This is a genomic window from Nocardia arthritidis NBRC 100137 (assembly GCF_001612765.1).
GTDB lineage: Bacteria > Actinomycetota > Actinomycetes > Mycobacteriales > Mycobacteriaceae > Nocardia > Nocardia arthritidis.
Genome location: NZ_BDBB01000049.1, coordinates 1 through 57,120, shown reverse-complemented (window position 1 = coordinate 57,120; position 57,120 = coordinate 1). Strand labels below are relative to the sequence as shown.

The window sequence follows — 57,120 nt, the reverse complement described above, 5'->3', positions numbered from 1 at the left end:
CAGCCGCTTCGCGCCCGCAGCATCGTTCGCCTCGTCCCGGGGACGATTCGCACGGGCTCGGATGCGGCGATGTCCCAGTGACAGTGACGCGCAGGCGGGTTACGCGTCGAGCACGCGTGGTCGGCGTTGCACTACCGGCGGCTCGGTGGACCACGGGAAATTGATCCACCGGTCGGTGCGCCGCCACACGTACTCGCTGTCGACCTTCGACCACGGCTTCTGGTAGATCACCGCGCAGCGCACCTCGGCGACTTTGCCGGAGCAGAAGTCGCGGACCAGTTTCAGGGTGGCGCCGGTGTCGGCGACGTCGTCGGCGACCAACACCGTGGCGCCGGCCAGATCCACGGCCTGCGGCACCGGCGGCAGCATCACCGGCAGTTCCAGGCGCTGGTCGACGCCGGTGTAGAACTCCACGTTCATCACGTGCAGGTTCTTCACGTCCAACGCGTAGCCGAGGGCGCCCGCCACGAACAGCCCGCCCCGGGCGATCGACAGGACCAGATCGGGCTGGAAGCCGTCCGCCGCGATGGCCGCGGCGAGCTCCCGGCTCGCGGAACCGAACAATTCCCAGGTCAGTACTTCGCGATCCGTCACAGGCTCTCCCTCTCGCTGGACGCGACGCAGTGAGCATACGAGGGCCGTCGGGGTTTCCCGGCGGGTTGCTCGTTGCGGTGGGAAGCGGAAGGGAAGATGGCCGGAAATCTCGATATACCGTCCGTATCTCTCGTCCGGCCGGTGTGTTCGCCGCCCTACGCTCGAGCGCATGGACAGCCACTACGATGTGCTCGTCATCGGTTCCGGCTTCGGCGGCAGCGTGGCCGCCCTCCGAGCGACCGAGAAGGGATACCGGGTCGGCGTGCTCGAGGCGGGCAGGCGGTTCGCCGACGACGAATACGCGAAGAACTCCTGGCATCTGCGCGAGTATCTGTGGGCGCCGAAACTCGGCTGCTACGGCATCCAGCGGATGACCTTGCTCAACGACACCTTCATCATGAGCGGAACGGGAGTCGGGGGCGGGTCGCTGGTGTACGCCAACACGTTGTACGAGCCGCCGGAGAAGTTCTACCGCGACAAACAGTGGGCGCACATCACTGATTGGCGCGAGGAGTTGACGCCGTATTACGACCAGGCCAAACGCATGCTCGGCGTCACCCAGAACCCGGCGACCACACCTACCGACCGGATTCTGCGCGAAGTCGCGGAGGAGATGGGCATCGGCGACACCTATCGCCGCACACCGGTCGGAGTGTTGTTCGCGGACAACGATTCCCGTCCGGGCCAGCAGGTCGCCGACCCGTTCTTCGGCGGCGTCGGGCCGACGCGCTCGACCTGCACGCACTGCGGCGAATGCATGACCGGCTGCCGGCACGGCGCGAAGAACACCCTGGTGAAGAACTACCTCTACCTGGCCGAAAAGACCGGGGCGACAGTGCATCCGCTCACCACCGTGACCGACGTGCGGCCACGGCAGGAGGGCGGTTACGAGGTGCGAACGGTGCGCACCGGGCGATGGGTGCGCAAGGAGAGGCAGACCTTCACCGCCGACCAGGTGATCTTCGCGGCCGCCGCGCTCGGCACCCAGAAGCTGCTGCACCGGTTGCGCGAGAACGGCAGTTTGCCGCATGTCTCGCCGCGGCTGGGCCATCTGGCCCGTACCAACTCCGAAGCGGTGCTCGCGGCGCGCTCCCTGCGCAAGGACTCCGACTTCACCAAGGGCGTCGCGATCACCTCGTCCATCCACCCCAACGAGTACACCCACATCGAGCCGGTCCGCTACGGCAAGGACAGCAATGCGATGAGTTTGCTGACCACCGTGCTCGTGGACGGCCAGGAAGGCAGGGCCCGCTGGTGGCTGGGGGTGCGGGAACTCATCGCGCAGCGCCGTCACCTGCATCGGCTGCACAATCCCCGGCGCTGGTCGGAGCGCATCATCGGCGTGCTCGTCATGCAGAACGTCGACAACTCGATCGTGACCTACACCAAGCGCGGCTTGTTCGGCAGGCGGATGACGACCAAGCCGGGCGACGGCGCCGCGCCGCCGACCTGGATTCCGGAGGGCCACGAAGTGGCCAGGCGGATCGCCGAGAAGATCGGCGGCCTTCCGCAGGGCGCGTGGACCGAGCTGATGAACATTCCGATCACCGGCCACTTCATCGGCGGCTGCGCCATCGGCGACTCCCGCGAGACCGGCGTCGTCGACGCGTATCACCGGGTCTACGGCTATCCCGGCCTGCACATCACCGACGGGTCGACCATTTCGGCGAACCTGGGCGTGAATCCCTCGCTGACCATCACCGCCCAAGCCGAACGCGCCATGGCGCTGTGGCCGAACAAGGGCGAGGACGACCCGCGCCCGCCCCTCGGGACGGCCTACCGCAGGCTCGCTGCGATCGAACCGAAGAACCCGGTGGTCCCGGTCGCCGCACCCGGCGCGCTGCGGCTGCCGATCACTCCGATCTGAGCGGGCGGAAATAGGTTCGCGCGTGGTCGATCCCGGTGACAGGATCGGCGCTGTGCCCATCCACGTAACCCTGGAACCGCTCGACGAGCGATGCCTCACCGATCTGCTTCACGCGGCCGTGGCGGACGCGGACCCGGGCGAGGTGATGCCGGTCGAGGAGCCCGGTGGCGGCTGGGATGCCGACCGGACAGCTGGCTTCCTGGCGTTCCACCGAGGCCGGGCGCTGGCGAGTCCGCCGATCGAGTCGACCTATGGCATCCGAGTGGACGGCGAGGTGGTCGGGGCGGCGCGCCTGTGTCCGCTGCCCGACGTGCCGGGAGCGGCCGAGGCGGGAGTATGGATCGGCCGCTCGCGCAGGGGAACGGGCATCGGAACCGCGGTGCTCGGCGGACTGATCGAGCGGGCGAGAGCGGAGGGCTACGCGAAGCTCCTCGTGAGCACGACGGCGGACAACACGGCCGTGTTGCGCATGCTGGCCGCCCGCGGAATCGACTACGTGGTGGACCACAACGCGGTAAGCGCTTGGGTGAGCTGCGATTGACCTGCCGTTGTGCCCGCGCGTGACCTGATCGGAGCGGGAGAATCGCTGTGGCGGAACGACAGCGGGCCTCCCCCGTGGCGAACCGCGTGCGAACAGACGATGCGCGCGCACGCTTCCTTCGTGTGCGGGCCGAGCCTGTGGCGAAACATACACATCCCGGCGAACACGCAGCACCGCGGGCGCTGCAAAATGAAGACCGTGCGCATCTTCCTGGCCGGGTCTACCGGCGTGATCGGCGTCCGCCTGCTTCCGCTGCTGCTCGCGGCGGGACATGAGGTGGCGGGGATGACCCGGTCGGCGGCGAAAGCCGACCGGCTGCGGGCAGCCGGCGCCGAGCCGGTGGTATGCGATGTCTACGACGTGGATGCCCTGACCGCCGCCGTGGTCGGGTTCGGCTCCGACATGGTGATGCATCAGCTCACCGACCTGCCGGACGACGTGGCGCTGCTGCCGGAGCGGGCCGAGGCCAACTCGCGCATCCGCACCGAGGGCACCCGCAACTTGATCGCCGCCGCGCGGGCGGCCGGTGCGAAACGTTTTCTCGCGCAGAGTATCGCGTGGGAGCCGCCCTCGGGCCGGGGCGCGGCGATCCAGGATCACGAAGCCGCCGTGCTGGACTTCGACGGTGTGGTGGTGAAGTACGGCCAGTTCTACGGTCCGGGTACCTATTACGAGACCGAACTGCCCACGCACCCGCGCGTGCACGTCGACGACGCCGCGGAGCGCACGATTCCGCTGCTGGACGCCTCGAGCGGAGTGGTGATCGTCGCCGACGCTTCCTGACACCGGTCAGGAGGCGCAGGGGCCGGTGTCGACCGGCCGGTCGGATCGCCATGCGTGGTCGAGCCGATCGAGGACCTCCGGCAGGCTCGTGGCGAACCCGACGTTGCTGTTGTTCTCGTCGACACCGAACACGATGCCCAGCACGCGGCCGGCGCGGTCGACCAGCGGTCCGCCCGAATTGCCGTGCTGGATCGTCCCGTCCACGGTGTAGATCTCGCGTTCGCCGAGACCGGTGCGGTATATGTCGCGTACCTGACGCGCGGCCCGGCTGCGTACCCGGGTGGCGGACGCGGTGTAGGACCCGCCCCGCGGATAGCCGAGCGCGATGGCGTCGGCGCCGGGACCGGCGGGTTCGGGCGCGACGGTGAGGGCGGGGGCGGCGAGACCGGGGACGGCCAGCACCGCGATGTCCATGGCCGGATCGAACTGCACGACGTCGGCGGTGAGCGATCCGGTCGGGGCGTCCACGGAGACCTTGCTGGAGCCTGCGACGACGTGCGCGTTGGTCAGCACCCGCTCCGGCGCGATGACGAATCCGGAGCCGGATTGCCGCACACCGCAGGTCGGTGCGAGGTCCTGGATCCGCAGCACGCTCGCCCGCAGTTCGGCGGGCATCGGTCCGTCGACGATGCCGGGATCGGGCGGCGCGAGCGGGAGGCCGAGCCCGGCCTCCATGATCGGCCCGGTGAGCACCTCGGACAGCCCGGACAGCCAGAACGGCGCGACGTCGTCCACGGTCCGCACGGTGGTCGAATCACGCACCAAGGCGGCGGATTCCACCGGCGCGGCGAACAACCACACCACCAGCGGGACCGCGAGCACATGAACGAGGCAGCCGCAGAGGGCGTCGACGCGCCGCGTGAGGGGATCGGAAACTGCCGCGCGCGCGGCTTGTCCGGCCCGGTGCCCGGCGACCGCGCCGAAGGCGACCAACCCGACGGTCACCATCAGCACCAGGAGCAGCCGCACGGCGCCCGGCGCGAGCCGGCCGAGCACCGCCGCCGACAGCGCCGCGCCGAGGATCGCCCCCGCCAGTCCACCCGCGAAGCCGGGCAGCCCCACGATCGCGCCGCGGCGCCAGCCGAGCACCGCCGCGACCGCGAGGATGCCGAGCACGGCCAGATCCAGCCAGTTCGGCACGGTCAACGCCACACTCCCGTCGCTGCTGATGGACAACGGCGCGGACTCGTCGTCGGCCGCCCCGTCACCACCCGGCTATACCCTGGTTAGCGCGTCGGCAACGGTCGAGCCGCTAATTTAATCAGCGATTCGAGCTGCGGCAACCATGTTGTCCTATGCCGTGGGCTGGGTGGCCAGCGCCCGCCGGGCATACGCGCGCACATCGGCATCGGTGTCGTCGATCGCGGCGCGCAGCGCGTCGTGCGCCGCGGGCAGGTGCGGCCACGCCGAGAGCGACAGCACCGCCGCCTTGCGGACGTCGAGATGCGGATCGTGCAGGGCGGCGGCCAGAATCGGCACCGCGAGGTCCGGGTCGGTGCCTGCGAGCCCGCGCGCCGCACCTTGACGGATCTGCCAGGCCGAATGGCGCAGCGCGGCGTCCAGTGCGGTGACGTCCGCGGGTTCGCCACCCAGCTGGGCGAACGCGGTGAGCGCCGCGGCGCGCACCAGCGGGTCGTGGTCGTCGCTGAGGCGACGGATCACCTCGAGCCCGCCGTCGCCGATGGCGGCGAGGCCGTGGGCGACGGCGATCCGCACTTCCCGATTCTCGTCGGCGGCCAGGGTGGCGACGCCGTCGCGATCGTTCAGCGACACCAGCGCGCGTACCGCTTCGATGCGGACGCGATGATCCCCGTCCGCCAAGGCGGCGCGATACTGCGCGGCCTCGCCCGCCCGCAGCGCGCGCAGCAGATCGATCACGGTGGATCGCACGACGGGATCGGCCGAACCGAGCCGGTCGGCAAGCCCTTCCGCGGAGGGCAGCACTTCGACGAGCTCGCGCAGACTGGCCGCGGCAGCACGCCGGACCGAGGCCGCTTCGTCGTCCAAGGCCTCGCCGAGGGCGATCGAGAAGCCCTCCGGGGTGTGCTCGCTCAGCACCGAGATCGCCGCGGCCCGGACGCCCGCGTCGGGATCGGTCAGATAGGCCGACAATTGCTCCACGCTGGGCTCGTCGAGCGCGAGCAACGCGACGATCCGGGGTGACGGGGGAGTGGCGGGTTGCGCCGTCGCGGTGGCGGCCCGATCGCCGTCAGCGGCGACGCCGATATGCGGCGCACGGCCTGCGATCAGGTGCGGCTGGTGCACCGGCACCGCTTCGGCATCGGCGGAGGGCAGGTCGTCGAGTCCGGGCACGGGAACCAGGTACGGCGCCACCGGTCGCTTCAGGAAGGCCATAGTTCCGTCGGGGTTCTTGCGCAGGTTGAGGTGGTATCGCCATTCGACATCGTCGCGTTCGGGTAGGTCGGCGCGCTCGTGATAGAGGCCCCAACGGGATTCGGTCCTGGTCAGGGAGCTGCGGGCGGCCATATCGGCGCAGTCGCGGATGAACGACACCTCCACCGCGCGCATCAGCTCGTGCGGGGTGCGCGCGCCGATGCTCTCGACCTCTCCGCGCATCCGGTCGAAGGTCTCCACCGCGATGCTCAGCTTGGCCGCGGTCTTGGGCGGCGCGACATAGTCGTTCACGAAACGCCGCAGCTTGTATTCGACCTGCGGTTGCGGCGGCCCGTCCGGCTGACGCAACGGCCGGTAGATCAGCTCGTGGGCCGCGGCCAGTTGGTCCTCGGGCAGGTCGGCGGGTGCGGCGACCTCGTCCAGGGTGGACGCGGCGTGCGCGCCCGCGAGATCGCCGAAGACGAACGCGCCGATCATGTAGTTGTGCGGCACGCACGCCAGATCACCCGCCGCGTACAAGCCGGGCACCGTGGTGCGCGCGTGCTCGTCGACCCACACGCCGGAGGCGGAATGCCCGCTGCACAGGCCGATCTCGGAGATGTGCATCTCGATGTCGTGGGTGCGGTAGTCGTGGCCGCGGTTGGCGTGGAAGGTGCCGCGGGTGGGGCGCTCGGTGGTGTGCAGGATGCCTTCGAGCGTGCTCAGTGTCTCGTCGGGCAGGTGCGACACCTTGAGATAGATGGGGCCGCGCGCGGATTCGATCTCCCGCTTGACCTCGGCCATCATCTGGCCAGACCAGTAATCGGAGTCGACGAAGCGTTCACCCTCGGCGTTGACCTGGTAGCCGCCGAACGGATTGGCGACGTAGGCGCAGGCCGGGCCGTTGTAGTCCTTGATCAGCGGGTTGATCTGGAAGCATTCGATGCCGCTGAGTTCGGCGCCCGCGTGGTAGGCCATCGAGTAGCCGTCGCCCGCGTTCGTCGGATTCTCGTAGGTGCCGTACAGGTATCCGCTGGAGGGCAGCCCGAGCCTGCCGCACGGCCCGGTGGCCAGGATCACCGCTTTCGCGGCGACGGCGACGAATTCGCCGGTGCGGGTGTGCAGGGCGGCGGCGCCGACGGCGCGCCCGCCCTCGGTGAGCACGCGCACCGGCATGAGCCGGTTCTCGATGCGGATCCGCTCGCGCATCTTGCGTTGGCGCAGGACGCGATACAGCGCTTTCTTGACGTCCTTGCCCTCGGGCATCGGCAGTACGTACGAGCCGGAGCGGTGCACCCGGCGCACCGCGTACTCGCCGTACTCGTCCTTCTCGAACTTCACGCCGTAGCGCTCCAGCCGCTGCACCATGGCGAAGCCGCGCGTCGCCGTCTGATAGATGGTGCGCTGGTCGACGATCCCGTCGTTGGCCCGGGTGATCTCGGCGACGTAGTCCTCCGGTTCGGCCTTACCCGGGATCACGGCGTTGTTCACGCCGTCCATGCCCATGGCCAGCGCACCGGAGTGCCGCACGTGCGCCTTCTCCAGCAGCAGCACGTTCGCGCCCTGCTCGGCGGCGGTGAGCGCGGCCATCGTGCCCGCCGTGCCGCCCCCGATGACGAGCACGTCGCAGTCGAGCCGGATCTGTTCGGATAGCGGCGGAATGTTCACAGTCTCTCCAGGATCTCGGCCTTCGTCGCGGACCGGTCGATCGCCTCGCGTGGGCTGGGCACCGGCACCAGCGCCCGCAGCGTGCCGCCGCCGAGCACGGCGATACGGTCGCCGAGCAGCAGGGCCTCGTCGAGATCGTGGGTGACGAAGACGATGGTGGTGGGGTGGGCGCGCCAGGTCTGGATCAGCAGGCGCTGCATGGTTTCCCTGGTCTGGGTGTCCAGCGCGCCGAACGGCTCGTCCATCAGCACGGCGCGCGGCGCGGCGGCCAGGCTGCGCGCCAGCTGGACGCGCTGGCGCATGCCGCCGGACAGGTCGCGCGGCAGATAGTCGGCGTACCCGGTGAGCCCGACTTCGTCCACCCAGTGCAGGGCCGTGGCCCGGCGCTCGGCCCGGGGCGTGCCGCGCAGGCGCAGGGCCAGCTCGATGTTCTGCCGCACGGTGCGCCAGGGCAGCAGCGCGTCGTCCTGGAACACCAGGGCGCGGTCGGCCGCGGGGCCGCTCACGCGGTCGCCGTCGGCCAGGATGGTTCCACCTTCCGGGGCGCGCAGTCCGGCGATCGCGCGCAGCAAGGTCGACTTGCCGCAGCCGGATTTGCCGACCACGACCAGGATCTCGCCCGGCGCGATCGCCAAGTCGAGCCCGTCGAGCACCGGTTCGCCGCCGTAGGCGATCCGGACGCCGGTGAGGCTCAGGCGCATCCCGGTCGATGCCGGTGCGTCGATCACTGTGGTCATGCTTCGACCTCTCTGGGCAGCCAGCGGGTGATGCGGCGGCCGGCCAGCTCGACCAGCCCCGATGTCGCGAAACCGAGGACGCCGATGGTGATCATGCCGACGAACACCGCCGGATAGTCCACGATGGTGTAGGCCTGCCAGGTGCGGTAGCCGACGCCGAGCCGTCCGGAGATCATCTCCGCGGAGATGAGGCAGATCCATGCCACGCCGACGCCGACCGACAGTCCGCTGAAGACGCCGGGCAGGATGCCGGGGAACACCACCCGCGCGAGCACGTCCAGCCGGGACGCGCCGAGGGTGCGCACCGCGTCCTCCCAGATCGTGGGCAGTGCGCGCACCGCGTGCCTGGTGCTGACCAGCACCGGGAACAGCGACGCGGTGAAGGTGATGAACACGATGCCGGATTTGTCGCTGGGGAACAGCAGGATCGCGACCGGGACCAGGGCGATGGCCGGGATCGGCCGGACCAGTTCGGCCAGCGGGCCGAAGGTGTCGGCGAGCAGCCGCGAGCGGCCGAGGCCGATGCCCGCGATCACGCCGACCACCGCGGCCAGCCCGAAGCCGGTGACAATCCGGATCAGCGACTGCGCGATGTCCAGGTAGTACTGGTCGGCGCGCAACTGGGTGCCGAATTCGGCGACGATCTCGGTGACGGTCGGCAACGTGTCGAAACGCAGACCCGCCCGCACGTTGTTGACCGTGAGCAGCTGCCACAGGCCGACCGCGGCGGCGACGGAGCCGACGCGCAGCAGCCGTGAGCGCCAAGCCGATCGCGACGCCGGGGCGGCCTCCGTGCCGACCGCGGTGGTTTCCGCCGTGGCCCGCACAGCGGGGGCGGCGAGTTCGCTGGTCATCCGCGCACTTCCGTGACGGCTCGGTCGTAGGTGACCGGGGCGGCGGACGGATGTGCCTGCCGGTAGCGCTGCGCGGCGGCGGCGGTGGTGAAGGGCAGATAGCCGTCCCCGTCGCGCAGCCAGATCGACTTGTCGGCGAACCAGCGGGTGCCGAGTTCGGTATCCGGGATGTAGGCGGCGCGGATCGTCTTGCCCTGCGCTTTCGCGGCCTGGACCGCGCGCAGCAGGCAGGTCGGATCCGCGGCCGGTTGCGGCTTCGGCGCGCCGTCCAGCCACAACTCGCCGGCCAGCGCGGGGTTCTCCGCCGCCTTACCGCAGACGGGATCGGCGCCGGTGACGCGGGTCGGGTTGGTGGTGTCGGTGAGTTCGCGGTCGTAGTCGCGGCCGGTCTCCGCGAACGCCTTGCGCAGCGGCGCGTCGTCGACGAACCGGTCGATGTCCAGGTCGGCGAAATCGCCGATCGACTTCAGGTACGCCACATCGCCTTTGAGCGCCGAGATCAGGCTGGGCTCGAGCGTCGTGTCGAAACTCGTTCCACCGGGGCCGTTGTAGAGGTACACCACCTCCTGGGGCAGCCCGGACCCCTCGGCGACGATCTTCGCGGCCTGGAACGGCTCGTCCCGCAGGAACTGGGTGGCGTCCAGTTGCGCGGCGAGGAACGCCTGCAGCACCTCCGGGTGATCGGCGGCGTACGCGCGCCGGGCCACCACGCCGTGGAAAGTCGGCACGCCGAGTTCGGCGCCGTCGTAGAGCAGCTTGGCCTTGTTCTGGAAGACGACCAGACCGGGCCACGCGACGAACTGCGACAGCGCGCCCACCTGACGGGACTCCAGGGCGGTCGCGCCGACCTGCGGCTGCTGGTTGAGCACCTCCACGCCCTTGACCGGGTCGATCCCGGCCCGCGACAGCGCCTGCACCAGGGTGCCGTGCCCGGCCGAACCCACGCTGGCCGAGATCTTCTGCCCGGCCAGGTCGCCGATGCCGGTGGCCGCCGAATCGTTCGGCACGACGACCATGTTCAGCGCGCCCTTGGGGTTGTACCCGGTGACCGACACCAGTTCGGTGCGCGAGCGCTCGCCCGCCTGGGTGCGGGAGCCGTTGATCAGCAACGGGTAATCACCCATCGACCCGATGTCGATCTTCTCGGCCACCATCTGCGCGGTGATCGGCGCGCCGGTGTCGTAGTCCTGCCATTCGACCTGGTACTTGGCCCCGCCGTTGTCGGTGATCTTCTGTAGCCACCGCTCGAGGTAGCCCTGCGCGCGCAGCAAGGTGCCCGCGGTGACGGTGTTGATGGTCTTCGATTGGTAGCCGACGACCACCTTCACGGTGCCCGCGGGGGTGTCGTCGGTCTGCTCGAGCGAGCACCCGGTCAGCGCGAGCGCGGCGGCGAGCAGGACGGGGGCGAGTTTTGCTTTCATCGGTCTTCCAGATCAGCGGAGCAGGTAGGGCATGTTGACGGTGACGGCGCCGGTGGGGCAGCGGGCCGCGCAGGGACCGCAGTACCAGCACTCGTCCACGTGCATGAAGGCCTTGCCGTTGTCGGGGTTGATGGCCAGGGAGTCGAGCGGGCAGATCTCGACGCACAGCGTGCAGCCCTGGATGCACAGCGACTCGTCGATGGTGACGGGGATGTCGGCGCGCTGGTTCACGAGTGCCATCTAGAGGACCTTCCATTCGGGGGTGCTGCGGGTCAGGCTGCCGCGCATGGTGATGCGGTCGCCGCGCATGCGGATGTACTCGAGGTCGACGGGGCGGCCGTCGTCGAGCCGGGTCAGGCGTTCCAGCATCAGCAGCGGCGCGCCGCCGGGGACGTCGAGGGTGGAGGCGGTGTGCGGGTCGGCGGGCACCGCTTCCAGGGCGAGGTCGGCCGAGCCGAGCGAGCGGCCGCTGATGCGTTCCAGCAGCACGAAGACGTCGGTGTGCTCGAGATCGTGGCCGAGCACCTCGGTGCCGATGTCGGGCACGAGGTAGGTGAGGTCCAGGCTCAACGGCAGATCCGCGAGGTAGCGCAGCCGCTCGAGATAGACCACCCGCTCGCCCGGCGCCAGACCGAGCCTGCGCGCGACAGCCGGCGGCGCGGCGACGTGCATCGCCGCGCGCACCTCGTTGCGCACGGTGCCGTGGCCTTTGAAGGTCTCCTGCAATCCGAGCAGGGCGTCGAGCCCGTGGTCGTACTTGCGGGTGGCCACACGGGTGCCCACCTTGGGCGCCCGGTCGATCAAGCCCTCGTCCTTCAACAGCGCCAAGGCGTCGCGGACGGTATTGCGCGAGGCGCCGTACTCGGCGGCCAGGTCCTGTTCGCTCGGCAGCGCGCCGTCGAACGCGCCCGCGTGCAGTTGGTGGCGCAGGATGTCGGCCACCCGCCGCGCCTGATCGGCGCGCAACTGCCGCACCGGCGTGGGTTCCGCTGCCACCGTTTCCGCCTTTCCGTCGCTGACCTGCACGAATAGCGACGATAATGCGGATGGGGCGGCGTTTTCGCCCGCGCCGCCGCCGGGAAAAATCAGGGGATGTTATTGCGCCGGGTGTCCCGCCGCCCGACCTGGCGATATGCCCGGCTGTCCGGGCAATACGCCACGTCGGGCGCCGACGGCCGAATTTCGATCACGGCGATTCGAACGCGGCGGCGACCAGGCTTCGGCGCACCGATCTATGGTCGTGGGCCGTAGGTATTGAGGAACAGCACCGGTTCCGCGCCGAAGGCGCCCGCGCCGTCCATCGCGAGCAGCGCCGCGAGCGCTTTGGCGGTGTAGACGGTCTCCAGGCGCAATCCGCTCGCTTCGGCGCGCTGTTCGGCGTCTCGGGCGGCGGGCGTGCTGTGGCCGTAGCCGGAGCCGAGCCAGTCGGTCGTCATCGTGATGTCCTCGGGCCGAAGTCCGGTCGGCGCGAAGCGCGCTCCGCGCGTGCGGAGCAGGCGTTCGGTCCGTTCGGCGAGGCGGACGATGTGCTTCGCGTCGAGGGGAAGCGTGTCGTTGACGACGACTCCGACGACGCGCGTGCGCAGCCCGGCGAGCCGCAGGCCGAGCGCGAGGCCGGCCGCGGTGCCGCCGGATCCGACCGCGGTGACGAGGTAACCGGGCTGGGGAAGCTCACCCGCGGCGACCTGGGCCGCGAGTTCGCACGCCGCTTCGACATAGCCCAGCGCGCCGACCGGTGACGACCCGCCCGCAGGGAGGAAGTAAGGACGCCTGCCGCCACGGATCCGGCGCAGATACAGCCACGGCGCCGCGAGGATCGTGCGCAGTTTGCTGTGCGTGTAATACAAAGTGGCGCCGGAATTCTCCAGTCGCCGCAGTTGTGCGCGCACATGGTCGTCGACCGGCTGGTCCAGCAGCGCGAGAGCAGTATCGATACCGTGGGCGCGCGCGTACAAGGCCGTGGCGAGGCCCCAGTTGGTTCCCATGCCGCCGACCGTGAGGATAGTGCGCGCACCGCGCCGTCGTGCCTCGGGCAGCAGCCATTCCAGCTTGCGGACCTTGTTGCCGCCCCATCCGCCGTCGCCGTATCCGCTCTCGTCCTTGCACCACAGCTCGGCGGCGGTGCCGAGGTCACAGCGGCGCACAGGCGTCGGAGCGGTGCCGAGCCGGAGGAACGGCAACGTGTCGGCCACCTCGGGAAAGCGCGCGTGTAGCAGCGCTCCGGTCACGGCGCGATCGCCTCGGGGATGCCCAGCAGCGCCGCCTGCACCTCGTGCAGCCGGTCCACGTCGCCGCGGATACCCGCGACGTTGTCGTTGTACAGGAACGCCTCGCCGAGCCGGACCAGTGCGTAAGCGAGCAGCGCCGGTTCCAGCGGCGGGTCGTAGCCGTCCTCCTCCGTGGCCCGGGTGATCAGCTCCTGGACGGTGCCCACGACCAGCGGCTGTACCGGCCCGTCGCTCGCGGTGAGGATGCGCAGCCCGGACAGCGGCTCGTTCTCGAAGTAGCGCCGGAACGGTTCGTTGTCGGTCATCCACCGGTTGACCCGGTACAGCACGTCCAGGATGCGCCGCGCTCCGGTGGAGCGGCGGCGAGCGTCCGCCCGGCTGAGCAGCGCCTCGAACTCCCCGGCCAGGACCGCACCGAGCACCCCGTCGCGAGAGCCGAACCAGCGGTAGACCGACGCGCGGCTGAGCCCGAGCTGTCCGGCGATCGCCTGGATGTCCACGCGCTCACCGGACAGGAACGCCCGGCGAGCGTGCTCGATGACCTGTTCCCTGGTCGCGGAGGCCGGTCGGCCGGGAGGGCGGGTGGTCCGCTGACTGGAATCGATCACCGCGGAATGATACATCTTCTGGAAAGTGTATCGAAACGGGCGGTGTTCAGAACCAGGCGTCGCGCATCCGCAGTGTAGTCGTGTCCAGGCTGGCGAGCAGATCCAGTGCCGGTGCGGTCTTGGGCAATTCGAAACGATAGAAGAACCGGGCCGCGTGCCGCTTGCCATCGTAGAAATCGCCGGAACGGTCCGCGGTGGCGAGGAACTGCTCGAGCCAGATCCAGGCCAGCACGGTGTGGCCGAAGGCTTCCAGGTACACCGAGCTGTTGGCCAGCGCGGCCTCGATATCGCCGGAGGCGAACAGCCCCGCGGTGACCTCGACCAGCCGCCGCCACGCCGAATCCAGTTGTGCGGCCAGCTCGGCCGCCTCGCCGCCCGCCGCGCGCGCGGCGCTGATGGTCGCATCGATCCGGGACCCGAGTGCGAGCAGGCTCGCGCCGCCCTGCTGGGTCACCTTGCGTCCGAGCAGGTCCAGGCCCTGGATGCCGTGCGTGCCCTCGTGGATCGGGTTGAGCCGGTTGTCCCGGTAGTGCTGCTCGACGTTGTATTCGCGGGTGTAGCCGTAGCCGCCGAGCACCTGGATGGCGAGGCTGTTGGCCTCCAGGCACCACTGCGAGGGCCAGCTCTTGGCGATAGGGGTCAGGATGTCCAGCAGTTGGGTGGTCGCGCGGCGGTCGTCGTCGGATTCGGCGGTGCGCTGCTCGTCGACCAGCCGCGCGCAATAGAGCACCAGCGCCAGCGCCCCTTCGACATACGCCTTCTGCGCCAGCAGCATTCGCTTCACGTCGGCGTGCTCGATGATCGGCCGCTGCGGCGCGGACGGGTCGGCGGGAAGCTTGGCCCGGCCCTGCGTGCGGGTGCGGGCGTAGTCCAGCGACTCGAGGTATCCGGTGTAGCCGAGCGCGGTGGCGACCAGGCCGACGCCGATGCGCGCCTCGTTCATCATGTGGAACATGTAGGTCAAGCCGCGATGCGGTTCCCCGACCAGGTAGCCGACCGCGCCCGGCGCGCCGCCCGGCGTCCAGCGGCCCTCGCCGAAATTCAGCACGGTGTTCACCGTGCCGCGGAAGCCCATCTTGTGATTGAGCCCGGCCAGGGCCACGTCGTTGCGTTCGCCGATCGCGCCGTCGTCGCCGACCAGGAAGCGAGGCACCACGAACAGCGAGATGCCCTTGGTGCCCGCGGGCCCGCCGGGGATCTTGGCCAGCACCAGGTGCACGATGTTCTCGCCGAGTTCGTGGTCGCCGCCCGAGATCCACATCTTCGTGCCGAACAGGCGATAGCTGCCGTCGTCCTGCGGTTCGGCGCGGGTGACGATGTCGGCCAGCGACGAGCCGGCCTGCGGCTCCGACAGGCACATGGTGCCGAAGAAGCGGCCCGCGAGCATGGGCTCGACGAACTTCTCGACGTGCTCCGGGCCGTGGGCGAGGAGCAGATTCGCGTTGGCCACAGTGAGGAACGGGTAGCCCGCGGTGCCCGGGTTGGCCGCCTGGAACCAGGCATAGCTCGCCTGCGCGACTGTCGCGGGCAGCTGTGCGCCACCGAGTTCGTAATCCATTGCCGCCGAGGGCAACCCGGCCTTGGCGAAGGCTTCCAGCGCCTGTCCGACCTCCGGGATGATGGTCACGCGCTCGCCGTCGAAGGTGGGTTCGTTGGCGTCGTTGAGCTTGTTGTGCGGCGCGAAGTATTTGGTCGCGAGCTGCTCGCTGAGGTCGAGCACGGCGTCGAAGGTTTCGCGCGAGTGCTCGGCGTACCGCTCGCGTTTGGTGAGCCGCTCGACCTCCAGCCACTCATAGAGCAGGAAGTCGAGATCGCGCCGGGACAGCAAGGTCGACCGCATCAGCCCGTCCTTTCGAGACATGTTCGACGTACTGTATCTTACGGGTCGGTGGTCCGGTATCCACGGCCATCGCACCGATCGGCCGCTGAGGAGTATGCCTGGTCGGCGATCGAACCTGTGTGGCCCGCGCACCGGCACGAAACGTGGTGGGTCGCGTTCGTTACGCGGCGGCGCGGACGATGCCGATCATGCCGCCAGCCCGTGGTCGGTCATCCGTCGGCGACGAGCAATCCGCGTTTCCGCGCCGTCGCGGCCGCTTCGGTGCGGCTGGACGCGCCGAGCTTGGCGAGGATCCGCGAGACGTGCACACCGGCGGTGTTGGCGCTGATGAAAAGCTCGGCCGCGATCTGACGGTTGCTGGCTCCCGTCGCCACCAGACGCAGCACGTCGAGTTCCCGTGGGGTCAGGCCCGCTGTGTCCGCCCGCGAGGTCGTGGCAGGCCGGTTGCCGGAATGGGCGAGATCGATCCCGGCGCGATCGGCCAGCCGCCTGGCTTGCTCGGCGAGTGGCTCGGCCGCCAACTCGTCGGCCAGCTCCAGAACGGAACGCAGTGCGCCGCGTGCTGCCGCGCGATCACCCGCTGCCAATTCCGCGTCGCCGGATTCGAGCAGGCTGCGCGCGAGCTCGTACGGTCGACCGAGGGCTCGCCAGGAGGACACCGCCTTGGCCCAATCAGCGGGACGGCCACTGCGCACGGCGTGGCAGGAATTCCGACATGCGATGTCGACGGCGGACGTCACCGGCAACTTCGCCGTGACGGAGTCCAGAACCAGTGGGGCGCGGCGAGTTCGGGCGATCGCCTCGGCCAGTGCCCACGCCTCGTGGTGGTGCGCGGCCAGGTCGTCCGCGCTCAATGTCGCAGCGCCGATCTCGGCGGCGCGCTGCGGGTTGCCCGCCGCGTGCGCGATCTCGGTCCGCACGGTGTGCAGTTGGATCTGGTATTGCCTGGCCCAGCGGCGGTCTCCGAGCAAGGGCTGTGCGGTCGCCGCGCTCGCCGCCGCGGCCTCCTCGTCCCCACGCGCCAGCATGATCCGCGCGTGACACAGCAGCAGCGCGGCGGTGCTCAACGGGGTCAGCTGCTCGGTGAGCGATTCGTCGATCAGCTCGAGCGCTTCGTTCCAGCGGCCCAGCGCAGTGAGCGCCTGTGCCCATTTGACCAGCAGGATCGGTGCCGCCTCGGCGAATCGGTAGGTCTCGTGCGCGGCGCGTAGCCCCTGCTGGATCGCCGTGATGGCAGCCTCGTCGGCGCCCGCCGACACCAGCAGTGCCGACTCCCACAGCACCACCGTGAGCAATGTGCCCGGATCTTGCGCGGCCTTCGCGATCGCATGCGCCTGTTCGAAGTGGGCGACGGCGGCCTTCGGACGGTCCGCGGTTGCCAGCCCGAGATAGGCGTAGGCGCGCGCGGCCAGCGCCCCGGCGCGCCGGTCGTCGCGAAAGACGCTCGAATGCGGCCATGCGGACGCGGCGTCCGCGCCGGCGGCCTCCTCGGGCGCACGCGACGTAGCCATTACCGGCGAGGTGTCGTCGGCGTTCGGCGCACTGCGTAACCGTTCGGCCACCTCGACGGCGGCGCGCGCGTCGTTCTCGGCCGCCGCCGCCGCGCCGCTGAACACCCGCGCCGCGGCGAGTTCGGCGAGCACTTCGCCGCGCAGCAGGGTCGGCCGGTCCGAAGGAAGGTAAGCCAGCGCCGCGAGCAGGTCGTCTTCCCCGCCGCCGCTGCTCTGATTGCGCAGTCCCGCGCGGTAGTAGTGCAGCCGGGCCGCGCGCTCCGGGGCGGTCTCCGCATCGATGACGGTCAGCGCTTCGTCGGCCGCCGCGATTCCGCGCTCGACGACACCGCCCCGGTAGCACGCGGCGACCACCGCTTCCACCACATCGATCCGGTCGGCGTCCACCCGGCTCGCCGCTTCCGGCACCCGATCCCACGATTCGAGCACCTGGTCCAGATAGCGCACGCGGACACGATGCGCTCCAACGGTTTCCGCTTCTGCCGCGGCTTCCCAGGCGGCCTCGAGTGCCAGCGGCAGCTCCCCGGCGGCATACGCGTGGTAGGCCAGCTCGCCGGAGGGGCACTCGTCCGGTTCCCGCTTGCGGAGCGCGGCCAGTACACGAGAAAGGCTGCTGTGCAGCCTTTTTCGCTCGGCTGGTAGGAGATCGTCGTAGACGGCGTCGCGGATGAGCACGTGGCGGAACTGATAGCCGGTGTCGGTGGGCACCAAGAGCTGCTGGTCGATCAGCTGATGCAAAGCCGCGGTGAGCGTGTCCTCGGCGAGATCGGAGGCGGCCGCCAGCAGGGTATGCCGGACCGGTGACCCGGCCGCCGCCGCGAGCCGCAGCACCGACGCGGTTTGGTCGGGCAGGTCGGACAGGTGGCCGAGCAACAGCTCCGACAGTGCGGCGGGCGTATCCTCGGGTGCGGGACCGAGCGCCTCGACGAACAACGGAATTCCTCTGCTGCGCTCGAAGATTCGCCCGATCGTTCCTGGTTCCGGCTCCCGGCCGCGCAGCGCCGCCAGCTGCCTGCCCACCTCGTGCCTGGTCAGTGGCGCCGGAGAAAGCAGGCGGACACCGGGGTCGCGGCGCAGGCCCGCGACCAGCTTGCGCAACGGTCCGGAATCGGCGGGCCGGTAGGTGCCGACCAAGAACAGATCACCTTCGGCGATGTTGGCCACCAGGAAGGCGAGCAATTCCAGGCCGGCCTCGTCGGCCCAGTGCAGATCCTCCAGCACCACCACCAGCGGTCTGTTCATCGAGCACTGTTCCAGCACGGTCAGGATCTCGCCGAACAACCGGATCCGATCGGTGTCGATCTCCGCCGCGCCGGACCGCGCCGCCAGTTCGGGAAGCCAGCGCGCCAGCGCGGGTTTCGCCGGGAGCAGCGCCGCGAGCGCCTCCACGCCCTGGTCGCGCAGCAGTGCGCGCATGACCGCGACGAACGGAGTGAACGGCACCCCCTTCGCGCCGAATTCCGGGCACCGCCCGGACAGCACCGCCGTGCGGGCCCTGAGCCGCGTCCCGAACTCCGCGACCAGCCGCGACTTGCCGATCCCCGCTTCGCCCCCGACCAGCACGGTATGCACCGCCGGCTCCCCATAGGCATCCTGCAATGCCGCGAGCTCAGCGGCCCGCCCCACGAAGGCGCCGCATACCGGAAGGCTGACCACGGCGCGATCATGCCCCGACGGCGAGGTCAGCGCCAATCGCGGGAGCCGAGGCGGAGCGCGGTGGAGAGCTGGATCGGTACTTCGAGCCAGAGCGCCCACGATGGAAATAACGAATTCTCGTGATTCGGCGGGCCCCTCGTTACCCGAAGTATCAATGGCATGACGAACACCGAGATCCGCCCCTTCCGCATCGACATCCCGCAGGCCGACCTGGACGACCTTCGCTTTCGCGTGGCCCGCACCCGCTGGATCGACGACCTGCCCGGCGTCGGCTGGGAGCGCGGTGTGCCGACGGCCTACCTGAAGGAACTGGCCGGGTACTGGGCCGAGAAGTTCGACTGGCGCGCCGCCGAGGCGCAGTTGAACGCCTACCCGCAGTTCACCACCATCGTCTCCGGACAGAACGTGCACTTCCTGCATGTGCGCTCGGCTCGAGAGGACGCCACCCCGCTGCTGTTGCTGCACGGGTGGCCGAGTTCGGTGGCCGACTTCCGCGACATGATCGGCCCGCTCACCGACCCCGCCGCGCACGGCGCCCCGGACACGCCCGCCTTCCACCTGGTCATCCCGTCGCTGCCCGGCCACGGTTTCTCCGGCCCGATCACCGAGCCGGGCTGGAACGACGGCCGGATCGCGGCGGCGCTCGCCGAACTCATGGCCCGCCTCGGCTATGACCGCTACGGCGTGCAGGGCGGCGACCACGGCGCCTTCATCGCCCCGGCACTGGGGCGGACCGATGCCGAGCATGTCCTCGGCGTGCACGTCAACGCGTTGGTGACCTTCCCGACCGGCGACCCCGCCGACGTGGCCGCGCTCACCGACGCGGAGAAGGCGCGACTGGGCGCGATGAAGAAGTTCCAGGACGACGGTTCCGCCTACATGAATTTGAAGGGCTCCCGCCCGAACACCATCGCCCAGTTGCTCGCCGATTCCCCGACCGGCCAGCTCGGCTGGATCGTGGAGAAGTACCGCGAGTGGACCGACCGATCCCACGACCTGCCGGAACAGGCCGTCGACCTCGATCGCCTGCTCACCACGGTGAGCATCTACTGGTTCACCGACACCGCCCGAAGCGTCGCCAACCTCTACTACGAGCGCTTCCACGACGCGACCATGTTCGCCCCGAAACCGAAAGGCACCGTGCCCACCGGCGTCGCGGTATTCAAGGACGGCGACTACGCCATCCGCCGCTTCGCCGAGCACACACACAACATCACCCATTGGTCGGAGTTCTACTCCGGCGGGCATTTCCCCGCACTCGAGGTACCGGAGCTGCTGATCGGCGACGTGCGCGAGTTCTTCCGGTCGCTGGACTGATTCAACGGAGTCGGAGCGGGCAGGCAGTGGCGACCGCCTGCCCCACGACGTGGCCGAGAAGACGCGTCCGCGACCTGATCGCGCGAGCACCGCGACGACGCCCTGCCGTACGAGCATCATTGTCCAGCGTCGATAGCTCGCGCATGCTCACGTTATCTCAGCTCACGAATCAAGACATCGAATGTCGGTGCGTCCGGCCAACTCGGTTTCGTTACACCGACTCGGGACCATCCCCAGCGCAGGTACGCGCCGTAAGCGCGTTCATTCTCGGGCTCGACCAGGAGCGTCGCACGCCGTTCGGGTCGGCTGCTCAACAGCGTATCGTGCAGCTTCCGTGCCAGGCCTCGACCGGCGTATTTCGCGAGTTTCTTGTACCAGGTACGTGTCGCGGCGAGGGTGAGGAAGGCGAGGAAGTGGTGGCCTGGCGGTCGTAGCGGATGTTGAGGCAGCGGTAGCCGGTCAGCCAGGAAATCGCGCGCTCGATCGTCGAGGTCGCCGCGCCGCGCCCGGGCTCCTTTCCGCTCCAGCGCGGCGGCCGAGTCGCCCGAGCTGGCGAGGCCGGTGACCTCGTGACCGGCGTCCAGCAACTCGTCGACGACAGCCGAACCGATCCACCCGGTCGCTCCGGTGACGAAGACGTCCATGTCGATACTCCTTCGTGTAGGTCCGCGACTACCTCGCGGATTCGATCCGGTGGCTCGAAGCTCGCCACCGGTGTTCTGTGGGGTGGGCGGACGCCCGTCACTCCCCGGAGAGTCGATGGGCTGCGGGGGTATCCGCTGGTCGGCTGGAGGCGCTGATACGGCGACCGGTGGTTGCGCCTGCGCGTTGGGCGAAGCACCGAATCGGCTGGCATATTGAGTGATGGCGACTATTTGGGGAAAAGCCGTCCGATGGGTGTCGGACTATCAACCGGGCGTCATCGAGGTCGAATTCACCGACGTCGACGGTGTCACGCACAGCCTGATCGACAAGCTGCCGATCTTCGGCGCACCTGACGACCTCGGTCCCGATTCGGCGTACCCGGTGCCGGTGGAGATCGGTGTCACCGTCGTCGAACAACTCGGTGACGCGACGGTGATCGACCTCGGGTCGGAGGCCCAGAACACCGACCGCACCCGATACGTCGTTGTGAGCGCGGATATCGTCCCCTGATCAACCTACGACCGGCTACTCCGCCGGGTCAGCAGCGACTGCAGTACGACGAGCCCGCCGAGGACGAGTACGGTCACGCCGATCACGCGGAATCCGGCGTCCGCTCCCGAGACGAACGCCGTGACGACCTCGGTGGCGCGATCGGGCGCGGTCGTGGCGAGGGCTTCGGCCACGGTGTGCGGGGAATGGTCGGCGCGGATGTCCGGTGGTAGCGCGGCGGCGAATCGTGCGGTGAGCACCGTGCCGATGACCGCGACCCCCAGGGCGCTGCCGAATTCCCGCGTGGTGGCTTGCAGTCCCGCTCCGACTCCGGCCTGCTCCGGCGGCAGCGAACCGGCGATGGCGCCGGACAGCGTCGGAAGGGCCAGCGCCACACCGATTCCGGTGATCACGAGCCACGCCCCGTATGCGAGGTAGGACGTCTGCGTGCCGCTCGCGGACAGCCCCAGCAGCCCACATCCGACGAACGTGAAGGCCAGTGCGATGGTCGCGTCGAGGCCGATGCGTCCCGACACGCGTCCGGCATGTCGTGCGCCGAGGATGATCGGCACTGTCAGCGGCACGATCCCCAGTCCGGTCCGCAGAACGCTGAACCCCTTGCCGTACTGCAAGAACGACGCGTTGACATAGAACAGCGCGAACATGCCGAAGAAGACCGCCGTCATACCGAGGCAGGCGCTGCGCAGGCCGGGCACGCGGAACAGCCGGGGATCCAGCAGCGGGTGGTCGACCTTCAGTTCCACGACCGTCCACGCGGTGAACAACAAAGCGGCACAGGCGAACCCAGCGACGACGACCATGCTGTTCCACCCTGCCTCCGGCCCTTGGACGATGCCGAGCAGCAGCGCGACCGACGCACCGACGAGCAGCACCGCGCCGAGCGGATCGAGGCGGCGATCATGGCGCGCCGACACCGGCGCGATACGTCCCACGAGCGCGGCGAGAAGCAGCGAGATCGGCACGGCGGCGGCGAACAACCACCGCCACGAGCCGCCCGACAGGATCGACCCGCCGCCGACGTTGCCGACGACTCCGCCGATGCCGGTCATCGACGCCCAGGTGGCGATCGTCGCGCCCTTGCGTTCGGCGGGTACGGCGTGCAGCAGGACCGACAGCGTGTTGGGCAGCACGGCGGCAGCGCCGACACCCGTGAGCGCACGGCCAACCAGAAGCAGGGCCACGCCGGGTGCTGTCGCAGAGATCAGCGCGCCCACCGCGAACAGCGCCAGGCCCGTGAGCAGCACTCCCTTACGCCCGAAGCGGTCCCCGGCGGCTCCACCCGGGATGACGAGGCAGGCGAACACGACCACATAGGTGTCGACGATCCACACCAGCGCCGAGGCGGACGGATGCAATGTGCTCGAGGCGAGCATCGGGACGGCGAGGTTGATCGCGGCGACCATCCCGACGACGAGGACTACGCAGGAGCACATGATCGCGAGCAGACCGCGCTGTGCGGAGGGACGGGACGGGTCTCGCGACAACGCAACGCGATCCCGGAGCATGACATTGAACGGCATGTCCCCGACGGTAGGGATCTCGAAGAACTTCGTGCCACGCAACTTTGACAATAGATACTTGCGTAGAATGCAACTATGCCCGAGCAGCTGGATCTGAACCTCCTGCGGGTGTTCGACGCCCTGCTCCGGGAAGGCGGCGTCACGGCGGCTTCCGAGCACCTGCATCTGTCCATCCCCGCGACCAGCCGGGCGCTGGGTCGGTTACGACGGGCGATGAACGACCCGATCCTGGTGCGAGCCGGGCGTGGGATGGCTCCGACACCGTTCGCACTGCGCACCGCGCCGCGCGTACGGTCACTGCTCGACGAAGCTTCCGCGTTGATCAGCGCCGACCGCGAAGTCGCGATCGCCGATCTCGAACGCACCTTCACGATCCGCATCAACGACGGCGTCGCCGCGACCCTGGCGACGGCGGTGGTCGAAGCCACGGCCGCGGGCGCTCCCGGTGTGGTGCTGCGCTTCGTCACGGAGGGCAGCGAAAGCGCAGAGGCCCTCCGCGACGGTTCGATCGATCTGGATATCGGCGTGGGCGACAACGCGGCTCCCGACATCCGTACCGCCGTGCTGTACCGGGAACGAATGGTCGGCATCGTCCGCGCCGACAGCCCGCTGGGCAGGCACCGCCGCCCGACGCTGCGGCAACTGTGCGGGCACCCCCACGTCTCGGCCTCCCGCCGTGGACGCGCTCGCGGGCCGCTCGACGATGCCCTCGAGGCGGCGGGCCTGCAACGCCACGTCGCCGCCGTCGTCCCGACCTTCGCTGTCGCCGCGCTCCTGGTATCCGCGAGCCGCTACGTCGGACTCGTTCCGCAGCGCCTCGCCGAACAGTACGGCCGGACTCTCGGCATTCGCTGGTTTCCCTTTGCCGCGGACCTGCCGGAAGTCGAAGTGCGCCTGCTCTGGCATGCCCGGCTCGACGCCGATCCGGCCCAGCGCTGGCTGCGCGACACCATTCGCGACGCGTTGTGCGAGCCGGGCGGCGGGAAATCGGCGGGGGCCGTTCGCACGGCCGAGTGACACCGTGTCGCCTCCGAGCAGGTGCGGCCGATGTACGACAGCCGAATCGACGCGAATGCAAGGCGTGCCAGGGGGATTCGAATCAATGCCGTCCGGTCGCGGCGGTGGTATTTTGAACGCCGAACCGGCCGGGCACGGGGGTTCTGTGACCACTATGGTTGATCAGGCGCAGCGCTCGGCATCGTTTTAGTACCGTTCGACGGACCGGTTGCCGACTGTCGGGGCGGTGGGGCGGGCAGCGGGGTGTGAGGTCTGATGAGTTCCGTACGGCGCGGGCGCATGAGACGCTCGGCGCTTGACACGGCGGGGTCCGCCGATAGCGCGCGGGACGGAAAAACTCGCTTCGTCCCGAGTCCCGCGCGGGTTCGCGAGGTCGAGCATCGCACCCGCCTGCTGCTCCAGCGCATGAAGGTGCGCGAATTGCTGACCATGCGCCAGCTGATCGAGCGCTATTGCGAATTCACCGGCGCGACGGTGCTTCTGCAGGAGAAGTTGCTGCCGGTCGACTGCTTCTTCGCGATCACGCTGAAGCTTTCGGCGCCGCCCGACACCTACGTCATCGCGTATCAGAAGGCGACACCCGCCTGGCATCAGGACCACGGGATCGGGCACGAGTTCGGGCACATCATCGCCGGGCACTACGAGACCGAGAACGTGCACCGCCATTCGGCGATGTCTCCGGCGCGGGAATGGGAGGCGGAGTACACGGCGAACCTGCTCGCGCGGTGGGGGTACGAGGTGGGCAGGGTGCTCGATCGGCAACGCGCGCTGCGGCCCTTACAGCGGACCGAAGACCTGTCACTGCCGTTGCAGGAGAGAATAGGCTGGCTGTGATCTACATACCGCACGGGTGGCTCATCGCGGCGTTCGCCGCCGCCATGATCTGGAAGTCGAGTCAATACCGCCGCAACAAGGACGTCGCTCTTCTCGCGGTCGTGGGGGCCTTCTTCTTCCTGGCGTCGGGGTATGCCTTCGGCGAGTACGTCCAGAACCGCCCGGACCCGTGGTTGCTGAGCGTGATGGGTTACGAATTCGTCGGGACCGTCCTGCTGGTGGGAGCCAAAGCGTGCATCGTCGCGTTCTTCGTGCTGGCCTCCCGGCACACCGCTCAGACGAAGAAAATACTGGTCGCGCTCGGCATCCCGCTTGCCGCGTCGATCATCGTCATGGCCGTGTGCGTGGTGGTCGCGGGCCCCGGCGCGAAACCCTACGGATTCGCCGACCCCGCCGTGGTCGGCTTCAATCTCGGGGAGAAGGTGAGCACGTTGCCGATCGGGATGTTGATCGTTTTCTACTGCTTCGCCTATTTGCGTTTGCTCTCAGGGACGCCGGCCCACGGAATCGTGCTCGCCGCGATAGGCGCGGTGTCGATGCTCGCCGCCACGGTGACTTTCACCGTCCAGCTCGGGTATCACGCGGCATCGGTACGGCCACCGCGAGCGCTCGTCGCGCTGGGGCGGTGGGAGGTCTATCTGGGGCAGTTCGTATTCCTTCTGGGTGTGTCCTGGTATGGCTTGGTGATGCGGATACGAGCGGTGGCCGTCGGCCTCGCAGCATTGCGTGACGTTCTGTTGCTGTGGCGGCTGTGGCGCTTCGCGGTCGGCGTGATCACCCGGTTTCTTCCGGAACGGCGGATGCCCGCCTTCCGCGTCCGGCAGCCCTTGGCGGCCGTCATGGAATGGCGGCAGGCGATGATGGTCGACATTCGTGATGCGCTGATGCTGCTCAGCCCCCAGATCGATCCGACGTCGACCGCGACCGTCTCCGGTTACGCGCGCGAACTCCAGCGCGTCGCCGCGGCCAATCGCGAGCGGCCGGTGCTGTACGGCGAACCGCACCGCGCGGCCGTGGACCAGGCTGATACGTTCGATGCCGACCGCAAATTGCTCGTGGCCTTGGCGGCCGGCCTGGGGGAGAACATGGTTCGGGTGCGTCGGCAATGGGCTCGGCCCACGGCGAAGGTGTGACCGGATGTTTCGAGCGGAGATCATCGGTTGCGGTGTCGGAGGGGCGTGCGCGGCCCTGGCGATGGCGAAAGTCGGTGCGCGGGTGCAGGTCTATGAGACCGCGGCGCGCACTGCCGAGGTGGGCGGGTGGGTCACCCTCGGCCCCGCGGCGGCGACCGCGCTCGATCAGATCGGCCTGGGTGAAAAGGTCAGAGCGGCCGGATTCCCCGTCGTCGGCGTCAGCGCCGTCGACACGCTCACCGGGCGAACGAACTCCTTCCCCCGGACCGAGCCCGGTCATCGCTGGTCCAGCACCCACATCTGGCGCAAGGATCTCCTGGCCTTGTTGCGAGAACGTCTGGAAGAAGCGGACATCCCGTGCGAATACGGAACGCGGGTCGACCCCGGCTCGCCCACGGGTGACCTGCTGGTCGGCGCGGACGGTGCTCGTTCGGCCACGCGGCGCATGCTCGGTGATGCAAGAGAGCCCACCTACACCGGTCAATCGATCCGCTACGGTCATTGCCCGGTCGTGGTGCCCGGGCTCCCGACGCACGTCCTGCACTTCTGGTCGCACCCCGAAGGTGTAGCGGGCTATGTGGGGGACGACCGCGATGGATCGTTCTGGTTCAGCAGGCGCAGCGTCGCGTCCGGCACGGCGGTCGACCCGGAGGTGTTCCTCGACGCGCTGCGGGCAACCCCGGTGGTGCGGGTGCTGGAGCGCTCCGAGGTGAGCGCTCCGATCGCGCTGTACGAACTCGAACCCGAGGGGAGCTGGCACAACGCCGACACCGTCCTGATCGGCGATGCGGCGCATGCCGTTTCGCCTGCGGCGGGGCGTGGCGCGACCTCCGCCATCGAGGATGCGATCGTCTTGGCGAAGACCCTGCGCAGCGCGGACTCCGTTGCCGCCGCGCTGGAGGCCTATACGGAAGTTCGCCGCCCGATCGCGCAGGCTACCTATCGGCCGGGCCCCGCTCCGAAAGTCTCGGCTGCGGATCTGCGACTCTGACACGAGCGACAGCCGATCACTCAGCCCTCGGTTTTCTCGTCGTCCTCCGCAGCGGCCGGTCGGCGATAGAGTTCGTGCTGCTGGAGATCGCGCAGGATATTGCCGACTATGGCGCCGAACGTCGACCTGCCGAGTTCGTTCAAGGTGCCGAGTTCGGACAGGCGGAAACCGATCGCCTCCACGCCCGCCTCGGAGAGCTCCGCGGCCAGCCGCGATTCGACGTCGGCTTGTTGCGCGGCCGCGCCGTCGAGGAATTCCCGAACATCGACGCCCAATGCCACGGAAATCCCCTCGACCGTGCGAAAACTGGGGTTGCGGACTCGTCCGAGCCGGATGTGCGAGACCTGGGCCGGGCTCAGTGGATAGCCGAGCGCGGTCGAGCGCTCGGCGATGTCTTTGTTGGAGTAGCTGCGTGCATCCCGCTGCTGGGCAGCGGCGATCACCCGATTCAGGTGCCGCGCGATGGGACCGGCGTCCTCCGTCGGCTCCTCGCTGATCTCATCTGCATCGCCGGACACGACCTGTGCCACCAACCTCCCGATTCGGCCCCGTCACCGTGCGCACATGGTATCCGCCGGTAAAGGATCAGAGCGCAGCGGCTAGGTGATTAGCGCTTTACAATCAGATCCTATCGCTTTACGCTCGTATCCGAACCGATTACGGAGATGTCACCGGAAGCCGGCTTCGTGTATCGACTCTGGAGGGGATAGCCGATCCACGAAGCCGGCGACGACGAATCGGGGAAGCCGAAGGGTCAGGCGGCCACTTGCCGCCTGCCCTTTCCGCGCCTGCTCAGTCCATACGACTCAGCCGAGCGATGATCGTCGCGGCCATCGAGGCCGGGTCGCCGTGGTCGGGCCGCAGCACGATCTCGGCTTCGGTCGGCGCTTCGTAGGGGTCGTCGATGCCGGTGAAGCCCCGGATCTCGCCCGCGCGGGCTTTGGCGTACATGCCCTTGGGGTCGCGGGCTTCGCAGACCGCCAGTGGCGTGTCGACGAACACTTCCAGGAAGGGGATGCCCGCCGCTTCGTGGGCGGCGCGGACGCGGTCGCGGTCGGCGCGATAGGGGCTGATCAGCGAAACCACCGCGACCACACCGGCTTCGGCGAACAGTTTCGCCACTTCGCCGACGCGGCGGACGTTCTCCTCCCGGTCGGCCGTGCTGAAGCCGAGATCCGAGTTGAGGCCGTGGCGCAGGTTGTCGCCGTCCAGGAGGAACGCCGGGCGGCCCGCGGCGACCAACCTGCGCTCCAGTTCCACGGCGACGGTGGACTTTCCGGACCCGGACAAGCCGGTCAGCCACACGGTGAGGCCGCGGGTGGCGCGCTCGTCGCGTTCGACGGCCGTGGAGTGCCAGACCACTCGGGTGGAGGGCAGGCTCGGGCCGGTGATCATGCCCGCGGCGACGGTGTTGTTGGTGGTGTCGTCGACGAGGATGAAGCTGCCGGTGGCGCGGTTGCGGCGGTACGGGTCGAACAGCAACGGTTGCCGGGTGCGCAGCTGGACGCGGCCGATCTCGTTGAGCGACAACGATTCCGCGTGCTCATCGCGATGCAGCGTGTTGACGTCCAGCCGGTAGTCGAGCGAGCGCACCTCGGCGGTGGCCGCGCGGGTGGTGTGCCGGATGGTGTAGGTCGCGCCAGGGGTCAGCTGGGCCTCCTCGGCGAACCAGCACACCATCGCGTCGAGATCGCGGCCGGCGGCCGGGCGGTTGTTCGGACGGCAGATCAGATCGCCGCGGGAGATATCCAGCTCGTCGGCGAGCTGGATGGTGACCGCCTGCGGCGGAAAGGCTTCCGCGACCGGCGCACCGCCCGGCCCCCAGATCGCCTCGACCGTGGTGGTGAAGCCGGACGGCAGCACCGCCACTTCGTCGCCGGGCTTGAAGACTCCGCCCGCCACGGTGCCCGCGTACCCGCGGAAATCGTGGGCGTGGCTGCGGGTGACGTACTGCACCGGGAAGCGCGCATCGATCAGGTTGCGGTCCGAGGCGATGTGCACTTCTTCCAGATGGTGTAGCAGGGGAGTGCCCTCGTACCACGGCATGCTCGCGCCACGGTGCACGATGTTGTCGCCGTGCAGCGCCGACACCGGCACGAAGGTCAGGTCGGAGACGTCCAGTTTGGACGCGAATCGCGCGAACTCCTCGCGGATCTCCTCGAAACGTTCCTGCGACCAGTCCACCAGGTCCATCTTGTTCACGCACAGCACCAGGTGCGGGATGCCGAGCAGACCGGCCAGGAACGCGTGCCTGCGAGTCTGCTCCACCACGCCCTTGCGGGCGTCGACCAGGATCAGCGCCAGGTCGGCGGTGGAAGCGCCGGTCACCATATTGCGGGTGTACTGCACGTGCCCCGGAGTGTCGGCGATGATGAATTTTCTTCTCGGCGTGGCGAAATAGCGATGCGCCACGTCGATCGTGATGCCCTGTTCACGTTCGGCGCGCAGGCCGTCGGTGAGCAGAGCGAGGTTGGGATAGTCGTCGCCGCGGTCGCGGCTGGTGCGCTCCACCGCGGCGAGCTGATCGGTGAACAGCGTCTTGGAGTCGAACAGCAGCCTGCCGATCAGCGTGGACTTGCCGTCGTCGACGCTGCCCGCGGTGGCCAGGCGCAACAATGTGGTCGTCATCAGAAGTAGCCTTCGCGTTTGCGGTCTTCCATGCCTGCCTCGGAGATGCGGTCGTCGGCGCGGGTGGCGCCGCGCTCGGTGACCCGCGCCGCGGCGACCTCGGCGACCACCTCCGCGGGTGTGGCCGCGGTGGATTCGACGCAGCCGGTGCAGGTCGCGTCGCCGACGGTGCGGAACCGCACGGTGGACTCGTACGGCTCCTCGCCGTCGAGCAGTCCGAGAAAGCGGGTGTGCGCCAACAGCATTCCGTCGCGCTGCACCACCGGCCTGCGGTGCGCGTAATAGAGCGGGGGCAGCTCGATGCCTTCGGCGGCGATGTAGCTCCAGATGTCCAGCTCGGTCCAGTTCGACAGCGGGAACACCCGGATGTGCTCGCCCGCGCGGTGCCTGCCGTTGTAAAGGTTCCACAGCTCGGGGCGCTGCCTGCGCGGATCCCACTGGCCGTACTCGTCGCGGAAGCTGAACACCCGCTCCTTGGCGCGGGCCTTCTCCTCGTCGCGGCGCGCGCCGCCGAAGACCGCGTCGAACGCTCCTTCCTGGATCGAGCGCAGCAGCGTCGTCGTCTGCAATCGGTTGCGGGAGGCGCGCGGCCCGGTCTCCTCGACCACGCGCCCCGCGTCGATGTCGTCCTGCACTCGCCCGACCACCAGGCGCAGGCCCAGCCGCGCCACCGTCTGGTCGCGGTAGGCGATCACCTCGTCGAAATTGTGCCCGGTGTCGATGTGCAGCACCGGAAACGGCAGCGGCGCCGGCCAGAAGGCCTTCGCCGCCAGGTGCAGCATCACCACCGAGTCCTTGCCGCCGGAGAACAGCAACACCGGGCGCTCGAATGTCGCTGCCACTTCACGGAATATGTGCGCCGACTCGGCCTCGAGCGCGTCCAGATGGGGCAGCTCGTAGGTGCTCGCCGTCGACTTCGCGTACTGGCTCACACCGCAAAACTAGAACACGTTTCGGTTATAGGTCAATGGTTTGCGTCCACTGGAGTTCGCCGTCACGGCGTCGGCGGCGGTCACCAGCGCCGCGCCGCGCCGGGTGATCTCCGCCCCGGTGATGGAGCGGCCGACATACATCGTCAGCACCATGTTCTGCCTGCCGTCACCGTCGTAGGTCGGCGCGGCCAGCAGGCTCACCGCGTGCTCTTTGCGGGGCCGCAGATCCGAGCCGAGATACACCCGCTCGCCGAGGCTCGTCACCAGTTCGCCGACCAGTTCGCGCAGCTCGGGAGGTAGATCGCGGTCGGCGACGCCGGCCAGCAGCGAGTACAGGCGCCGTCCGGCCGTGGTCATGCTCTCCACCAGGAATCCACGCTCGCGGCATTCGGCGACGACCTGGCGCAGGCGCGCCTCGTCCTGCCGCAGCGGCACCGCCGGCGGCTTGGCCAGCCAGGCGTCGAACGCCGCGTCGATATCCCATAGCACGTACATCAGGCCCACCGGCGGGGCGAAGTGGTAGGCCGCGCCCACCTTGACCAGGCCGGGCCCGGTGCTCTCCAGCACCATGATCTGCTCGCCGACCACCGCCGACGCGGTGCAGGTGGTGTGGTAGTGCGCGGAGAGTTTCTCCAGCTCGACGCGGGCGAGCGCGGAGATCGCGAAGCTGTCCTGCGCCACCCGGCCCGCCGCGATCAGCGCCGGTCCGAGCCCGTAGGTGCGAGTGCCGGCGTCGCGCACCAGGTAGCCGCCCGAGGTCAGCTCGGTGAGGATGCCCAGGCAGGTCGGCTTGGCCAGGTCGAGCTCGCGAGCGAGTTCGGAGAGTCCGAAGCGTTTCCCGCGCTGTTCGACGAAGAAATCCAGGACCTGAACCACGCGTGCGGTGGGTGCGGACCGTCGGCCGACCATTGACCACTCCTAGAACACGTTCTAATCTTGCCTCTATCGAAATGTACCAGAGTGGTACATATTTGGAACACCGGAGAGAGCCTCTTGCTGACACAGCCGTTCGCGGACGCCATCGCCGCCGCCGAGCAGATCATCACCGGAGCCGCGCACATCCGCACCGAACAGGACCTCGTCGAGGGCTACGACTATCTGGCGGGCAGCATCCGCGCGTCGTTGCAGATGGCCTGGGCCTACGAGCGGGACTTCCCGTTCTTCGTGATGTCCACCGGCCCCTACACCAAGATGGGCCTGGACAACCCCGACACCCTCTACTTCCACTCCTACCTGCGGCCGGACGCGGAATACGTGGTGACCGGCACCCGCGGCACCACCCGCGACCTGAGCTTCCAGGTGCTCAACGGCAACTACTCGCCGGTGGACGTACCCGACAGCCTCACCGCCTTCGACGACCGCGAACTCGACATCCGCCCCGACGGGTCCTACGAGATCCGGTTCGGACCCGGTGAAGCCGGACCCGGCTACGTGCACCTGGGCGCCGATGCGGCGATGCTCGTGGTACGGGAGGTGCACAGCGATTGGGCGACCGAGAAGGCGGGCACGATCCGCATCCAGCGGGTGGACCGCATCGGTGACGCGCCGCCGCCGCTGACCAAGGACGTGATGACCAAGCGGTACGGCGTCGCGGGCAAGATGCTGGTGTCGCGGTTGAAGACCTTCCTCGCCTTCCCGGAGTGGTTCTATCTCAACCTGCCGGTCAACACGCTGACCGAGCCCAGGCAGACCCCGGGCGGGCTGAGCACGCAGTTCTCCTCGGTCGGTCACTACGACCTGGACGACGACCAGGCCATGATCATCACGGTGCCGAAGTCGGACGCGCCCTACCAGGGCTTCCAGCTGGGCAGCATGTGGTACCTGTCGCTGGACTACATCAACCACCAGACCAGCCTCACCGCCGACCAGGCGCACGTGGACCCGGACGGGATGATCCGGCTGGTGGTGAGCGAGCGCGACCCCGGCCTGGCGAACTGGATCGAGCGCACCGGGCACGCCAGGGGGTACCTACAGTTCCGCTGGCAGCGGTTGTCGCGGGAGATGAAACCCGACGACGGGCCGACCGTGGAACTGGTGCCGGTCGCCGACCTGCCCGCCCGCTTGCCGTTCTACGAGCAGGCGCGCGTCACGCCGGAGCAGTGGCGGGCCCGGATCGCGGCGCGTCAGGTCGCCGTCGCGGAGAGGATGCTCGGCTGATGTTGTTGCAGGACAAAGTGGTCGTCGTCTCCGGCGTGGGGCCGGGACTGGGGCGCGCGATCGCCGTGCAGAGCGCGAAAGCGGGCGCGGACGTCGTGCTCGCGTCCCGGACCGAGTCGCGGCTGACCGAGGTGGCGAAGGAGATCACCGAACTGGGCAGGCGCGCGGTGGTGGTGCCGACCGATATCAACGACGAGGCGGCGGCGGCCCATCTGGTGGAGGCCGCGCACAGCGCGTTCGGCAAGGTCGACACGCTGGTGAACAATGCCTTCGCGATCCCGCCCATCGTCGACCTCGCCGACGTCGACCTTGACCAGGTGCGCGCGGGCTTCGAGACGAACGTGCTCGCCGCGCTGCGCCTGACCAGGCTGTTCGTGCCCGCTCTCGCGGAGACCAAGGGGTCGGTCGTGATGATCAACTCGGCGGTGCTGCGCCACTCGCGGCGGACCTTCGGGCCCTACAAGATGGCCAAGGCCAGCCTGCTCGCGCTGGCCCAGAGCCTGGCCACCGAACTCGGGCCGAAGGGCATCCGGGTGAATTCCGTCGCGCCGGGCTACATCTGGGCCGACAACCTGAAGTGGTATTTCAACTATCTCGCGCAGCAGCGCGGGATCACATCCGAGGAGGTCTACGCCGAGACCGCGAAGACCACCGACCTGCGCAAGCTGCCCGAACCCGACGAGATCGCCGACGCGGTCGTGTTCTTCGCCTCCGCCATGGCGCGCGCGATCACCGGCGCGTGCCTGGACGTCAACGCCGGCGAATACCACCACTAGGAGATGACCGTGATCGGTAGGGACGACGTCGGAACCATCGACGATCTGCACGCCTCGGCGACGAAGGTGGTCGGGCTGGAGGATTTCGGCACCGACGACTACCGCGAGGGACTCGGGGTGCTACTCGAGTCCTATGCCCGAGACGCCGAACTCACCCCCTTCGGCAACAAGGTCAACCGTGCCTTCCTGCGCGGCGCCTTGATCGCCCGGCTGCTCAGCGAGGCCGCCTGGAAGCAGCACCCGCAGCACGCCGACGTGGCGATCGAACGGCCGATCTTCGTGACCGGCCTGCCGCGGTCCGGAACGACGGCGGTGCACCGCCTGCTCAACGCCGACCCGGGCCACCAAGGCCTGGAGATGTGGCTGACCGAGATGCCGCAGCCGCGCCCGCCGCGGGAGACCTGGGCGAGCAATCCCGTGTACCAGCGTCTCGCGGCCGCCTACGACAAGCACCATGTGGAGCATCCGGAATTCATGGGCGTGCACCACATCTCGGCCGACCAGGTGGAGGAGTGCTGGCAGCTGCTGCGGCAGTCGGCCATGTCGGTGTCCTACGAATGCCTGGCCTACCTGCCCACCTATTCCGAGTGGTTGCGCGACCGTGATTGGACGCCCGCCTACCGCAGGCACCGGCGCAATCTCCAGCTGATCGGGCTGCCGGATGCCGGAAAACGATGGGTGTTGAAGAACCCGAGCCACCTGTTCGCGCTGGACGCCATCTTCGAGGTCTACCCGGACGCACTGGTCATCCAGATGCATCGCGATCCGCGCACCATCATCGCGTCGGTGTGCAGCTTGAACGAGCAGGCGACGGCGGGCTGGTCGGAGAAGTTCCGGGGTCCGGTGGTCGGCGCGACGCAGTTGGATCTGTGGGCGCGCGGCGCCCAGCGGTTCCTAGTCGACCGCAAGCGCCACGACGCGGCGCAGTTCTGCGACGTCGACTACGACGCGTTCGTCGCCGACCCGATCGGCACCGTCGAGTCGATCTACCGGCATTTCGGGCTGCCGCTGACCGACGAGGCGCGCGCGGCGATGGCCTCGTTGCATTCGGAGAGCACGTCGGGCGCCGCTCGTCCGGCGCACCGCTACACCCTCGATGATTTCGGGCTCACTTCCGAGCAGGTGGACGCCCGGTTCGGCGCGTATCGGGAGGCGCATTTCCCGGGGCGGTGACCCGCTCGGCCACCGGCGTCGCCGTCACGACCCGCACGAGCGAGTACGCGGTCGTGACAGCGACGCGCCTACCGGGGCACGGCGCCGTCGATCATGTGCAGGCGCAGCCCTGCGAGTCGGCCCGCGGCGGCCGCTGGTCGTCGGGATTGTCCGGATCGGGGTCGCCGAACCACCGCGACGGCGTGTGCCTGCCGTATGTGTCGTGCCAGTCCCACCACTCGTAGGGCGGGGTCTGCGGGTAGCCCTCCGGTGAGTCCTCCCACCGCTCTTGGCGTCCCAGTGCCGTCATGTCGAGGTAGCTCCACGTGGTGCCCAGCGCCTCGTCGCCGCGGTTGTTGATGAAATAAGTGCGGAACACGCTGTCGCCGTCGTGGATGAACGCGTTCGTGCCGTGCCATTCGTCCACGCCGAAGTCGGCGTCGAAGTCGTCGGTGATGGTGTACCACGGCATCTCCCAGCCCATCCGGGCCCGCACGCGCTCGACGTCGGGCTGCGGCGCGCGGGAGGCGTACACGAGTGTCGTGTCGCGGGCGTTCAGGTGGGCCAGGTGGGGGAGATGATCGGCCATCATCGAGCAGCCGCGGCAGGCATGGTCTGGCCAGCCGCTCACGCCGGGCTCGAAGAAGGCGCGGTAGACGATCAGCTGACGCCTGCCCTGGAACAGGTCGAGCAGGCTCGCCTTGCCATCGGGTCCTTCGAACGTGTACTGCTTGTCCACGGCCTGCCACGGCATCCGCCGCCGCGAGGCAGCCAGTGCGTCACGGGCACGGGTCAACTCCTTCTCTTTCACCAGCAGCCGCTGCCGCGCGGCCTCCCACTCCTGTGCCGAGACGATCGACGGTGTGTTCATCGTGATGGGCTTCCTTTCGGTTGCGGTCGTTCAGGCCAGCGGTGATATGCCCGCGGCGGTGAGCGTGTTCGCGTGGTGGACCGGATGGGCGGCGGTCGCGATCTCGAGCACCGACGTCCCCACCTGCTCCGGGGTGAGGGCGGGTCCCATGGACCGCACGAACGTGTCGGCCTCGACGCCCTGCCGTTCGGCGTAGGCCGCCACCGCCGCGGCCCCCAGGTCGGTAGCCGGTGTCAACTGCGGGAGAACGGACACGAACCTGATCCCCAGCTCTGCCCGTTGCGACTCGACGGCGGCATAGCTCGTGATGAACCGGACGGTGGCCTTCGCCCCCGCGTATCCGCCGCTCAGCGGCGACCCGTTGATCGCGGCCCCGCTGGAGATCGCGATCACCGAGCTACCCGGCGCCAGCGGCCGTCGTAGCGCTTCGCGAATCCAGTGGAACGCTTGAGCCACGTCGACATTCCAGTTCTCGCTGAAGACCTCCCACGTCTGATCCTGCACGGGGCTCATGCGCGGAGTGGCGCCCGCGCACAGGACCACCGTGCGCGGGCGGTACTCGTGGAGGAGCCGGCTTGCGGTCGCGGGATCGGCGGCGTCCGCGGCCACGGCGGTGAAGCGGCCGCCGAGTTCGTCGCGCACGGCGTCGAGCTGCGCGCCGGTGCGGGCCACGCCGATGACATGCGCACCGGCAGCCGACAGCGCCCTGGCGATACCGCGACCGAACCCACGGCCGGCTCCGGTCACGATCGACGTGGTGCCCCATAGGTCGCCGGGTTTGGTTGTTTCGTTCACGGTCGTCTTCACTTTCGTCGGTGATGTGCTCGAGGTCCTCACCTATTCAGATACGTGGAGGCGCCGCGATTCATCGGTGCGGCGACGACCGATCGGTCTCCTCGGCTACGACGCGGCCCGCGCTCGAGGGACGATCGGTGGCGAGCCGACCGATGAATTTCGGCCGCCGGACGTATCAGTACCGGTAGAGGTGTTCATCCCCGCCACGTCGAGACCTAGGAGTACGACCGTGCCGGTCCAGGAGGATTTCATCGAGCAGGCGGCGCCGTTGCGCGCCGAACTGATCGCGCACTGCTATCGCATGCTCGGTTCGGTGCACGACGCCGAGGATCTCGTCCAGGAGACGTACCTACGCGGCTGGCGCGGCTATGCCGCGTTCGAGGAGCGGGCGGCGCTGCGCACGTGGTTGTACCGCATCGCGACGACCGCGTGCCTGCGCGCGCTGGAGAACCGTGCTCGCCGGGTGCTGCCGGCCGGTCTGGGCGCCGGCTCGGTCGACCCCGACGCGGGTCTCGACCGCGACGCCGGGACATACGAATGGATGCAACCACTGCCGGACGCGTTGACACCGGAAACGGCATTCGTCACCAGGGAAAGCGTCCGGCTGGCCGTGGTGACGGCCATGCAGGAGTTGCCCGCGCGTCAGCGGGCCGTGCTGATCCTGCGCGACGTCGCACAGTTCAGTGCCGCCGAAGTAGCGGAGCTGCTCGAAACGACGCAGGCCGCGGTGAACAGCGCCCTGCAGCGGGCCAGGGCACGTCTCGCCGAGGTCGCCCCCACCGGTGACGACGCGACCGAACCGCAGGACGCCGAACGCCGCGAACTGCTCGACCGTTACTGCGCGGCCTTCGAGAACGCCGACCTCGCCGCGCTCACCGAGCTGCTGGCGGCCGACGTCCGGCTCGAAATGCCGCCGGTGCCACTGTGGTTCACCGGGCGCGACGCGGTGACCAGGTTCCTTGCCAAGCGTGCCTTCGCCGAACCGGGCGATCTCGTGCTGATCCCGACGGCCGCGAACGGACAACCCGCTGTGGCGGAATACCGTCGCGGCGCGGGCAGCCTCCTGGAAGCCCATTCGATCCACGTCATCACCACCGGCGCCGGCGGGGTCGTCGCGATCACCGTCTTTCTCGAACCAACGCTGTTCGCCGCTTTCGGCATGCCGCCCACCCTCGTGAAGCGCTCGGGCAACTGACCGGGCGGCGGAGCGCAAGCCTCAGGGCTGGCCGGGCTTCAGCACGATGAACAGCCCGTTCGCCTCCGCGCACAGACGGTCGCCGTCGTGCAGGGTGGCCCGCACGTAGACCTTGCGGCCCTCCTGCCGTTCGGCCCAGGCGCGCACCTTCAGTTCGGTGTTCAGCGGAGTGATGGAGCGGAAGTCGACGGTGAGCGACGCCGTCCTGGTCACCGCGCCCGAATGCACGGCCGCCGCCATGCCGAGCAGGTCGTCGAAGGCGATGGCGATCTGGCCACCATGGGCGGCGCTGTTGCCGCCGAGATGGAAGGTGCGGAAGGTGAGCCGCGCGTCGACGCCCTGCTGGGGGTGGACGTGGTCGATGAAGAACGGCGGCAGGGTGATGTTGCCGCGGGCGGGCAGGTCGAAGCGGGTCCAGTTGGGCGTCGACCACTCGTCCACCGCGGCGGCGTCGAGCTTGTCGTTCAGCTCCTTGAGGATGCCGATCGCCTCCACCGCCAGTTCGTCGGAGGGCGAGGCCAGCCGGACACGGTCCATCAGGCCGCGCACCTGCTCGATGAACTGCCCGTAGTGCGGCCCGCCGCGGGAGATGTCGTCCTTGGCGGCCTCGTGGGCGGCGATCAGCTCGGTCATCGGCCGGAACCCGCCCTCGTGGTGCTCCTTGCTCGGCAGCGAGTCGCCGGCCTGCGGTTCGTTCATAAGAACAAGTTATCGGTTGCCCGGGGAATGCTCGCCGGGCGGGTGCGGTGTCCGCCGCCGCGAGCCGTCACCGCCTAGGCTGGTGCGCGACCGGATATCGCCGCTTCCCCGGTGATACCGGCACGGTTCCCCGCGGCCGGAGACGCGATCCGACCGCGCTCGATCTGTGACCGCTTCGGCTGGCGAAAGGCATTGTGCGCATGGGTATCACCGCGGTGGTGTTCGACATGGACGGCGTCCTGATCGACTCCGAGCCGGTCTGGGAGCTGGTGCGGCGCGGCTATGTCGCGGAGAAGGGCGGGCGGTGGCTGCCCGACACCCAGCAGCGGCTGATGGGGATGAGCACCGGTGAATGGTCGGCCTACCTGAGCGGTGAGCTGGGTGTGGGCGAGCCGCCGGAGACCGTAGCGCGGGAGGTCATCGAGCGGATGGCCGAGCGCTACGACGCGGGCGTGCCGGTGCTGCCGGGCGCGGTCGAGGCCGTGCAGCGGATCAGCGAGCACTGGCCGCTGGGGCTGGCCAGCTCCTCGCCACGCGCGCTCATCGACGCGGTGCTCGGCCGGACCGGTCTGATCGAGTACTTCTCCGTGACCTTCTCCACCGAGGAGGTCGACCGCGGCAAACCCGCGCCGGATGTGTACGTGACGGTCGCGACGTTCCTGCGTCAGCGGCCTGCCGACTGTGTGGCCGTTGAGGATTCGAGCAACGGCCTGCGCTCGGCCCATGCGGCGGGGATGCGGGTGATCGCGGCGCCACGCCCGGAATACCCGCCCGCCTCCGATGCGCTGGCCATGGCCGCCAAGGTGATCTCCGGCCTCGACGAACTCACTCCGGCGCTGATCACCGGCTGAGCCTGCTCCGACCGGGCTGGTCAGAGGCGGTAGGAGGTCAGCAGGGTGCGGGCGGCGGCGGTCAGGTCGTCCTCGAGCCATGCGGGCAGGGCCGCGGCGTGGGCGTGGCGGCGCAGCGCCGCGTAGGGGAGGTCCACGACCGCTCGCGAGACCGCGTCGATCTCGCGTTCGCCGACCCGGCCGAACACGCCCTCGGCGATCCGGCGCAGGTGCTCGATCAAGGGCGCGTTCATGGTGGCGAGGGTGGTGCGGAACTCGGCATCCGGCCCGCCGTCGAGAAGATCGCTGGGGCGCAACTCGAGCAGGAGCTTGGCGTCCTCGGGTAGTTCGCGCCCGAAACGCAGGGCGGCTCGCACCATCTCGACTCCCGCGTCCACCGGGTCCGGCCGGGCGGCGGCGGCGAGGGTGCCGTCCTGGAAGCGGCGCAGCGCCCGCAGCCACGCGGCGGCGAGCACGCCGTTGCGGTTGCCGAAGCGGTGATACAACGTGCCGACCGGGGCTCCGCTGGCTTCGGCGATGGCCGACACGCTGGCCGCGCGAGGTCCCTCGGCGAGCACCAGGGTGCGCGCTGCGTCGAGGATCACGTCGGTGTCGTGCTTGCGGGGTGGCGCCATGTACTAGTACGGTCCTTCTATATGGAGCGTTTGTCCTATATAGATGAGCATGCCAGATCGGTCGAGGCGAATCGCGACCGGGCGTGGAAAGCGGTGCTGAAAGTCGTGTGTCACGACTCGCACGAGCCGTCGCCGCCGACAGGGTTCGTTGTCGATTCCGTCGCGCAACCGCATCGTCTGGCGCTGCGCGGACAGCACTGGTTCTCGAAGTACGCGCTGATCTTCGAATTGGACGAGGAGGGACCGAGCCGGACCCGCGTCCGCGCCCGCAGTTACGGCGACTTTCCCGGTCTGCACGGCCGGATCTACCGTGCGCTGGTGATAGGGTCGGGCGGTCACCGCCTGGTGGTGCGTCAGATGTTGCGCCGGATCGCGGCGACGGCATGATCCCCGGGACGGTGTGGGGCGCCACCGAGGCCGAGCGCGAAGCGCCCCTGCCGTGCGACGACCGGCTACCCGGAGGCTTCCGGGCCGACCGGGCGGTCAGCGTCGACGCGCCGCCCGCGCTCGTCTACGCCTGGCTGTGCCAGCTGCGGATCGCTCCCTACAGCTACGACCTGCTGGACAATGTCGGCAGACGCAGTCCGCGCCTGCGCGACCCGGCGCTCACCTGGCGGTGGGGCAGCGGTTCATGTCCCTGTTCGAACTCGTCTCCTTCGTCCCGGGCGAGCACATCACTCTGGTCGCGGGCAAGGTGTGCGTCACCTACGCAGTGCGTCCCGAAGGGGAAGGAACCCGGCTCCTGGTTCGGATCCGCTGTAGCGCACCGAAATTCGTCGCGGTAGCGCTGGCCCTCGGCGACCTGCTCATGATGCGCAAGCAACTGCTGACGCTGAAGGAACTCGCCGAAGCCGAACACCGCACCGCCTCGACGGCCTAGTTCTCGTCGCCCGCGCACTCCGCGCTCAGCGGTGGCTCAGGCCGATCGACCTGCTGATCTCCGCCCTGACGGTGGGCGCCGTGATGACGCTGGTCATCGCAACGCCGTCGCCACGATTCGCACCGCCGCAGTCATCGGCTCCTTCCGCCTACGCCGCTGACCGGCAACGACGGTGGTCGCCGGGTCGGAGCTCGTCCACGCGAGCGCCGAGCGGCGATAGCGCTCAGGGGAGGCGTTCGACCAGGTCGAACTTTCGTTGTTCGAAGCCCTTCGGCACAGTGTCGCGCACCGAGATCAGGGCGTGTGCCCAGGAGCCGGGGAGAGTGTGGTCGCCCACCGTGCGGCCGGGGTCCGGTGTGGGGTCGGCGGTGAGCAAAGGCAACGGGTGGATGCGGTGCCGGGCCTCGTTCTCCAGCACTGTCGCTTTGTCCACGAAGATCCGCATGTCGTGATTGAGCAGGTACCGGCCGACCGCCCCATGTTCCGGGGGTAGCAGGGCGGCGACCGAACCGACTGTGTGATAGAGGGTTTCGATCTTCGGCGACCGTGGCGCACTCCGTCCCGCCCAGGTGACCCTGGCCGGTTCGGCGAGCAGTCGCTCGATTCCTTGGACCAGGTGGTTGCCGATCCTTGCGTGTTCGATGAGCCTGGCACCCAAGTCCACATAGCCGAGCACGCGGTGGTCGTCGGTGCGGAGTACCGCTCGATACAGCTGCCACACGTAGCCGTATTCCCTTCGGTGGTAGACGATTTCGTTGCATGCTCACACGCGATTGCGGTGTGGCGATTACAGCGGCGTTACCACCGTGGTGCGGCCGGACGGCCTTGTCTGGACGGGTGAGTCGTCTATGGGGCTAGCGCGACGGCCATGCGGTGGGTTTGCGTGCCGCCCGCGCGGTCCAGCGGCCGTCGTCGTGGCGGACTTCCACCGGGTGCGCGAACGCCGCGGTGACGTTCTCGGTGGTGATAGTCCGCAAGGCCGGACCCGACGCGACGGCGTGACCGTCGGCGATGAGCAGCGCGTGGGTCGTCGTGCGGGGAAGTTCCTCCAGGTGGTGGGTGACCAGGATGGAGGCGACGTCGGGGTGTGTCCGGTCCAGGGTGTCGAGGGTGTCCAGGAGTTGTTCGCGGGCGGCGACATCCAATCCGGTGGACGGTTCGTCGAACAGCAGCAGCCGCGGCTGCGCGATCAGCGCTCGGGCGATGAGCGTGCGGCCGCGCTCACCCTGGCTCAGCGTGGGCCAGAGCTCGTCCGCCTTTCCGGTCAGTCCGACCGTGTCGATCATCGTGTCGGCCCGGTCGCGCTGGTCGGGTGTCGGGGTCCAGCGCATGGGGGTGTCGATGGTCGCGGTCAAGCCGGTCAGCACGACCTCGCGGATGGTCAGCGCGGAGCGCAGCGGGTGGCGCGGGTTCACCTGACCGATGCCCCGGCGCAGCCGTTGAAGTTCGACGCGGCCGAGTTCCGCGCCGAGTACCCGCACCGACCCCGAGGTGGGGAAGGTGACCGCGCCGCAGAAGCCCAGCAGCGTGCTCTTGCCCGCGCCGTTCGGTCCCAGCAGGGCCCAGCGTTCGCCCGCGCGCACGGTCAGCGAGATCCCGTTGATTATCTTCTTGCCGTCGCGGCGGAAGGTCACATCGGTCAGTTCGAGCACCGGTTCGGTCACGTGAAAGCCTCTTTCAAGGTAGTCAGGTGGGCGCGGCTGTACTCAGCGGCGGCGGCGGGATCGCGGGCGGCGATCGCGTCGGCGAGCCTTTCGTGCGCGGCGTGATCGGCCGGCTCCGACGGAACCGGGCGGATCTTCAGCATGTCGATCATCGCCAGGCGCAGCCGCGGCAGGAAGCTGTCGAACAACTGGGTCAGCACGTCGTTGTGGGCGGCCACGAGCACCGCCCGGTGGAACGCCATATCGGCATCGACGTGCTCGGCCACCGGCTGGCCGTGCGCCTCGCGCGCGGCCAGCGTACGGCGAATGGCCCGCAGGTCGGCGGGGGTCCGCCGCTGGGCGGCCAGGGCGGCGGCCTCGGCCTCGATGGCGATGCGCGCTTCGATCACCGAGGCGATGGTGGCACGGCGCAGCACCGTGTCCCACTCCTCGGTCGCATGCAGAGCGATCACGAAGACGCCCGCACCCTGGCGGCTGTCCAGCACGCCTTTCCCGGCAAGTTCGCGAATGGCCTCCCGCAGCGTCGAGCGCCCGACGCCGAGTTGTGCGGCCAGCGTGGTCTCACCGGGCAGGCGGTGACCCAGCGGCCATTCGCCCGCTTGGATGCGGGCGAGCAGCAGTTCGGCCGTCTGCGCGGCCAGCGGATGACGCCGTACCTGCGAGATCATCGTTACCTCTCTACTTGTCTGAGGAGTCGTGTACAGTCTAGCCATCATGCGCACCATGCTTCTGCTTAGCCGCCACGGCGGGGCCTGAACGACCGACCGCCCGCCGTGGGGCGTCGTCGTGGCCGGTCAACCTCTCGTCGTGACGGCCGCAACGGCCAGGAAGCAGACCCATGACCAGCGCTTTCCCGACCATAGATACCCCCTCGGGCGACATACCGGATCAGGCCCCGGCGTGGAATCGCCAGCGGCACTCCCGAATGCCCTCGCACCGCTACCGCGACATCTACCAGCGCGTAGAGGTCCCGATCACCCGGCGGCAGTGGCCCGACGCGAGGATCACCCGAGCCCCGCTGTGGGTGCCCGTCGACCTGCGCGACGGCAACCAGGCACTCGCCGAGCCGATGGACCCGGCGCGCAAGCGCCGCTTCTTCGAACTCCTGATCGCCATGGGCTACAAGGAGATCGAGGTCGGCTACCCGTCGGCGTCGCAGACCGACTTCGACTTCGTCCGGCTCATCGCCGAGGACGACCTGGCGCCCGAGGACGTCACCATCGTCGTCTTCACCCCCGCCCGCCGCGATCTCATCGAGCGCACCGTCGCCTCGATCCGCGGCATCCCCAACGACGTGGTGATCCACCTGTACACCGCCACCGCTCCCGCTTGGCGTGACGTCGTGCTCGGCAAGGACCGTGCCGCGCTGCGCGAGCTGATCCTCGACGGCGGCCGCGCCGTGCTGGACTGCGCCGGGGACCTGCCGAACGTCCGGTTCGAATTCTCACCCGAAGTGTTCAACTTGACCGAGCCCGACTATGTGCTCGACATCTGCGACCGGATGACGACCTTGTGGGACGCCACCGTGCGCAGGCCCGTCATCCTTAACCTGCCCGCCACCGTCGAGGTCGCTACCCCTAACGTGTACGCCGACCAGATCGAGTACATGCATCGCAATCTGGCCCGCCGCGACAGCGTCATCCTGTCGGTGCACCCACACAACGATCGCGGTACCGGCGTGGCGTGCGCCGAGCTGGCGGTACTCGCGGGCGCGCAACGCGTCGAGGGCTGCGTGTTCGGCAACGGCGAGCGCACCGGCAATGTCGACATCGCCACGCTGGCGCTGAACCTGCACGCGCAAGGCGTCGATCCGATGATCGACTTCTCCGACCTCGATGAGATCCGGCGCACCGTCGAATACTGCACGCGTATGCCGATTCACGAACGCCACCCGTACGTCGGCGACCTGGTGCACACCGCGTTCTCCGGCACCCATCAGGACGCGATCAAGAAGGGAATGGCCGAGCATCGCGCCCGCTCCGCCGCGACGGGCATCGCGGAGCGCGCCCTCGACTGGCACGTGCCCTATCTGCCCATCGATCCCGCCGACCTCGGCCGCAGCTACGACGCGGTGATCCGGGTCAATTCGCAGTCCGGTAAGGGCGGCATCGCCTACCTGCTGCACACCGACTACGGCATGGACCTGCCGCGGCGCCTGCAGATCGATTTCGCCCGGCGCGTCCAAGCGCTCGCCGACGACACCGGTGCCGAGATCACCGCCGCCGAACTGCGCGATCTGTTCGAGGCGAGCTATTTCGACGATCCGTCGTGGCTGGCCCTGAAAGACTGGTGCACCAGCGACGACGAGACGAGCACCGAGATCACGCTGACCGTCGACGGTGCCACCCACCGCACACGGCGTCCGGGCGATCCGCTCGCGGTGCTGGCCGAGGCGCTGGCCGACGCCGGATGCCCGATCGAGGTACTGGGTCTGACCCAGCAGTCGATCGGCACAGACGACGCCGGATCCGCTCTCGCCTACCTGGAATACCGCAGCGGCGAACACACCGGATGGTCCTGCGGCCGAGCCGAATCCGCCGTGGCGGCGGCACTGGCCGCGCTCGTACGCGCCGCCGGACGCTCGGCACGACGATGATCGTCTGACACGGTCGGTCCAGCGCTGGTGAACCGGTTGCACGACGTCCCAGTGCTGGACGATCTTCCCGTCGACCATGCGCCAGATGTCGACAACCGCCTGGTCGGGCTCCGTGTCGTCGGGCAGGATCATGCGGTAGTGCATGACCACGTACTCGTCGTCGGCGATCACCCGCGCGAGTTCCAGCGTGGACCCTGTCACGGGCGCCTGTGCGATGAACTCGAGGAAAGCATCCTTACCGGAGGGGTTTCCGGGGCTGTGCTCGAGGGACGACGAAACGGCTTCCTACCTACGCGCACTGGCCGCACCCGGCCGGTGAGCACGGTGGTGGGATCATCCGGGCACGCTGAACCGCTCGGCGGGTTCGCCCCGCAGGTATCCGGCGGGCAGCGTGCGCCCGCACAACACGAGCAGCAGGTCCTGGGCGCGGCCCGACAGCACCGTGCCCGAGCCGTAGCGGAAGTCCAGGTCGTCGGCGCGCAGTTCGATGCCGCCGAGTTTGGCGCCGAACAGCTTGGCGGTCCTGGGCTCGATCGTGTCCAAGACCATGCGCATCCGGTCCTCGGGCACCCGGCGGTCCAGCCCCAGCGCCACGGTGATGTCCAGCCCGTGGATCACATCGTGGCTCAACGCGTTGGAAAGCCCGCCGCCCGGCGGCCGCCAGGGGTGATCGACGTTGTCCCACAGCGATTTCAGCAGGTCCGCCGTGCTGAGCGTGGCGGCGTCCACCCGGGCGGTGCGGTCGGCCATGCGGTTGAAGTTGCCGAACGCCGCGAGCATCCCCAGCGTGAATCGCGCGTTCGACAGGCGATAGGGCATGGTGATGTGCGCGACTACTTCGCGTACCCGCCAGCCCACACACAGGGTCGGCGCATCCCAGCTCGCGGCATCCAGCCCGGCCAAGAGCTCGGCGAGTTCCGTCCGTTCGGCCGTCACCGCCCTTCGCACCTGGGTCTCGGTCATTCGTCCACCTCTCTTCGACGAGGGTGATCAAACCCCTCACGCCGTCGAGGCGCCACCCGGCGCGGAAAATCGGCGGCCCGAGAAGGGGGGCACGTGGGGTTCCCGGATCGAGGGCAGGCGAGTCCGCCGGACTGGTTTCGCGATGAAGACCGAGGTCAGCCGTAGAGGGCCCGGCGCGCCCGCCGGTACTCGGCGCGGATCTCTCGCCCGGTCGCGGCGTCGGCCGGCGCCGGAATCTCCGCGGCCGAGCGCGCCGGCCAGGACGGCGGCAGGGATGCGCCGCTCAGCGCCCATGCCGCTTGCCGGGCCGCGCCGAGCGCGACGTACTCGGCCGGTTCCGGGATCGTCACTGTGACGCCGAAGACCTGCGCGGCGATCTGCGCGATCAGTCGTGAGCGCGCGCCGCCGCCGATGAGCAGCACGCGCCGCGGCGTCACCCCGATGCCGGTGAGATGGTCGAGCGCGTCGGCGAGATGGCACAGCACACCCTCGAAAGCGGCACGGGCCACCGTGGCGGGGCGCATGGCTTCCGGACGTAAACCGTGCAGGCTGCCCGCGGCGTGCGGAAGGTTGGGTGTGCGTTCACCGGCGAGATACGGCAGCAGGACCACGCCGTCCGCGCCCGCCGGCGCCCGCGCGGCGAGCGATTCGAGCGTGGGAAGGTCCACGCCGAGCAGATCGGCGGTCGAGGTCAGCACGCGCGCGGCGTTGAGCGTGCAGACCAACGGCAGGAATGCGCCGGTGGCGTCCGCGAAGCCGGCGACAGCGCCGTCGCCGTCGGCCGCGGGACGGCCCGCGCGAGCGAAGACCGTCCCACTGGTGCCGAGCGAGACCACCACCTCGCCTTCGGTGATGCTCAGCCCCAGCGCCGCCCCGGCGTTGTCGCCCGTTCCGGCGGCGACGAGTGTGCCCGACGGCGTCCGTCCGGCGGACTCGTCGGGGCCGAGCACTCGGGGAAGGGCCGGGCTACGCCCGCGCAAGGCCAGGGCGAGCAGATCTTCCCGATACCTGCCGAAGGCGGGGGACCAGTACCCGGTGCCGGATGCGTCGCCCCGGTCGGTGGTCGGCTCGGGAACGCGCCGTCCTCCGCCGCCGCGCAGCCGCCAGGTCAAGTAGTCGTGGGGCAGCAGGACCTGCGCGGTGCGGTCGGCGAGTTCCGGCTCGTGGTCGGCCAGCCAGCGCAGCTTGGCGACGGTCAAGGCCGCCACCGGCACGCTGCCCACCGCGTCGGCCCAGGCTTGCGGACCGCCGAGGTCGGCGATCAATTGCCCCACCGCGCCGGCGGAGCGAACGTCGTTCCACAGCAACGCGTCCCGCACCGCAACGCCCGCGGTGTCCAAGGCGACCAAGCCGTGCTGCTGCCCCGCGACAGCGATCGCGTCGACATGATCGAGCAATCCCGCGCCCGCCGCGCGCAGCGCGTCCCACCAGGCGGCCGGGGCGACCTCGGTCCCTTCCGGGTGCGGGGCTTTCCCGCGCCCGAGAATCTCGCCGCTGTCCGCGTCGCACACGACGACCTTGCACGACTGGGTGGAACTGTCGACTCCAGCGACCGTCGTCATCCGGTCCGGTCCGATCGAAGCCCGGCATCGCCGCCGCAGCAGCCGCGGCGAGGCGGACGCGGGTGAGTCGAGCAGGCTTCGGACGCGGCCGGTCGTTCTCCGATGACGCACCCGCCGCAGGCGAACCGCCCGATCGTCTCGCGCACTCCCATACCGACCACCTTGCACCCGATCCGTCCTGCACCGGCGCATTTCGGGTATTCGGCCGTCGTATCGGGCAGACTGTCGCGGTGAGCATCGACCCCACCGACGTGCGCATCCGCACGGGAGACGGGACGCACCTGCCGGAATTGACCGAGGACGCGCTCGGCGACCTGCTCGACGAACCGGCCGGGCCGGAACACGCGATCCTCGAACTCAGCCGCGCCGACCAGCACGAGATCCGCGCCAAGTTGCTGCCCGACGGCGTCTACGAGCTGGAGCATCGGGCCGGTTCGGCGACGGAGTCCTTCCAGATGTACACCTCCGACCCGGTGCTGGTCCGTGATGTGCTGTGGTCTTGGCTGTCCGACGATCCGTGGTGGCACGACTCCGTCGCGTGGTTCCCGATCGATCCGGCGATCGCGGAACTGCGCGCCGTGCAGGACGAACTCACCGGCTTGCTCGACGGCCTGACCGTGATGGACGATCTCACCGCGGGCATGGACGCGGCGCTGGCACGCGCCGACGAACTGCTGGCGCCGGACTTCCCCTCGAATCCGGACGACCCCGATCAGGCCTGATACCACCACGCGGTGGTCGCCACCTCGGCGTTCTCCAACGGAAGATAGGTCTGCGCGTCCTGCCATCCGAGGGCCTGCACGGTGACGCGCAGTTCGCGTTCGAAACAGATCGGGTCGCGCACGTGCCAGCGGTACATGCCGAACCGCTGATCGGGTCGATAGATCTGCTCCGGCGGCAGCACTTGGTGCAGGCCGAGATACGGCGTGGAATACGTCCGATACATCCCGTCGAGGTCGAAGTTCCAGGCGCCGCCGAAATAGTCCTCGGTGCCGGTTCCGCAAATCGTGGGATGCTCGGCGTCCCCGTCGAGGAAGAACTTGACTTCGCCCTCGCCCCACCATCCCGGCGCGCCCGGGCGGATGGCGAGGTAGGTGCCGACGTAGCGGCCGGGCCCGGGCACTGTGTCGAGAATCGTGTGCACGGCCGGACTGCCCAAGCCGGTCGTCCGCGTCCACCGCGTGTGCAGATACCCCGCGTCGTCCGGCACGTCCTCTTCGGTGAAGGTCGCCTGGTAGTACACCGGCACCTCGCGGCCGCAACGATTCTCCAGCGTGATGCGCGCTCGGTGCCGGAACGGCATGGGCCAGTAGCTGTTCAGGCCGCCCGCGGGCGCGACCACCACCATCTCCGAACTCAGCAGGGCCGTCTCGCCCCATCCGTTGCAGAAAAAGTCACCGAGCGGCGCCTCGATCGCGGGCCGCGGCGCGTCGTCCCAGGTCATCCGCAGTATCAGTCCGCGCAGGACGGAACGTTCGGTGGTCAGCCAGAAATGCCGGAACACGCCGGGGCCGGAAACGTCCGCCAGCGTGGCGGTCTCCCCGTGGGCGAGCGCGATCGAAGGCGAGATCTTCCAGCCCGGGCCCAGCAGCCGCGCCGCGTGTGCTCCGGTGCCGTCGGTCGCCCGCGCGCCCGCGCCGGGTGCTCCCGTCGGGTTCTCGGCGCTGACCGACCGCGTTCGCGTGCCGTCCAGCCGCCACAGTTCCCCGCCCGGCGCGGTCACAATCCCGGCCACCCGTCTCGGGGCGTGGTCGGCGCGAGTCCGGCCCTGCGCGCGGAGCCCGACCCGCCGGCCGCGGCCGGTTGCTCGGCGTCGGCTCGCTGGGCGAGTTCCCAGCGGCCCCGATCCATGTCGCGCCACAGAATCTGCTGCACCAGATCTTCCAGTGCGTCCGGTTCTCGAACGCCCGCCGCGGAGTAGACCAGCACGCCGTCCCGGAACGCCCTCGACGTCGGATACGGGGTCACCCGCCCGGTGGCGGTCGAGACTGCCTCCGCTTCGGGATCGACCTTGCCGTGCACGATCCGCGGATGCCGCTGCGCGGACGACTCGTACACCGGAGCGAAATGCCGGCACGGCCCGGGCCCGCACCATCCGGCCCACCGATCTACCAGCACGATGGAATGTGATGCGACGACGGAGCCGAAATCGTCCTGGGCCGGAGTAATCGTGGGCATGAAATCCTCGTATCGTTCCGCGCACCGACTCCGCATCGGCGCCCGGGCATCCGCGTTCAAGAGGACGCGCCCGCACGGCGCTGTTCGGCCGCGAGGAAATGCGCGATATCCGTTGTGCGATCGTACAGATCCCGGTAGTGCCGGTAGTACTCCTCGTATTTCGCGACGCGTTCGGGACGTGGCAGCACGGTGTCGACGACCGGATTCCACGCGGAGGTCTCGACTCCGGCGGCCTCGGCGGCGAGCAGAGCGTCACCGAGGCTCGCGCCGACGGTCTCGGCGGGCAGCTGCTGGGGCAGCCCGGTGACATCGGAGACGATCCGGGTCCAGAGCCCGCCTTTGGTGCCACCGCCCACCGCGACCAAGCGCGCCGCCCGCCCGCCGGCTTCGGTCATGGCCTCGAGATTGTGCCGCACGCCGTACGCGATGCCCTCCAGTACCGCGCGGTAGAGCTCGGCCCGTCCGTGCCCGAGGGTGAGTCCCGCGACGATGCCACGCGCGTCCGGGTCGAACAGGGGAGTGCGTTCCCCGGCGAAATAGGGCAGCGCCAGCAGCCCTCTGCTGCCCGCCGGCACGTCCGCGGCCGCGGCGACCAGGTCGGCGAACTCGCCGCCTACGAGTTTGCGCAGCCAGTCGGTGACCGCGCCGGAGGTGGCCATACCCGCGGCGAGGGTGTACGTGTCCGGCCAGGTGCCGCAGGTGCCCCAGAGGCCGGGATGCGGACGAGGGTCGATGAGCACCTGCACCAGGAACATCGTGGTGCCGTACATGATCATCGCGTCGCCCGGAGCGCGGACGCCGACGCTGGCCGCCTCGGCCCAGGCGTCGATGGTTCCGGTGGTGACCGGTAGCCCGGCCGGTAGGCCCGTGGCGGCGGCCGCGTCCGCGCTCACTGAGCCCACGATCTCGGTGGGCCAGGCCAGCTCCGGCAGCGTCCAGCCCGGCACGATCCGCTCGGCCCAGTCCGTCGCCCATGCGCGTTCGCGCAGGTCGTACAGCGGTACACACTGACTGGCCGATTGGTGGTCCAGAACGTACCGGCCGGTGAGCCGGTACACCAGGTAAGAGCTCGCCATCAGCAGCAGCTCGGTGCGTGCCGCGACGTCCGGCTCGTGCCGGGCCAGCCACCGCGCCTTCGGGCCGACGGCCTGGCTGGTCAGTGGCGATCCGGCGCGGTCGAGCACGGCCCGCGCGCCGAATTCCTCGTTCAGCTCGTGGATCTCGGCCCAGGCCCTGGTGTCGACACCGTAGAGGATGGCCGGGCGCAGCGGCCTGCCCCGGGCGTCGGCGGGCAGCAGGCACGGGCCGATGCCGGATACCGCGAGACCGTCGAGCGTGGCGCCGTCGGCCGCCGCCACCAGCTCGCGGGCGAGTGCGACGAAGTCGGCCCACCACACCGTCTCCGCGTCGTGCTCGACCCATCCGGGGCGCGGCATGGAAACCTCGTGCGCCCGCTCGGCCCTGGCGAGAATCGTGCCGCGGGCATCGGTGAGCACGCCTTTGGAACTCGCGGTCCCGATGTCGATGCCGAGGAACATCGTCACCGCGTGAACTCGTCCACCGTGACGTCGAGCAACTCGCACGTCGCGCGGACGGCCGCCCGGTGGTCGCCGGGCACGGCGTGGATGTGGTTGGCGCCGAAGCGGTTCAGGAAGTCCTCGGCGCGCGCGTCCAGCCGGGCGAACGCGTGCGGCCACTCCCAGGTCGACTGCTTCATCAGCGCCTCGTTGGTCTGCTGGTCGTAGTGCTCGAACTCGCCGAGCATCAACTGCATGCGGTAGTCGCCGTCGAGACGGGTGAGCCGTGCGAGGGTCATCCGGCCCGGCGCGGCCAGATGGTGCACCGAGGCGCCGCCGGCGGGAAAGAAGAACACCTCCGGATACAAGTGCACCCTCGCCAGGTTCTCGGCGGGATCGGCGCTGCGCGCGGCGAACCAGGTGGCGTGCTGGCCGGAATTGCAGAGGTCCCAGATGTCGCGATCGGCGTGATAGTGCCGGACGTCGGCGAACAGTACCGGGGTGCCCGCGATCCGCTTGAGCAGCTGCATGGTGAGCGCACCGTCCATGTCCGCCTCGGTGGCGCAGACGTGCGGTTCCTTCGGGCCGTTCCAGTCGTAGGGATCGTTGAGGAACGCCTCGGTGACGTCCATGGTGGCGAAATACTGGGTGAGTTCGGGCTGCCCCTTGATTCCCGAGAAGTCCAGCCGCCATTCGGCGATCAATTCGCGTACCGCCAGATAGGAGCGGATCTGGCGCTCCAATAGTTGCGGGGTGAGCTTCGCCCCGTCGTAGTGCACGCCCGCGGTGTGCCGCTCCAGCCACTCGCGTGCGGCCCGAGCCTCGCCCGCGTCGGCCAGTTCGGCGCGCCGCACGATCTCCCACTGATCGATTTCCTCGACGTCGATGCCGAACTGCCGCTGCCACTGGTCGGTATTGGCGACCGCGGTGTTCATGCCCATCGGCCGCCCGCCGAAGCGCCCGAATGTCGAACCGCGCAAGCCCGATACGGCGGCCGCGGCCCGTGCGCGCACGCCGATGGCCTCGACGAGTTCGGGATCGGACGGATCACCCCACAGCCTGCTGTGCCTGCGTCCGATCTGATCCAGTGCGCCGCCCGCGGCGAGCATGCCCACCATCCCGGGCTGCACCGGGTCGATATTCGACAGCAACAGCAGCGGCCCGGGGATGGCGCCCGCCGCCAGCATGGTGAAATGCGGGAACGCCCAGACGGCGTAGTGCAGGACGGTCAGATCGACGCCCGCCGCCGCGACCGTGCGCGCCACCGAACTCGCCAGCGCGCTGTCGCTGATCGGCGCCGCGCCGCGGACCACATCGTGTCCCGCAGCCGCCAGCGCGGCCACCAGCCGATCCTCGGTGGAGGCGATGAAATCGGCGATGCCCGCATGCACATAGTCGCGGCCATCGGAAACACTGATAACGCCGATACGGGCCATGCCGGTCCCTCCCGTAGGTGGGGTGATCGGAGAGTTCGACTCGATCAACAGATACCAGCCGCGACCGAGTCCGGAGACCCTTTCGCCGAATTCGCGCTCGGCCCTGTGCTTCGGACCGCTTAGCGCGGAACCGTTTTGACCACGCGCGACTGCGGAAAGTCGAGCGGCGCCAGATGAACGCCGCCGCGGCCCCAGCCCGCACTGGTGATCCACCAGCGGCCGTCCGCGCCGATCACTTCGGCGGCGTGCGCGGCGATGTGGCCGACCTTGTCTCCGATGCGGAAGCGGAAAGGACTGTCACTGCGGAAGACGTCGGTGCCGACGTAATGCGGGCGCGGGCCGATGAACAGGTACCACCATCCGTCGTGCCGCAGGACGTAAGGCGATTCGGTGTTGCCCGCCTCGGTGCCTTTGGTCGGGTCCGTGTACGCGATGTGGCGCTCACCCCAGTGCACGAGGTCGGTACTGGTGCGATAGGCGACGACATGGTGGCCTCCCGTCGGGGCGCTGGTCGCGCAGTAGTACATCACCCATTGGTCGCCCACGCGCACAACCATCGGGTCGCGAGCGTCGTATCCGTCGCGGAACAGCGGGCCTGCGGGCGATCGGGTCCATCGGAAGAGATCGCGGGAGGTCGCCAGGTTCATCGCCGCGGCGGTGCGGTCGGCTCCGCCCGCCGCGTAGAACATGTAGTACCGCTCGTCGGCGCCGACCACGTAAGGCGCCCACAAATGCGTTTCGCCATAGGTCCGATCCACCAGCAACGCACGGTCGTGCTTGGTCCACGGTCCGTGCAGCCGGTCTGCGGTGGCGTGGGCGAACTCGGTCTCGTCGAACGGGTCGGCGGGCTCCGGGTGGGTGATGCCGAAAAGGTGCCAGCGCCCGGCGTCGTCGCGGACGATCGTGTGATCGTTGATGTACCAGTCTTCCGATTCGCCGACGGCCGGGTCGTAGATCCGCGCGAAAGTTCCCGCCCGGACCACCTCCCGTGTCGTCATAGGTTCATGATGCCGCCGCGGTAGATGTCCCTGTGCGGTATCGGTCCGATGGAACTCGGCTGCTCGATGCTTCGGCAGCCGCGATCCTTGCGATGGCGCTACGACTTTCCTGCCGGGCCGTCACGCGCGGGCGCCGACGGTGCGCCGCAGGTAATCCGCGGTCAGCGAGCGTTCGTCCGCCAGGAGGGCCGCCGGAGTCCCGGCGAAAACTATTTCACCGCCGTGCTTTCCGCCGTCCGGTCCGAGATCGATCACCCAGTCGGCCCGGGCGACGACGTCGAGATCGTGTTCGATGACGATCACCGTGTTGCCCGCGTCGACCAGCCGGTCCAGCAGCCCGACCAGCGTGTCGACGTCGGCCATGTGCAGTCCGGTGGTCGGCTCGTCCAGCACATAGATGCCGGCTCCGGTACGCCGCTGGAGATGATCGGCCAGCTTGACGCGCTGGCGCTCGCCGCCGGAGAGCGACGAGAGCGCGCGACCGAGGGTGAGATAGCCGAGACCGACGTCGAGCAGCGCCCGCAACGGCGTGTGAACGCGCCGGTCTGCGTCTTCGGCCCAGAACTCCAGCGCCTCTTCGGCGGGCATCTCCAGAACATCGGCGATCGACGCCCCGCGAATCTCGTAGGCGAGCGCTTCCGGGCGATACCTGCGTCCGTGGCAGGCCCGGCACACCGTGGTGACCGGATCCATGTACGCGAGATCGGTGAAGATCACCCCCGCGCCATCGCATTCGCCGCAGGCGCCGTCGGAGTTGAAGCTGAACAAGCCCGGCCGCACACCGTGCCGCTTGGCGAAAAGCTGACGTAGCGGGTCCATGATGCCGAGATAGGTGGCCGGGCTGGAACGCCGGGAGGCGGCGATCGCGGCTTGGTCCACCGCGATGACCTGCGGATGCGCGGCGACGAACGCACCCGAAACCAGCGTGCTCTTCCCGGAACCCGCCACGCCGGTCACCGCCGTCAGCACGCCCGTCGGAAACCGCGCCGTGAGGCTCTTCAGGTTGTAGGCGTCGGCATCGGTGACGGTCAGCCATCCCGTCGGCTCGCGGACGTCGTCCTTCACCCGCCGCGCCCGGCGCAATCCCGCACCGGTCGCCGTCGGCGCGTTTCGGAGCTGATCGACCGTGCCCTGGAACACGACCTGCCCGCCGCGCGACCCGGCGCCCGGTCCCATGTCGACCACCTGGTCGGCGACGGCGATGACGTCGGGGGAGTGCTCCACCACCAGGACGGTGTTCCCCTTGTCGCGTAGCCGGCTCAGCAGAGTGTTCAGCCGCCCCACGTCGCGCGGATGCATGCCGACGCTGGGCTCGTCGAAGATATAGGTCATACCGGTGAGGCTGGAGCCCAGATGCCGGACCACCTTCAGGCGCTGCGCCTCGCCGCCGGACAGGGTCGCGGTTTCCCGATCGAGCGACAGGTAGCCGAGCCCGACCTCCTCGATCCGGCGCAACCGCCCGATGGCGGCCTGCGCGATCGGTCGAGCCACCGGATCGTCCAGCCCCGCGAGCACCTCGATGAGATCGGTGATCTCCAGCCTGCCGTAGTCGGCGATGCCGAGCCCATCGATCCGGCTCGCCAGCGCGGCGGCGTTGAGCCGGGCGCCCCCGCAGTCCGGGCAGATCTCCTCGGTGACCACGGCGCGGGCGGCCGCGCGATTCTTGTCCGACAGCGCGGTGAGATCGCGCTTGATGTAGAGGCGGTCGAACCGCTCCAGCAGACCCTCGTAGGCATTGTTCCCCGCCGATCCGTTCCGGTTCTTGCGCGGCACCCGGAACCCCTTGCCGTGCAGGAACAACTGCCACTCTTCCGTAGTGAAGTCCTGCAGTGGCTTGTCCGGGTCGAAGAGTCCCGACTCGGCGTAGAGCTGCCATTGGAAGGTTCCGACCGCGAACGGGCCGAAGGTGATGGCTCCCTCGTTCAGCGACTTGCCGGTATCGATGAGCTTGCCCAGATCCGGGCGCACCACATGGCCCAGACCGCCGCACGCAGGGCACATGCCCAGCGGGTCGTTGAACGAATAGCGCGTCGCCTCGCCTGCACTCGGCACGCTGTGCCGGGAGAATAGCACGCGGATGATCGACTGGATATCCGTCATGGTCCCCACCGTGGAACGGGAATTGCCGCCGATCGGCTTCTGATCGACGACGACGGCGGGCGCGAGATTGTCGATCGCGTCCGCCTCCGGCCGCTCGTACTTGGGCAGCCGGTTGCGAATGAACCAGGTGAAGGTCTCGTTGAGCTGCCGCTGCGATTCGACCGCCACGGTCGCGAAGACGATCGACGACTTACCCGAACCGGAGACGCCGGTGAAGACCACGATCTTGCCCTTGGGGATCGTCAGCGACACGTCGCGCAGGTTGTTCTCCCGGGCCCCGACAATCCTGATGGTGTCTCGATGAGCATGCACGAGCCCCACGCTAGGAGCCGATGAGGTCAGGTTCTGTCCTCCTTCCCGGCCATACTGGAACCCGTGACCCAGACCGCCGCGCGCCTGCTCCAGCTGCTGTCGCTGCTGCAGACCCGCCGCGAATGGAGCGGTCCGGAACTGGCCGCGCGGCTCGGGGTCACCGTGCGGACGGTGCGCCGTGATGTGGAGCGTCTGCGCGAGCTGGAATATCCCGTGGTCGCCTGCCTCGGCGCGATAGGCGGATACCGCCTGGAAGCGGGCGCCGCGCTGCCGCCGCTGCTGCTCGACGACGAGGAGGCGGTCGCGATCACCCTCGGGCTGCGTGGCGCGGCGCAGGGCGCGATCGCGGGTATCGAGGAATCGGCTGCCCGCGCTCTGGTGAAACTGCAGCAGGTGCTGCCGTCGCGACTGCGCCGCCGGGTCGACGCGATAGACACCACTACCGTCTCGCTCGGCGGGCCCCCGGCCGGTCCGATGGTCGATCCGGAGGTGCTCGTCGCCTTGGCGGGCGCCGCGCGCGACGGCGAACGGATCCGCTTCCGCTACCGGGACAAGGCCGACGCGGAAACCAGCCGCCTCACCGAACCGCACAGTCTGGTCTCCGCCGGTCGCCGCTGGTACTTGGTCGCGTGGGACGTCGATCGCGCGGATTGGCGCACCTTCCGGGTGGATCGGCTGACGTCTCCGCAGCCCACCGGAATACGGTGCGCGGCCCGAGCACTGCCCGCCGAGGACGCGGCGACCTTCGTCACCAGCCAATTGGCCCGCACCAGGCCCGTCCGCCGAGTGGTCCTGCGCGTGCACGCGGGCGCCGAGACCCTCGCCGACGCGTTCCGCGTGCGTGCGGAGGAGATCGAACCGCTGGATGCGCACACCTGCCTCCTGCGCACCTCGGCGGATTCCCTGGAGTGGACCGCACTGCGCATCGCGCACCTGGACCTGGACTTCGAGGTCGTCGAACCCGCCGAGATGAGAGATCTCCTCGCCGGCCTCGGCGCGAAATTGCTTCGTGCGGCTGCCATCCCGGAATGAGTCGAAGCACGCGGCGTCGTCGCCCTCCGCGAAGCGGCGCTCGTGCTCGGCGACGCGAATCCGGTCGGGCACCACGTCACCAATGTCCTCATCACCCAGAACGACGCGGGCGTCGCCGTGGTGCGATCGAAGGGAATCGGCATCAACGCCGACGGCGGTTGCGGGAGCGTGACGTACGAAGACGTCGTGGTGCGTGAATCCGCCGGATGGAGGATCTCCTATCGCAAGGTCGTGCCGCGCCGAGCTCCATTGGGCGGCTGAACGGGGATGGCTGTACGAGCAATCGAAACGATCTTGTCGTGGCCTGAATCACATTTGTGTCATTCCGCCCGGCGTGCGCCCCCCGGCGCATCTCTGACCTGCGAAAAGGCGCGCTGGACAGGCGATTTGACGTAGCGTTTTCCGCCGCGTAACTTTATCCAAGTCAGAGCGACACGGACACCGACCCGGAGCCGAGAAGCGAGGCGGAGACGCCGAGCGGATGGACCGGGAAACGAGGTAGGACGAGGAGCGCCTGGCGATCACATGGCTCGAACGGGAGCCCGATTTTGATCGGGTGAACGAATGAGCTAAGCTTGAAAAGTTGCCTCACTGAAGTTCCGA

At 69.1% G+C, this 57,120-nt stretch carries 52 protein-coding genes and 2 pseudogenes; 20 read left to right on the top strand and 34 right to left on the bottom strand.

Annotated features, from left to right (window positions below):
* Positions 1–99 precede the first annotated feature (99 nt).
* Positions 100–594, bottom strand: coding sequence for a phosphoribosyltransferase (locus NA8_RS28065; protein ID WP_063053342.1), 495 nt, complete (start codon positions 592–594; stop codon positions 100–102).
* A 169-nt stretch (positions 595–763) separates the two neighbouring features.
* On the opposite strand from NA8_RS28065, the gene NA8_RS28060 reads away from it, so the two are divergent.
* From NA8_RS28060 to NA8_RS28050, 3 genes are all read left to right on the top strand, one after another.
* The gene (locus NA8_RS28060; protein WP_063053341.1) at positions 764–2,461 is read left to right on the top strand and encodes an FAD-dependent oxidoreductase; all 1,698 of its coding nucleotides are present in this window, start codon (positions 764–766) and stop codon (positions 2,459–2,461) included.
* A gap of 52 nt (positions 2,462–2,513) precedes the next feature.
* Entirely contained in the window at positions 2,514–3,002 is a 489-nt protein-coding gene (locus tag NA8_RS28055) for a GNAT family N-acetyltransferase (protein ID WP_245664037.1), read from the top strand.
* 189 nt (positions 3,003–3,191) lie between these two features.
* Complete coding sequence (locus NA8_RS28050; RefSeq protein WP_063053348.1) at positions 3,192–3,785, top strand: NAD-dependent epimerase/dehydratase family protein; 594 nt, start codon at positions 3,192–3,194, stop codon at positions 3,783–3,785.
* A 6-nt stretch (positions 3,786–3,791) separates the two neighbouring features.
* Here NA8_RS28050 and NA8_RS28045 read toward each other — a convergent pair whose 3' ends face one another.
* From NA8_RS28045 to NA8_RS27995, 11 genes are all read right to left on the bottom strand, one after another.
* A complete protein-coding gene (locus NA8_RS28045; RefSeq protein WP_063053340.1) occupies positions 3,792–4,961 on the bottom strand; it encodes a MarP family serine protease in 1,170 nt (389 codons plus the stop codon).
* 117 nt (positions 4,962–5,078) lie between these two features.
* Positions 5,079–7,787, bottom strand: coding sequence for a fumarate reductase/succinate dehydrogenase flavoprotein subunit (locus tag NA8_RS28040; protein ID WP_063053339.1), 2,709 nt, complete (start codon positions 7,785–7,787; stop codon positions 5,079–5,081).
* Positions 7,784–8,524, bottom strand: coding sequence for an ABC transporter ATP-binding protein (locus NA8_RS28035; RefSeq protein WP_063053338.1), 741 nt, complete (start codon positions 8,522–8,524; stop codon positions 7,784–7,786). The genes NA8_RS28040 and NA8_RS28035 overlap by 4 nt, the downstream gene beginning before the upstream one ends.
* Positions 8,521–9,378, bottom strand: a complete 858-nt coding sequence (locus tag NA8_RS28030) for an ABC transporter permease (RefSeq protein WP_084467137.1) — start codon at positions 9,376–9,378, stop codon at positions 8,521–8,523. The genes NA8_RS28035 and NA8_RS28030 overlap by 4 nt, the downstream gene beginning before the upstream one ends.
* Positions 9,375–10,799 carry an ABC transporter substrate-binding protein gene (locus NA8_RS28025; protein ID WP_063053337.1) on the bottom strand — a complete coding sequence of 475 codons (1,425 nt, stop codon included), beginning with the start codon at positions 10,797–10,799 and terminating at the stop codon, positions 9,375–9,377. The genes NA8_RS28030 and NA8_RS28025 overlap by 4 nt, the downstream gene beginning before the upstream one ends.
* A 12-nt stretch (positions 10,800–10,811) precedes the next feature.
* The gene (locus tag NA8_RS28020) at positions 10,812–11,039 is read right to left on the bottom strand and encodes a 4Fe-4S dicluster domain-containing protein (protein ID WP_043690033.1); all 228 of its coding nucleotides are present in this window, start codon (positions 11,037–11,039) and stop codon (positions 10,812–10,814) included.
* Positions 11,040–11,795, bottom strand: coding sequence for a GntR family transcriptional regulator (locus NA8_RS28015; RefSeq protein WP_063053346.1), 756 nt, complete (start codon positions 11,793–11,795; stop codon positions 11,040–11,042).
* A gap of 236 nt (positions 11,796–12,031) precedes the next feature.
* Positions 12,032–13,027, bottom strand: a complete 996-nt coding sequence (locus tag NA8_RS28010; RefSeq protein ID WP_063053336.1) for a 1-aminocyclopropane-1-carboxylate deaminase/D-cysteine desulfhydrase — start codon at positions 13,025–13,027, stop codon at positions 12,032–12,034.
* Positions 13,024–13,635 carry a QsdR family transcriptional regulator gene (locus NA8_RS28005; protein ID WP_245664036.1) on the bottom strand — a complete coding sequence of 204 codons (612 nt, stop codon included), beginning with the start codon at positions 13,633–13,635 and terminating at the stop codon, positions 13,024–13,026. The genes NA8_RS28010 and NA8_RS28005 overlap by 4 nt, the downstream gene beginning before the upstream one ends.
* 46 nt (positions 13,636–13,681) lie before the next feature.
* Positions 13,682–15,475: an acyl-CoA dehydrogenase gene (locus NA8_RS28000; RefSeq protein ID WP_063053334.1), complete on the bottom strand. Its 1,794-nt coding sequence runs from the start codon at positions 15,473–15,475 to the stop codon at positions 13,682–13,684.
* Between the two features lie 209 nt (positions 15,476–15,684).
* Positions 15,685–18,642: a helix-turn-helix transcriptional regulator gene (locus NA8_RS27995; RefSeq protein ID WP_169810574.1), complete on the bottom strand. Its 2,958-nt coding sequence runs from the start codon at positions 18,640–18,642 to the stop codon at positions 15,685–15,687.
* 159 nt (positions 18,643–18,801) lie between these two features.
* Between NA8_RS27995 and NA8_RS34120 the strand changes: the two genes are divergently transcribed.
* Complete coding sequence (locus NA8_RS34120) at positions 18,802–19,959, top strand: epoxide hydrolase family protein (protein ID WP_063053332.1); 1,158 nt, start codon at positions 18,802–18,804, stop codon at positions 19,957–19,959.
* A 482-nt stretch (positions 19,960–20,441) separates the two neighbouring features.
* Here NA8_RS34120 and NA8_RS33200 read toward each other — a convergent pair.
* Positions 20,442–20,603, bottom strand: a pseudogene (locus NA8_RS33200) (NAD-dependent epimerase/dehydratase family protein); the annotation flags it as partial.
* Between the two features lie 220 nt (positions 20,604–20,823).
* Between NA8_RS33200 and NA8_RS27980 the strand changes: the two are divergent.
* Entirely contained in the window at positions 20,824–21,114 is a 291-nt protein-coding gene (locus tag NA8_RS27980) for a hypothetical protein (RefSeq protein ID WP_157106960.1), read from the top strand.
* A 5-nt stretch (positions 21,115–21,119) separates the two neighbouring features.
* On the opposite strand, the gene NA8_RS27975 is transcribed toward NA8_RS27980, so the two are convergent.
* Positions 21,120–22,634 carry an MFS transporter gene (locus NA8_RS27975; RefSeq protein ID WP_063053330.1) on the bottom strand — a complete coding sequence of 505 codons (1,515 nt, stop codon included), beginning with the start codon at positions 22,632–22,634 and terminating at the stop codon, positions 21,120–21,122.
* A 75-nt stretch (positions 22,635–22,709) separates the two neighbouring features.
* Here NA8_RS27975 and NA8_RS27970 point away from each other — a divergent pair, with 75 nt between their 5' ends.
* From NA8_RS27970 to NA8_RS27955, 4 genes are all read left to right on the top strand, one after another.
* Entirely contained in the window at positions 22,710–23,651 is a 942-nt protein-coding gene (locus NA8_RS27970) for a LysR family transcriptional regulator (protein ID WP_063053329.1), read from the top strand.
* 405 nt (positions 23,652–24,056) lie between these two features.
* A complete protein-coding gene (locus NA8_RS27965) occupies positions 24,057–24,485 on the top strand; it encodes a M48 family metalloprotease (protein ID WP_063053328.1) in 429 nt (142 codons plus the stop codon).
* Positions 24,482–25,618 (top strand): hypothetical protein, encoded by a 1,137-nt coding sequence (locus NA8_RS27960; RefSeq protein ID WP_063053327.1) that lies wholly within the window; start codon positions 24,482–24,484, stop codon positions 25,616–25,618. Before NA8_RS27965 ends, NA8_RS27960 begins: the two co-directional genes overlap by 4 nt.
* Positions 25,619–25,622: 4 nt before the next feature.
* Entirely contained in the window at positions 25,623–26,609 is a 987-nt protein-coding gene (locus tag NA8_RS27955; RefSeq protein ID WP_169810573.1) for an FAD-dependent monooxygenase, read from the top strand.
* Between the two features lie 20 nt (positions 26,610–26,629).
* On the opposite strand, the gene NA8_RS27950 is transcribed toward NA8_RS27955, so the two are convergent.
* The 4 genes from NA8_RS27950 to NA8_RS27935 form a co-directional block, all read right to left on the bottom strand.
* Positions 26,630–27,127, bottom strand: coding sequence for a helix-turn-helix domain-containing protein (locus NA8_RS27950; protein WP_157106959.1), 498 nt, complete (start codon positions 27,125–27,127; stop codon positions 26,630–26,632).
* Positions 27,128–27,401: 274 nt separating this feature from the next.
* The gene (gene cysC / locus NA8_RS27945; protein ID WP_063053324.1) at positions 27,402–29,237 is read right to left on the bottom strand and encodes an adenylyl-sulfate kinase; all 1,836 of its coding nucleotides are present in this window, start codon (positions 29,235–29,237) and stop codon (positions 27,402–27,404) included.
* A complete protein-coding gene (gene cysD, locus NA8_RS27940; protein WP_063053323.1) occupies positions 29,237–30,169 on the bottom strand; it encodes a sulfate adenylyltransferase subunit CysD in 933 nt (310 codons plus the stop codon). Before cysD ends, cysC begins: the two co-directional genes overlap by 1 nt.
* A 9-nt stretch (positions 30,170–30,178) precedes the next feature.
* Positions 30,179–31,078 (bottom strand): helix-turn-helix domain-containing protein, encoded by a 900-nt coding sequence (locus tag NA8_RS27935; protein ID WP_063053322.1) that lies wholly within the window; start codon positions 31,076–31,078, stop codon positions 30,179–30,181.
* An 84-nt stretch (positions 31,079–31,162) separates the two neighbouring features.
* On the opposite strand from NA8_RS27935, the gene NA8_RS27930 reads away from it, so the two are divergent.
* From NA8_RS27930 to NA8_RS27920, 3 genes are read left to right on the top strand one after another with little or no spacing between them, the layout of a single operon-like run.
* Complete coding sequence (locus NA8_RS27930) at positions 31,163–32,326, top strand: hypothetical protein (RefSeq protein ID WP_063053345.1); 1,164 nt, start codon at positions 31,163–31,165, stop codon at positions 32,324–32,326.
* The gene (locus NA8_RS27925) at positions 32,326–33,102 is read left to right on the top strand and encodes an SDR family oxidoreductase (RefSeq protein ID WP_040866449.1); all 777 of its coding nucleotides are present in this window, start codon (positions 32,326–32,328) and stop codon (positions 33,100–33,102) included. The genes NA8_RS27930 and NA8_RS27925 overlap by 1 nt, the downstream gene beginning before the upstream one ends.
* A 9-nt stretch (positions 33,103–33,111) precedes the next feature.
* Positions 33,112–34,275: a sulfotransferase family protein gene (locus NA8_RS27920; RefSeq protein WP_245664035.1), complete on the top strand. Its 1,164-nt coding sequence runs from the start codon at positions 33,112–33,114 to the stop codon at positions 34,273–34,275.
* Positions 34,276–34,366: 91 nt separating this feature from the next.
* On the opposite strand, the gene NA8_RS27915 is transcribed toward NA8_RS27920, so the two are convergent.
* Positions 34,367–35,125: a DUF899 domain-containing protein gene (locus NA8_RS27915; protein ID WP_063053320.1), complete on the bottom strand. Its 759-nt coding sequence runs from the start codon at positions 35,123–35,125 to the stop codon at positions 34,367–34,369.
* Positions 35,126–35,155: 30 nt separating this feature from the next.
* Positions 35,156–35,920, bottom strand: coding sequence for an SDR family oxidoreductase (locus tag NA8_RS27910; protein WP_063053344.1), 765 nt, complete (start codon positions 35,918–35,920; stop codon positions 35,156–35,158).
* A gap of 229 nt (positions 35,921–36,149) precedes the next feature.
* Here NA8_RS27910 and NA8_RS27905 point away from each other — a divergent pair, with 229 nt between their 5' ends.
* Positions 36,150–37,115 carry an RNA polymerase subunit sigma-70 gene (locus NA8_RS27905; RefSeq protein ID WP_063053319.1) on the top strand — a complete coding sequence of 322 codons (966 nt, stop codon included), beginning with the start codon at positions 36,150–36,152 and terminating at the stop codon, positions 37,113–37,115.
* 21 nt (positions 37,116–37,136) lie between these two features.
* Here NA8_RS27905 and NA8_RS27900 read toward each other — a convergent pair whose 3' ends face one another.
* Positions 37,137–37,814: a PaaI family thioesterase gene (locus NA8_RS27900; RefSeq protein WP_063053318.1), complete on the bottom strand. Its 678-nt coding sequence runs from the start codon at positions 37,812–37,814 to the stop codon at positions 37,137–37,139.
* Between the two features lie 200 nt (positions 37,815–38,014).
* Here NA8_RS27900 and NA8_RS27895 point away from each other — a divergent pair, with 200 nt between their 5' ends.
* Positions 38,015–38,665 (top strand): HAD family hydrolase, encoded by a 651-nt coding sequence (locus NA8_RS27895; protein WP_063053317.1) that lies wholly within the window; start codon positions 38,015–38,017, stop codon positions 38,663–38,665.
* Between the two features lie 20 nt (positions 38,666–38,685).
* On the opposite strand, the gene NA8_RS27890 is transcribed toward NA8_RS27895, so the two are convergent.
* A complete protein-coding gene (locus NA8_RS27890) occupies positions 38,686–39,279 on the bottom strand; it encodes a TetR/AcrR family transcriptional regulator (protein ID WP_063053316.1) in 594 nt (197 codons plus the stop codon).
* Positions 39,280–39,300: 21 nt separating this feature from the next.
* Between NA8_RS27890 and NA8_RS27885 the strand changes: the two genes are divergently transcribed.
* Positions 39,301–39,666 (top strand): hypothetical protein, encoded by a 366-nt coding sequence (locus NA8_RS27885; protein WP_063053315.1) that lies wholly within the window; start codon positions 39,301–39,303, stop codon positions 39,664–39,666.
* Between the two features lie 244 nt (positions 39,667–39,910).
* Positions 39,911–40,159: a hypothetical protein gene (locus tag NA8_RS35360; protein WP_245664034.1), complete on the top strand. Its 249-nt coding sequence runs from the start codon at positions 39,911–39,913 to the stop codon at positions 40,157–40,159.
* Between the two features lie 223 nt (positions 40,160–40,382).
* Here the strand turns inward: NA8_RS35360 and NA8_RS27875 are convergent, their stop codons facing one another.
* From NA8_RS27875 to NA8_RS27865, 3 genes are all read right to left on the bottom strand, one after another.
* The gene (locus NA8_RS27875; RefSeq protein ID WP_063053314.1) at positions 40,383–40,880 is read right to left on the bottom strand and encodes a hypothetical protein; all 498 of its coding nucleotides are present in this window, start codon (positions 40,878–40,880) and stop codon (positions 40,383–40,385) included.
* Positions 40,881–41,013: 133 nt separating this feature from the next.
* Positions 41,014–41,823, bottom strand: a complete 810-nt coding sequence (locus NA8_RS27870) for an ABC transporter ATP-binding protein (RefSeq protein WP_063053313.1) — start codon at positions 41,821–41,823, stop codon at positions 41,014–41,016.
* On the bottom strand, positions 41,820–42,491 hold the full coding sequence (locus NA8_RS27865) for a FadR/GntR family transcriptional regulator (protein ID WP_063053312.1): 672 nt from the start codon (positions 42,489–42,491) through the stop codon (positions 41,820–41,822). The genes NA8_RS27870 and NA8_RS27865 overlap by 4 nt, the downstream gene beginning before the upstream one ends.
* Positions 42,492–42,748: 257 nt before the next feature.
* Here NA8_RS27865 and NA8_RS27860 point away from each other — a divergent pair, with 257 nt between their 5' ends.
* Positions 42,749–44,419, top strand: a complete 1,671-nt coding sequence (locus NA8_RS27860) for a 2-isopropylmalate synthase (RefSeq protein ID WP_063053311.1) — start codon at positions 42,749–42,751, stop codon at positions 44,417–44,419.
* A 63-nt stretch (positions 44,420–44,482) separates the two neighbouring features.
* Here NA8_RS27860 and NA8_RS35825 read toward each other — a convergent pair.
* The 3 genes and pseudogenes from NA8_RS35825 to xylB form a co-directional block, all read right to left on the bottom strand.
* A pseudogene (locus NA8_RS35825) lies at positions 44,483–44,668 on the bottom strand (nuclear transport factor 2 family protein); the annotation flags it as partial.
* Between the two features lie 84 nt (positions 44,669–44,752).
* The gene (locus NA8_RS27855; protein ID WP_063053310.1) at positions 44,753–45,382 is read right to left on the bottom strand and encodes a maleylpyruvate isomerase family mycothiol-dependent enzyme; all 630 of its coding nucleotides are present in this window, start codon (positions 45,380–45,382) and stop codon (positions 44,753–44,755) included.
* Positions 45,383–45,537: 155 nt separating this feature from the next.
* On the bottom strand, positions 45,538–46,944 hold the full coding sequence (gene xylB, locus NA8_RS27850) for a xylulokinase (protein WP_063053309.1): 1,407 nt from the start codon (positions 46,942–46,944) through the stop codon (positions 45,538–45,540).
* 230 nt (positions 46,945–47,174) lie between these two features.
* Between xylB and NA8_RS27845 the strand changes: the two genes are divergently transcribed.
* On the top strand, positions 47,175–47,666 hold the full coding sequence (locus tag NA8_RS27845; RefSeq protein ID WP_063053308.1) for a hypothetical protein: 492 nt from the start codon (positions 47,175–47,177) through the stop codon (positions 47,664–47,666).
* Here NA8_RS27845 and NA8_RS27840 read toward each other — a convergent pair.
* The 6 genes from NA8_RS27840 to NA8_RS27815 all read right to left on the bottom strand — a co-directional run bounded on the left by NA8_RS27840 (position 47,657) and on the right by NA8_RS27815 (position 55,485).
* Complete coding sequence (locus NA8_RS27840; RefSeq protein ID WP_063053307.1) at positions 47,657–48,667, bottom strand: glycoside hydrolase family 172 protein; 1,011 nt, start codon at positions 48,665–48,667, stop codon at positions 47,657–47,659. The two genes, NA8_RS27845 and NA8_RS27840, sit on opposite strands and share 10 nt — an antisense overlap.
* Positions 48,664–49,122 (bottom strand): thioredoxin family protein, encoded by a 459-nt coding sequence (locus NA8_RS27835; RefSeq protein WP_063053343.1) that lies wholly within the window; start codon positions 49,120–49,122, stop codon positions 48,664–48,666. Before NA8_RS27835 ends, NA8_RS27840 begins: the two co-directional genes overlap by 4 nt.
* 56 nt (positions 49,123–49,178) lie before the next feature.
* Positions 49,179–50,660, bottom strand: coding sequence for an FGGY-family carbohydrate kinase (locus NA8_RS27830; RefSeq protein WP_063053306.1), 1,482 nt, complete (start codon positions 50,658–50,660; stop codon positions 49,179–49,181).
* A 2-nt stretch (positions 50,661–50,662) separates the two neighbouring features.
* Complete coding sequence (locus NA8_RS27825) at positions 50,663–52,075, bottom strand: L-fucose/L-arabinose isomerase family protein (RefSeq protein WP_063053305.1); 1,413 nt, start codon at positions 52,073–52,075, stop codon at positions 50,663–50,665.
* Between the two features lie 119 nt (positions 52,076–52,194).
* Positions 52,195–53,073, bottom strand: coding sequence for a glycoside hydrolase family protein (locus NA8_RS27820; protein WP_063053304.1), 879 nt, complete (start codon positions 53,071–53,073; stop codon positions 52,195–52,197).
* A 120-nt stretch (positions 53,074–53,193) separates the two neighbouring features.
* Positions 53,194–55,485 carry an ATP-binding cassette domain-containing protein gene (locus tag NA8_RS27815; RefSeq protein WP_063053303.1) on the bottom strand — a complete coding sequence of 764 codons (2,292 nt, stop codon included), beginning with the start codon at positions 55,483–55,485 and terminating at the stop codon, positions 53,194–53,196.
* A gap of 63 nt (positions 55,486–55,548) precedes the next feature.
* Between NA8_RS27815 and NA8_RS27810 the strand changes: the two genes are divergently transcribed.
* Together NA8_RS27810 and NA8_RS27805 are read left to right on the top strand one after the other, a co-directional pair.
* Entirely contained in the window at positions 55,549–56,517 is a 969-nt protein-coding gene (locus NA8_RS27810) for a helix-turn-helix transcriptional regulator (protein ID WP_063053302.1), read from the top strand.
* A 42-nt stretch (positions 56,518–56,559) separates the two neighbouring features.
* Entirely contained in the window at positions 56,560–56,778 is a 219-nt protein-coding gene (locus tag NA8_RS27805; RefSeq protein ID WP_063053301.1) for a nuclear transport factor 2 family protein, read from the top strand.
* Positions 56,779–57,120: the final 342 nt, after the last annotated feature.

Excerpts from the sequence above, each read along its gene's own strand:
- NA8_RS28060 (WP_063053341.1), top strand. The coding sequence starts at position 764 with ATGGACAGCCACTACGATGTGCTCGTCATCGGTTCCGGCTTCGGCGGC.
- NA8_RS28050 (WP_063053348.1), top strand. The coding sequence starts at position 3,192 with ATGAAGACCGTGCGCATCTTCCTGGCCGGGTCTACCGGCGTGATCGGC.
- NA8_RS28035 (WP_063053338.1), bottom strand. The coding sequence starts at position 8,524 with ATGACCACAGTGATCGACGCACCGGCATCGACCGGGATGCGCCTGAGC.
- NA8_RS28030 (WP_084467137.1), bottom strand. The coding sequence starts at position 9,378 with ATGACCAGCGAACTCGCCGCCCCCGCTGTGCGGGCCACGGCGGAAACC.
- NA8_RS28025 (WP_063053337.1), bottom strand. The coding sequence starts at position 10,799 with ATGAAAGCAAAACTCGCCCCCGTCCTGCTCGCCGCCGCGCTCGCGCTG.
- NA8_RS28020 (WP_043690033.1), bottom strand. The coding sequence starts at position 11,039 with ATGGCACTCGTGAACCAGCGCGCCGACATCCCCGTCACCATCGACGAG.
- NA8_RS28000 (WP_063053334.1), bottom strand. The coding sequence starts at position 15,475 with ATGCGGTCGACCTTGCTGTCCCGGCGCGATCTCGACTTCCTGCTCTAT.
- NA8_RS34120 (WP_063053332.1), top strand. The coding sequence starts at position 18,802 with ATGACGAACACCGAGATCCGCCCCTTCCGCATCGACATCCCGCAGGCC.
- NA8_RS27980 (WP_157106960.1), top strand. The coding sequence starts at position 20,824 with ATGGCGACTATTTGGGGAAAAGCCGTCCGATGGGTGTCGGACTATCAA.
- NA8_RS27975 (WP_063053330.1), bottom strand. The coding sequence starts at position 22,634 with ATGCCGTTCAATGTCATGCTCCGGGATCGCGTTGCGTTGTCGCGAGAC.
- NA8_RS27970 (WP_063053329.1), top strand. The coding sequence starts at position 22,710 with ATGCCCGAGCAGCTGGATCTGAACCTCCTGCGGGTGTTCGACGCCCTG.
- NA8_RS27965 (WP_063053328.1), top strand. The coding sequence starts at position 24,057 with ATGAAGGTGCGCGAATTGCTGACCATGCGCCAGCTGATCGAGCGCTAT.
- NA8_RS27955 (WP_169810573.1), top strand. The coding sequence starts at position 25,623 with ATGTTTCGAGCGGAGATCATCGGTTGCGGTGTCGGAGGGGCGTGCGCG.
- cysC (WP_063053324.1), bottom strand. The coding sequence starts at position 29,237 with ATGACGACCACATTGTTGCGCCTGGCCACCGCGGGCAGCGTCGACGAC.
- NA8_RS27935 (WP_063053322.1), bottom strand. The coding sequence starts at position 31,078 with ATGGTCGGCCGACGGTCCGCACCCACCGCACGCGTGGTTCAGGTCCTG.
- NA8_RS27925 (WP_040866449.1), top strand. The coding sequence starts at position 32,326 with ATGTTGTTGCAGGACAAAGTGGTCGTCGTCTCCGGCGTGGGGCCGGGA.
- NA8_RS27915 (WP_063053320.1), bottom strand. The coding sequence starts at position 35,125 with ATGAACACACCGTCGATCGTCTCGGCACAGGAGTGGGAGGCCGCGCGG.
- NA8_RS27900 (WP_063053318.1), bottom strand. The coding sequence starts at position 37,814 with ATGAACGAACCGCAGGCCGGCGACTCGCTGCCGAGCAAGGAGCACCAC.
- NA8_RS27895 (WP_063053317.1), top strand. The coding sequence starts at position 38,015 with ATGGGTATCACCGCGGTGGTGTTCGACATGGACGGCGTCCTGATCGAC.
- NA8_RS27890 (WP_063053316.1), bottom strand. The coding sequence starts at position 39,279 with ATGGCGCCACCCCGCAAGCACGACACCGACGTGATCCTCGACGCAGCG.
- NA8_RS27885 (WP_063053315.1), top strand. The coding sequence starts at position 39,301 with ATGGAGCGTTTGTCCTATATAGATGAGCATGCCAGATCGGTCGAGGCG.
- NA8_RS35360 (WP_245664034.1), top strand. The coding sequence starts at position 39,911 with ATGTCCCTGTTCGAACTCGTCTCCTTCGTCCCGGGCGAGCACATCACT.
- NA8_RS27865 (WP_063053312.1), bottom strand. The coding sequence starts at position 42,491 with ATGATCTCGCAGGTACGGCGTCATCCGCTGGCCGCGCAGACGGCCGAA.
- NA8_RS27860 (WP_063053311.1), top strand. The coding sequence starts at position 42,749 with ATGCCCTCGCACCGCTACCGCGACATCTACCAGCGCGTAGAGGTCCCG.
- NA8_RS27855 (WP_063053310.1), bottom strand. The coding sequence starts at position 45,382 with ATGACCGAGACCCAGGTGCGAAGGGCGGTGACGGCCGAACGGACGGAA.
- xylB (WP_063053309.1), bottom strand. The coding sequence starts at position 46,944 with ATGACGACGGTCGCTGGAGTCGACAGTTCCACCCAGTCGTGCAAGGTC.
- NA8_RS27835 (WP_063053343.1), bottom strand. The coding sequence starts at position 49,122 with ATGCCCACGATTACTCCGGCCCAGGACGATTTCGGCTCCGTCGTCGCA.
- NA8_RS27830 (WP_063053306.1), bottom strand. The coding sequence starts at position 50,660 with ATGTTCCTCGGCATCGACATCGGGACCGCGAGTTCCAAAGGCGTGCTC.
- NA8_RS27825 (WP_063053305.1), bottom strand. The coding sequence starts at position 52,075 with ATGGCCCGTATCGGCGTTATCAGTGTTTCCGATGGCCGCGACTATGTG.
- NA8_RS27820 (WP_063053304.1), bottom strand. The coding sequence starts at position 53,073 with ATGACGACACGGGAGGTGGTCCGGGCGGGAACTTTCGCGCGGATCTAC.